Source organism: Streptomyces sp. NPDC050121, assembly GCF_044460385.1.
Taxonomy (GTDB): Bacteria; Actinomycetota; Actinomycetes; order Streptomycetales; family Streptomycetaceae; genus Streptomyces; species Streptomyces soliscabiei.
In genome coordinates this window covers 1-55,973 of record NZ_JBITJV010000026.1, presented here as the reverse complement: position 1 = coordinate 55,973, position 55,973 = coordinate 1, and the positions used below count along the sequence as shown (strand labels likewise).

The following is a 55,973-nucleotide window of genomic DNA, read 5'->3' as shown; positions in this document are numbered from 1 at the left end:
GATTGGTCTCCCAGTAGTACGGCAGTTGGATCAGTGAGATCGACAGCGCCCAGCCCCGCCCGCGCGCCCACTCGGCGTCGTCCGCTCCCACCGCCTCCCGGAAGACGCCGCGCACCGACGCGGGCAGCAGGTTCCAGGCGACGATCAGGTCGACGGCCGGGTCGCCCACCCCGACGCCGCCGAAGTCGATCACAGCCGACAGCCGTCCGCCCTCGACCAGCACGTTCCCGGGCGAGAGATCCCCGTGGGTCCACACGGGCGGTTCCGTGCGCCCCGGCGCCCGCAGCGCCTCCTCCCACAGGGCGGTGACCGCGGCGGTGTCGATCCGCCCGTCCAGTTGAGCGAGGGCGTCGCGCGTCGGGGCGTCCCGCTCGGCCAGCGGCACACCCCGGTCGTTGGGCGGACCGCCCTGCGCCTCGATCCCGCGCAGGGCGGTGACGAACGCCGCCAGGTCCGCCGCCAGCGCCTCAGGCTGTTCGACGGCTCCGGCCACCGGATTACGGCCGTCCAGCCAGCCGTAGACCGACCAGGGCCAGTCGAACCCCTCACCCGGCCCGCCCTGCTCCAGCGGCACGGGCGTGGCGACGGACAGCCTCGGCCCCAGCCGGGCCAGCCAGCGCTGCTCGTGCGCCACGCTCTCGACGGCGTCGGGATGCCGGGGCAGCCGCACCACCTTGTCGGCGCCGAGCCGGAACATCGCGTTCTCCGTCCCCGAGGAGGCCAGCCGCCGCACGGGCAGCCCGGCCCACTGCGGGAACTGGGCGGCGACGAGCCGGCTCACCAGCGGGGCGTCGAGGTCGACCTCGTCCGGACGCATCTTCGCAAGCCACATGCGCCCATTGCAGGGCGTCGACCGCCTTGCTGTCCAACGGAATTCAGATCCGGTCGGCCGCGATCATCAGATACTGGAAGCTGCCGTTGCGGTAGGCGGTGAGGAATGTCTCCTCGATGCCGGTGACCAGGTGGTCGGCCTGACTGCGCAGCTCCCAGTAGGGGATGGCCGCCTCGGTGAGGTCCTCCACGTGGACCGGCACCAGCCGGTTGCGGGCCAGCGCCCGGAAGTAGGCCGAGCGCGGGTGGATGTCGCAGATGTAGTGGGCGTTGATGAGCGACACCTCGCGCGAGGCCTGCCCGTAGGCGTCGTTGTAGCAGCCGGTGATGACGACGTAGCGGCCGCCTCGGCGCAACAGCCGGGCGTGCTCGGCGAACAGCAGGTCCAGCTCGACGTACATGGTCGACTCGTTGTTCCAGGACGCCGCGTAGGCGCCGGACTCCAGGCCGGTGTCCAGCATGTTGCGGTGGTGGTATCGCACCTTGTCGTCGATGCCCCGCTTGCGGGCCTGCTCGTTGGCGAACTCGGCCTGTTTCGCGGAGATGGTGACGCCGTCCGCGTGGCAGCCGTGCCGCAGGTTCGCCACGACGCTGCCGCCGCCGCGGCCGCACCCGGCGTCGAAGACCCGGTCGGCGGGGGTCAGCCGGCCGAGCCGGGCGGCCAGCAGTTCGGCCTGGGCGTGCTCCAGCCGGTGCAGTTCGGCGGTGAGCCGCTCGCGGCGCAGTTCGGGGTCGGGCTCGTCGAGCACGGTCCAGTCGGCCGCGCCGATGCCGTAGTGATGGTGGTAGAGGTCGTCGATCCTGCCGAGTTCGAGATTGACCGGGTTCTCCTCGGCGTTCCAGTAGTCCGCGACCCGGTCCTGGTAGATCGACTGGGTCGGGAGCTGGACGGTCTCGGTCATGGCGTCAGGGATCATGGTCAACGGTGGCTCCTCAGGATGTGGAATGTGGCGATCTGTCAAGAAAGCGTTGGTCACCAGTAGTCGGGCAGGTGATAGCGATGGGTGTTGGTGGCGTGCCACTCGTGGTTGCCGGCCACCCAGTCCGACAGCCCCTGGAGATAGCGCCCCACGAGCGGCGACATGGCCGCCAGGACGGCCGACTCCTCCTCGAACGCCTCCATCACCTCGTTGTGGATCTCGACCGCGCGCAGATAGCCGGCCTTCAGACCACAGCGGCCACGGGCGGCCACGACCTGCGGCAGGTTGAGGTGGGTGGGATCGGAGGCCAGTTCCTTGGTGAAGGAGTACAGGTCGTTGACGATGGTGGTGGCGTTGCAGGCCAGTGCCGTGACCCGCTGGATCTCCGGGCGGGCGTACAACTGCTCGGGCAGTTCGTAGCCGTCGACCGCGTCCACCAGGGACAGACAGGGCCGGAAGTTGTTGAACTGCCGCATGACCAGGTACTCCCAGACCTGCGGCCGGTACCGGGTCTCGCTCCAGGCGGCCTCGGCGAGGTAGCCCAGATGCAGCCGCGCCATGTCGTGCACGAACCGGTCGGTCTGGCTGGGGGTGGCGAAGGCCGCGTAGTCCTTGAGCGCCCAGTAGTAGGAGCGCAGCGGACCGTCGGCCTGCATGCCCCGCTCCCATTCCTGCTGGAAGCCGGGCGGGCCGTGGAAGGGGTCCAGCGCCGACTGCGCGAGAACCAGCCGCCCGCCGAGGCCGTTGCGGGACGCCCCCCGGCCCTCGTCCTCCTCGCAGTAGCAGCTGTCGACCATGTTCTCCGCCAGCAGCAGCTTCCCGGCCGCCGTCAACCGGTCCAGGTCGAACGCGCCCGGGTGTTGGAGCACGACGGCGCGCCCGACCTGGAACCCCGCGAAGTCGCCGTCCCAGGCCGGCGGGAACAGATCGAGACCGCGCGCCCACTCCTCCAGCCGACGGTCGACCTCCGCCGTCTTCACCGGGTCGGCGAGGGCGACCTGCCGGTGTCGCAGCCCGGGAATGGTGCCTTGGCGACGGGCCCGGATGCCTGCGGCGAGGCTCGGCGGCCCGGGCAGCGCGTACCCCGTGCTCACTCGGCCGTCCGGCCGATCTGTACGTTCTCCAGGACCCCGGCCGCGTCGGGGACGAGCAGCGCCATCGAGTAGTAGGCGGTGACCAGGTAGCGGATGATCGAGTTGCCGTCGATCCCCATGAAGCGTGCGTTCAGGCCGGGCTGGAACTCCTCCGGGATGCCCGTTTGGTACAGGCCCACGACACCCTGGTCGGCCTCGCCGGTGCGCAGCGCGATGATGCTGCTGGTGTGCTGCTCGGAGATCGGGATCTTGTTGCAGGGGAAGATGGGCACCCCGCGCCAGGCTGGGATCTCGTGTCCCTCGACGGTGGCCGTGCCGGGCACCAGACCCCGCCGGTTGCACTGCCGGAAGAACGCCGCGATCGCCTTCGGGTGGGCGAGGAAGAGCTTGGTCTTGCGCCGCATCGACAGCAGCTCGTCCATGTCGTCCGGGGTGGGCGGCCCGGTGAAGGCGCTCACTCGCTGCCCGTAGTCGATGTTGTGCAGCAGCCCGAACTGCCGGTTGTTCACCAGCTCCCACTCCTGGCGCTCCCGGATCTCCTCGACGGTGAGCCGGAGCTGCTGCTGGGTCTGGTCCATCGGGTGGTTGTAGAGGTCGGCGACCCTGGTGTGCACCTTCAACACGGTCTGGGTCAGCGACAACTCGTACTCGCGTGGCGAGAGTTCGTAGTCGACGAAGCCCGCCCCCAGCGTCGGCTCGCCCACATGGCCGGCCTGGATCGGCAGCTCGGCCTCGCCCTTACGGTTCATGGGCCGCCGCTGCAACTCGGCGTACGCCGACAGCTGCGCCGCGAGCGACGGCACCCGGTCCACGAACTCCCGCAGCACGTCCCAGGGCAGCGCGAGGAGCACACCCGAGGTGTCCGAGCGCACCGAGGTCAGCCACAGCGGGTCGTCCTGGCCGACGGCCTCGTCACCGAGCTGGTCGCCGCCGGACACCACCCCGATGATCTCCTCACCGCCGTACTTGCCGGAGGTGAAGCGGGTGAACCGGCCGTGCACGACGAGATACGCCTCGGTCACGGGCTGACCGGCCTCGAAGATCACCTGGCCGGCCCGGACCTCCCGGGGCTGGAAGCGCGACGCCAGTTCCCTCAGCGTCCCGTTGTCGGAGTAGCCGCGCAGCACGGGCAGCTCGGTCAGGGTCTCCGGAATCACCCGGACGTCGTCCGCGCCGTTCTGCTCGAACTGCACCCGCCCCCGGCCGACCTTGAGCTGCAGGCGCCGGTTGACACGGTACGTTCCGCCCTTGACGTCCACCCACGGCAGCCTGCGCAGCAGCCAGCGCGAGCTGATCGCCTGCATCTGGGGCTCTGACTTGTGGGTGGTGGCGAGCTGGCGGGCCGCCTGGGTACTGAGACTGGTGAGCTGTCCGTCGGCGGAGGGCTCGGGGTCGGGCTCGTCGAGGGTGGAACCGGTGGCACTGTCCGGTGTGGACACATTCCCTCCAGGAAGATCGGTTCGGTGACGCGGGCACCAGCCAAGCACTCTCCGTGACGGGCGGGAACGGCGTGTAAGGGGCGGATGCATGCGTCAGAAGGTGCAAACCGTGTGGATGATGTAGAAGGCGCATCCCGTGCCGTCGTGTGTCCGGGCGAGTGCCCCCGCACGCCGGTGATCAGGGGGATTGGGAGACGCCGTTCACCGGGACGGAGCAACCGGTTCGGCGCGCGCCCCGACGGCCTGGTGACTAGCGTGAGGAACCGGACAATCCATCTCATCGGGAGGGCCGCGGTCATGGCCGTACGACCAGAGGGAGCCCCTTGCTGGGCCGACGCGATGTTCAGTGATCTGGAGGGCGCCAAGCGCTTCTACGGCGAGGTACTCGGCTGGACCTTCGGCGAGGCGTCGTCGGAGTACGGGAACTACACACAGGCCTACGCCGACGGCAAGGCCGTCGCCGCAGTCGTCCCGCCGATGCCCGGCCAGGAGGGCCCCTCGCAGTGGTGCCTGTACCTCGCCTCCCCGGATGCCGCCGCGACCGCCCGCAAGATCCGTGACAACGGCGGCGAGGTGCTGATGGAGCCGATGAAGGTCGGCGACTTCGGCACGATGTGCCTGGGCCGCGAGCCCGGCGGCGCCGTCTTCGGCGTGTGGCAGGCGGGCGTCCACGAGGGCTTCGAGGCGCCGCCCGAGCAGCCGGGCGCGTTCTGCTGGGCCGAGTTCTTCACCCGTGAACCGCACAAGACGGACACGTTCCTGCCGGCGGTGTTCTCGTACACGGCCAAGCAGCTCCAGGACGACTCGGTCGACTTCCGCCTGTTCGAGATCGGCGGCGACATGGTCCTCGGCCGGATGAAGATGACGGAGGAGTTCCCGCCCGAGGTGCCCTCGTACGTCAACGTCTACTTCACCGTCGACAACTGCGACGACGCCGTGGCCCGGGCCATCAAGCTGGGCGGCGTACTGCGCTTCGGCCCGATGGACACCCCGTTCGGACGGTTCGCCGCGATCAGCGACCCGCAGGGCGCGAACTTCTCGGTGATCGACGTCACCACCACCGCGGGCGAGATGCCGCAGACCGAGGACGTGTCCTAGGCCAGTCCTGGGCCGCGTCCCGGGCGGGGGCCGGGCGCCCCGTTCGGCCATGGCATGATCGTGCGCATGCGTGAACGAGTGGTGGCCGCGTGCGACGGGGCTTCGAAGGGAAACCCGGGACCGGCTGGCTGGGCGTGGGTGGTGGCGGACGACACGGAGACCCCGGCCCGCTGGGAGGCGGGCCCGCTCGGCAGGGCCACCAACAACGTCGCCGAACTCACCGCGCTGGAACGCCTGTTGGCGTCCACCGACCCGGCCGTGCCGCTCGAGGTCCGGATGGACTCGCAGTACGCCATGAAGGCCGTCACCACCTGGCTGCCCGGCTGGAAGCGCAACGGCTGGAAGACGTCCGCCGGGAAGCCCGTCGCCAACCAGGAGCTCGTCGTCCGCATCGACGAACTGCTCGACGGCCGCTCGGTCGACTTCCGCTACGTGCCCGCCCACCAGGTCGACGGCGACCCCCTCAACGACTTCGCCGACCGTGCCGCAAGCCAGGCGGCGAGCGTCCAGCAGCCCGCCGGCAGCGACCAGGGCTCCCCGGCGCCGCCCGCCTCGCCGGACACCCCCAAGCCGAAGTCCGCCCGCGCCCCAGGAAGCAAGTCCCCCCGGCGCGGAGGGAGTTCGTCGTCCCGCACGCTCAAGGCCAAGTTCCCCGGCCGCTGCGTCTGCGGCCGGGGCTACGCGGCAGGCGAGCAGATCGCCAAGAACGCGCAGGGCTGGGGCCACCCGGAGTGCCGCGGCGCCGAGGCCTGATCGGGCGTCGAAGGTGTAGTGGGCCGGGTGGTCGATCAGGGCGGCCGGGGTCGCGTCGTTCCACGGCCTCATCGTCTCGTCCAGGTCGACGACGTCCGGCGTCCCGCCGCCCGGGACGTACGTCGACCCCGGATGACGGCGCCGCCACTCGGTGACGTTGATCGGCCAGTTGCCCGCCTTCGCGGCGAACGGCCCGTCCATCACCCGGCCGTCCCGGCTGCGCCCGCTGCTGCCGAGGAAGTCCGGCGCCCACTGCGAGGCGCGCGTCGACCGGTCTGCCGACCGGTCCCGCCGTGGTGGTGACCGCTCCCGGCGACAGGCCGGCCCTGTATTCGGCGGTAGACGGGACACCGGCGGCCCAACGAAGATGATCTTGCCGTCGGTATGGCTCACGCAGGGCGGAACGGGCAATTCCTTTCCGTGGCACCGCCACTTCCGGTGGTCTTTCACGCGTCGGCACCCCGCTCGTGGTGTGGCTCACATGGGAAAACCGGCGCGATCGGGCAGGCGGGGCATCCGTCGGCGGATATCGCACCCTGCTACCCTGCGTCGTCAATCCACCACGTCCGGTTAACACCTAGGGGTGCGCGTGAAGGTCGCCTGTGTCGGCGGCGGGCCCGCCGGCCTGTATCTCTCGATCCTGCTCAAGCGGCAGGACCCGTCCCACGACATCACCGTCCACGAGCGCGACCCGGAGGGCTCGACCTACGGGTGGGGCGTCACCTACTGGCAGGGACTCCTCGACAGACTCCGCGCCTGTGACCCCGAGTCGGCGGACGCGATCGACGAGAACTCCGTCCGCTGGAACGAAGGGGTCGCACACGTAAGGGATCTGGCGACCCGTCAGCCCGGCGACGAGGGGCGCGGCATCGGCCGGCACAAGCTGCTGGAGATCCTCGCCGCCCGCGCCCGCGCCCTCGGCGTACGGATCGAGTACGAGAGCGAGATCACCGCCGAGAACCTGCCGGCCGCCGCCCTCGTCGTGGCCTGCGACGGCGTCCACAGCGCCCTGCGCACCCGCCACGCGGACGATTTCGGCGCCGCACTCGCGCCGGGCCGCAACTCCTACGTCTGGCTCGGTACCACCAAGGTCTTCGACTCCTTCACCTTCGCCTTCGTGGAGACCGAGCACGGCTGGATCTGGTGCTACGGCTACCCCTTCACCTCCGAGCAGAGCACCTGCGTGATCGAGTGCGCCCCCGAGACCCTCGTCGGGCTCGGCCTCGACCGGGCGAGCGAGGGCGACGGCATCGCCGACCTGGAGAAGCTCTTCGCGCACATCCTCGACGGCCACCCCCTCATCGGCCGCGCGTCCGCCGCAGGCAGCGCCCAGTGGCTGACCTTCCGCACCCTCACCAACCGCACCTGGCACCGCGACAACCTCGTCCTCCTCGGCGACGCCGCGCACACCACCCACTACTCCATCGGCGCCGGCACCACCCTCGCCCTGGAGGACGCCATCGCCCTCGCCGACGCCCTGCGCGGGAGCACCGACCTCCCGCAGGCCCTCGCCCGCTACGAACAGGAACGCAAGTCCGCCCTGCTCTCCCCGCAGAGCGCCGCCCGCTACAGCGCCCAGTGGTACGAGAACCTCACCCGCTACATCGACCTGCCCCCGGAGCAGATGTTCGCCCTGCTCGGGCAGCGCCACTCGCCGCTGCTGCCCTATGTGCCGCCTCAGCTGTACTACCGGCTCGACCGGGCCGCCGGGCGGCTGGAGGCCCTGCGCCGCTTCAAACGCTGGCTGGGCCCGAAGCTGGCGCGCGGCGCGCACACCCGGGCGCTGGCCTCCCGTGACTAGTGGGGACCCCGCGGCCCAGGGGGAAGAGTCGACCGTGCAGCGGGGCGCGGAACACCCGGTGCGGGTCCAGTTGTTCGAGCGTCTCCGCCGCCTCGTCCCACGCGGAACCGAAGGACTCCGGCACTGCCGTCCCCAGCACCTCCCCGTCGCTCCAGCTCGCGGTAGAAGGCGTCCGCGTACGGCGTCCCCGGCAGCGTCAGGACGTCCAGCCAGACGGCCGTGTCCCACTCGGGGTGGTCGGGGTCGGGCCGCAGCGCGGAGAGCGACGGCGCCCGGACGCCGGTGAGTTCGGCTTCGGCCGGGTCGTCGAGACCGGTCACCCGGCACCCGTCGACCCATGCGGCCACCCTGTCGAACGCCGTCACTCTTGTGGGTGAAAGACTCACAGATGACGGCCCGGAGCGGCCCGTTCCGCACCCGGTCATCCCGGATGACAGACTGACCTCATGGACGAGCGCGAATTCGGTAGATCTGGTCAGCACGCATCCGTTGTCGGTCTCGGCACCTGGCAACTGGGCGCCGACTGGGGAGACGTCGACGACAAGGAGGCCCTGACGGTTCTGGAGGCGGCCGCCGAGTCGGGCGTCACCTTCTTCGACACCGCCGACGTCTACGGCGACGGACGCAGCGAGCAGACCATCGCCGCCTTCCTGAGCGGCCGGCCCGACCTGCACGTGCTGGTCGCCACCAAGATGGGCCGCCGGGTCGAACAGATCCCCGAGAACTACGTCCTGGACAACTTCCGCGCCTGGAACGACCGTTCCCGCCGCAACCTCGGCGTCGACCGCATCGACCTGGTCCAGCTGCACTGCCCGCCCACCCCCGTCTACTCCAGCGACGAGGTCTTCGATGCCCTCGACACCCTCGTCGAGGAGGAGCGCATCGCGCACTACGGCGTCAGCGTGGAGACCTGCGCCGAGGCCCTCACGGCGATCGCCCGGCCGGGCGTGGCCAGCGTGCAGATCATCCTCAACCCGTTCCGCCTGAAGCCCCTGTACGAGGTGCTCCCGGCGGCCCGCGAGGCAGGCGTCGGCATCATCGCCCGCGTCCCGCTCGCCTCCGGACTGCTCTCGGGCAAGTACACCGAGGACACCGTCTTCCCGGAGAACGACCACCGCACCTACAACCGGCACGGCGAGGCCTTCGACCAGGGCGAGACCTTCTCCGGCGTCGACTACGCCACCGGCGTCCGGGCCGCCGTCGAGTTCGCGGCCCTCGCCCCCGAGGGGTACACCCCGGCCCAGCTGGCGCTGCGCTGGATCATCCAGCAGTCCGGTGTGACCACCGTGATTCCGGGCGCCCGCTCGGCCGAGCAGGCCCGCGCCAACGCGGCCGCCGCCAAGCTCCCGGAGCTCTCCGGCGAGACCCTCGCCGCCGTCCGCGACCTGTACGACCGGCGTATCAAGGAGCAGGTCGAGGGACGCTGGTAGGCCACCCGGGCGGTGATCGAGGGACGATCGCCGCCCACGGGGTACTCGCCGGGAGAGAACACCGAGGAGGTACTCGGACCGGGCGGAGGAGGCCACGTGACGGACACGGCGGGAGCCGAACGGCGCAGGGGGCGCGACGAGACCGAGGAGGAGCGAGCCGACCGCATGTGGGGGGAGCTCATCCAGGAGGTCCGCGTCGCCCAGACCGGCGTGCAGATCCTCTTCGGCTTCCTGCTGACCGTGGTGTTCACCCCGCGCTACGCGGACCTGCCCCAGACCGACCAGGTCATCTACATCGTGACCGTCTGTCTGGGCGCCTGCTCGACCGGCGCGCTCATCGGCCCCGTCTCCCTGCACCGCCTGGTCGCCGGACGGCGGGTGAAGCCGCAGGCGGTGCGGTGGGCGTCCCGGCTGACCCTCGTCGGCCTGATCCTGCTGCTCGCCACCATGACCGCCTCACTGCTGCTGATCCTGCGCGTGGCCACCCACGACGACTACGTGCCCTGGCTGGTCTCCGGCGTGGTCACCTGGTACGCCCTGTGCTGGTTCGTACTGCCGCTGTGGACCCGGCACCGTTATACGACACAGTGACGCCGGGTGCCGCCGGTGACGCCGGGGGCGGGGACGCATGCCGGCGCCGGACGCACGGCTGCTCGTCCTACGGCTGCTCGGCCGCGGGCGCGTCGCCGCGACGCGCACCGCGCAGTGCGGTGATGCAGCTGCCGATCGCCTGCTGGAGCTCCTCCAACTGCTGCACCATGTCGTCCTCGTAGAAGTCCTGTGCGTCGACGTCGTCGAAGGTGAGCTCCTCGAAAACCTTCGTCGCCCGCTGCAGACTGCTGTAGAACTTCGTGCGCCGTTCCTGGACGCGCAGCTCGGGATCGGCCTCCACGGTCTCCACGACGAGGTGCTTCATCGTGTCGTAGGCCTCGGCGGCCCACTCGCCGGCGTCCTCGTGGTCGTCCAGCTCGTCGAGCAGCGAGAGGTGCCGCTCGGCCTCCTGACGCAGCTCGACGGGAGCGTCGATGGTCTGCCCTGCGGGCGTCTTCACCTGGCCGGACTCGGCGATCTGACGGACGTAGCCGATCCGGTCGGCCGAGCGGCTCTCGGTCGCCACGGCCTTCTTGAGGTCGTCGGTGCGCACGACGTCACGGGCCAGCTCGGCCTGGAGGTCCGGGTCCTCCTTGATGCGGTCCAGGAGCGCGGCGCGGGCCGCGCGGGCGGTCGAGGGATCCGCGAGGATCGCGGCCCGCAGGGCGGTGGGGTTCTCCGCCACCTCCAGCGCCTTCGTCGGGCGGATGCCCTCGGCCTCGGCGGCCTCCGCGATCGCGGTGCCGCGCTCGGAGGCGGCACTGGAACGCGAGACGTAGTAGGTGAGCCACACCTCGGCGTCCGGCAGTTCGACCTCCTGGCCCGGCGCCAGCTCCTCGAAGTGCGGGACGAGACCGTCGTCGGCGGCCCGGTCCCAGGCCTTGTAGTAGCGCATGACGCGCTCGGGAGAGCACCCGGCCAGTTCGGCGAACTCCTTCGCCGAAACCTTCGGCGTCTCGTCCGCGCTCTGCCCGCCCGGCCGGACGCTGCGCGCCACCATCAGGCCGAAGGCCCACCCGCCGGTCCGCGCGTAGACGCCGAACTCGCGGGCGTCGCGCGCCACGAGGTCGGACAGGGGCGCGGGGGACGTCGCGGCGGACGCCTCGGAGGACGTTGCGGCGGGCGTCTCGGGCAGGTCGATCGCCAGGGTCACGGATGACTCTCCTCTGCGGGCTGCTGAACATAGGATCGGCACTGCGGGAGTGCAGACCGGCAGCCTATATGGGCCCATTGGCGATGCTTTGACAGACCCGCGTGCGGGGTGCGAGGTGTGCCAGCCCCTCAGCCGAGGGCGTCGCGCAGTGCGGGCAGCAGGGTCTTCTCCGCCCAGTCCAGGTAGGCGGGCTGCGAGTCGCCGCCGATCTGCACCAGGGCGATCTCGGTGAACCCGGCTTCGGCGTACGGGCGTACGGCCTCGACGAAGTCGTCCGGATCGTCACCGCAGGGGATCGCCGAGGCGACGTCGTCCGGTGTCACGAACTGGGTGGCCGACTCGAAGGAGTCCGGGTGCGGCAGTTCGGAGTTCACCTTCCAGCCGTTGCCGAACCAGCGGAACTGGGCGTGCGCCCGCTTCACGGCCGTGTCCCGGTCGGGGTCGTGGCAGACCGGGAGCTGTCCCACGCGCGGCTTGCCCTGGCCGCCGTGCCGGTCGAACGCCTCCAGCAGACCGGCCTCGGGCTCGGTGGCGATCACCAGATCGCCCAGCCTGCCCGCCAGTTCGCAGGACTGCTCGCCGGAGACGGCGATGCCGATCGGCGGCGGCTCGTCGGGCAGATCCCACAGCCGGGCCGAGTCCACGTCGTAGTGGGTGCCGTGCCGCGTCACATGTCCGCCGCCGAACAGCGCGCGGATGATCTCCACCGCCTCCTCCAGCATCTCGTGCCGCACATCCACCGGAGGCCAACCGCCGCCCACCACATGCTCGTTGAGGTTCTCCCCGGCGCCGAGCCCCAGCCGGAAGCGCCCCTCGGCCAACAATTGCATCGTCGCCGCCTTCTGTGCCACCACCGCCGGGTGGTAGCGGAAGGACGGACAGGTCACATACGTCATCAGCGGAATGCGCGACGTGGCATGGGCGGCGGCTCCGAGCACGCTCCACGCGTACGGTGAGTGTCCCTGCGCGCGCAGCCAGGGGAAGTAGTGGTCCGACGTCACCGAGAAGTCGAAACCCACCTCCTCGGCGCGCACCACGTGGTCGACCAGGTCACGAGGGCCGGCCTGCTCGGTCATCATCGTGTATCCGATTCGCACCATAGGACCCGAGTCCCCGGCCGCCGGGGGAGGAAACGGGCCACCGCTGACCTGAAAAGAGAGTCGATGATCGTCGGCCGTCCGGGCAGGATGCAGGTATGAGCGAGCGCCCACTGCCTTCGAGCCCCCCGTCCGCCGAGGGCGTCGACGCCTCCGGCGTCCTCGCCTTCCTCGACGCCGTGGAGGCGGCCGAGATCATCGAGCCGCACAGCCTGATGATCCTGCGTCACGGCCGGCTCGTCGCCTCCGGCTGGTGGGAGCCGTACACCCCCGACCGGCTCCACCTGCTGTACTCGCTGAGCAAGAGCTTCACGTCGACGGCCGCCGGGTTCGCCGTCGCCGAGGGGCTCATCGACCTCGACGACCCGGTTCTCTCGTACTTCCCGGAGCTCGACGCGGACATCACCGACCCGCGCAGCCGCGCGATGCTGGTGCGGCACGTGGCGGCGATGGCGAGCGGGCACGAGGCGGAGACCTACGAGCGGGCGCGCGCTCTCGACCACGACGACCCGGTCCGCGGCTTCCTGCTGCTGCCGCCGGACCGCGACCCGGGAACCGTGTTCGCGTACAACCAGCCCGCCACCTTCACGCTCGCCGCGATCCTTCAGCGCGTCACGGGCCAGTCGCTCACCGCCTATCTGCGTCCGCGCCTGCTGGACCCGCTCGGCATCGGCGAGGTCGCCTGGCTCACCGGCCGGTCCGGGCGCGAGCTCGGCTTCAGCGGTCTGCACGGCACCACCGACGCGATCGCCCGGCTGGGGCAGCTGTACCTGGACGAGGGAGTGTGGGACGGCGAGCGGCTGCTGTCGCGGGAGTGGGTCGCCGAGGCGACGCGCGAGCAGGTGGCCACGGCGCCCGGCGCGGCGGCCGACGCGGACCGCCTGGACTGGGACCGGGGCTACGGCTTCCAGTTCTGGCGCTCCCGGCACGGCTACCGCGGCGACGGCGCCTACGGACAGTTCTGCCTCATCCTGCCCGAGCACGACGCCGTGATCGCCACGACCGCGGCGACGAACGACATGCAGGCCCTGCTCACCCTCGTCTGGGAGCACCTGCTGCCCGCGTTCCGGCCACAGCCGCTGACCGGCCGCGAGGACGCCGACGCGGCCCTCGCACATCGCCTGGCCCGGCTCGCGCTCCCCCCGGCCCCCGGGAAACCGGCACCGCCGGAGCGGGACGGGGAGTGGTCGGCCGCCGCGTTCACACCGCACGGCGGTGTCTGCGCGGCCCTGCCGAAGCTGACCGGCGCCGCGGTGACCGGGGGCCCGGACGGCTGGTCCCTGAGTCTTGTCGAGGAACCGGGCGGCACGCGACTGGAGGCGCCCCTGGGCTCCGGCGGCTGGCAGGTGACCGACGAGCCGCTGCCCATCGCCGTGAGCGGCGGGTGGACCGACGGCGACACCCTCACCGCGCACCTCGCGTTCCTCGAGACCCCGCACCGCCTGCGGGTGACATGCTCCCTCGCCGAGCGGACCTTCACCGCCCACTGGGACACGGAGCCCCTGCACGGCGGCGCGCTGCGCTCGCTGCGCGCCCCACGGCCGTCGGGACGCTCAGGCGGCTGAACCCGGCCGGAAGGTCCGCAGGAACGTGTCCAGGGCCTGCCGGTTCGCGCTCTTGTCCCAGTCCGCGGCGGGCGTCGTCCAGCGCAGCGAGAAACTGCGGTGCCCGCCGAGGAGGAAGCCCCGGCCGAACGTGCGCACCTGTGTGCCGTCGACGTCCTGGAGCCACTCCATGTCGGCGGCCTTGTACCCCTGGTACGTCCTTGCCTCGATGTCGCCGAGCCGCCGGAAACCGTCGGCCTTCCTCAGGTTGGGCTCGACCTCGTCGCGCCAGATGGCCACCGGGTCCGGTCCGGCGCTCTCGCTGTAGGTCACCGCGAGGGTGCGCGGGTCGCCGGCCGCCCCGAAGGTGATCCGGTACGCCTGATCGGCGCCGCGCGCCGTTTGCAGCCGTTTCCAGTCCGCGGGCAGGGCGACCGAGAACCCCTCGGGCGCACGGTAGACGCGGAAACCGTCCGGGAGGGCGTCGGGGGAGGCCGACGGCGTTGCCGAGGCGGGTGCGGAGGGGGAGACGTCCGGGGACGTGCTGGGGGACGGACGGCCCGAAGGGGTCGGGGGCGCCGTCGGAGTCGGCGTCGCGGGGCCTCTGTCACCGGCGTCCTCGCTCGGCGGCCCGGCGGACGCGGACGGCCGGGTCTGCGCGCCGCCCGACGCCGTGTCGTCGCTGTCCGGCAACTGGTGGGTCACGGCGAGCGCGGCGACCGCCACGGTGACCACGGCCAGCGCCGTCCCGGCCGCCATGGCCCGACCGCTCCACTGCGGACCGATGTGCCGGGCCGCCGCGCAGGCCCGCTTCAGCTTGGGGGTCGGCATCACCCCGTGCGGGTCCTCGTCCAGCACCCGGGTGAGGGACTGTCGTACGACCGTCCGGGTCAGCCGCTCCCGGGAGTCCTTGCGCAGCAGCCCCTGCACGGTCCCGGTGAGCGGGCCCGCGCGCAGCGGGGTGCGCAGCGGCAGCCGGTCCACGCCCTTCAGCGTGCTCTCCGGCCGGTCCCGGTCCCGGTACGGCGGCCGCCCTTCGACCATCGTGTAGAGGATCGCGCCCAGCGCCCACAGGTCGGCCGCCGGACCGATCCGCTCGTCCCGGGCCTGCTCGGGCGAGGCGTACGACGGCGCCGCCACCCGTGGGGCGAGGGTCGCGCCCGCCAGTCCGAAGCCGGTGAGGACGAGCGGGCCGCGGGCCCGCAGGAAGACCTGGCCGGGGCTCAGCTCGCCGTGGGTGATGCCCTCACCGTGCGCGGTCTCGAGCACGTCGAGCAGCTCCAGCCCGATCGCCGCGGCCCGCGCCGGACTGAACGACCCCTTCTGCGCGAGGAGTTGCCCCAACGGCAGGCCGTCGATCCACTCGGTGACGGTCCACAGTGAGCCCTCCTCCTGCACGGCGTCGACGACCGTGGCGATCCGGCCGGGACACAGCCGCGCCACCGTCTCGGACATCCGCAGGACCCGGTCGGCGGCCTGACGTGCTTTCTCCTCCCCCTGATCGGAGGGCAGCCCGATCCTGGTGACCAGGCACGGCCGCGCGGCTCCGGTGTCCTCGACGTACTCGCCGTACCAGCTGACGCGGTTCGTCTCCTGGTGGACGACGTCTAGCAGCCGGTACCTCCCGGCGACCAACTCGTGCGTGGAGACGTGCGTCTTGACCATGGCCATCCCTCGCTGAACCGCCGGTACTCACCCTTGCCCATGGGTACGACCGGCGAGAGGGGGTCCGTTCAATTGGAAGGCAACTCCGACGGGATTCCTGTCTTTCATTCAAAAGGTCGACCGTATGAGCCGAAGACATGTGCGAGAAAAGGGAATTGCCGGGGTGCGTCCGGGGACCGTCCCACGATGTAACCAGCGGTAAACAGGGCCGCGGGCGGCTCCCCGGGGATCCCGGAAAGGACATTCTCGGCCACGGTTCCATTCCTGCCCGGACGCCGCCCGGCCGGATTTCCCTTATCCCGGCCGAGAGGTGTCAGTGCAGCCCGAACCGATCCATCCAGGCCCTCATGTCCGCGGCCGCGGCATTGCCCCCGCAGACCACCAGCCCCAGCCGGGCGCCGTCCCCCACCCGTTCCACGATCTGCCGGGCCGCGGGCAGGAGGCAGCCGGCCGCCGGTTCGGTCCACACCTTGGCGTGCTCGGCGAGCTCCAGGCAGCCCCGCACGGCCTCCCGGTCGGGCACCACCAGCACCTCGCCGACCAGGGCGCTGACATGGTCGTACGTCAGCTGCGAGACACTGGGCGCGCTGAGGGTGGAGACGATCGACGACAACTCCACCTGTACCGGGCCGCCCGCCGCCAGCGCCTCCGACATCGCCTGCGCGCCCTCGGTCTCCACACCCCAGATCCGCAACGCCGGGCGGCGGGCGCGAAGGGCCGCGGCGACACCGGAGATCAGGCCGCCACCCCCGACGCTCACCAGGACGTCCGTCAGCTCACCGGCATCGGCGGCGAACTCCAGGCCGACCGTGCCCTGCCCCGCGACGACCACCGGATCGTCGAACGGATGCACCAGCGTGAAGCCCTCCTCCCGCAGGCGCTCCGCCAGCGTGAACGCGCCGCCCATCGTGTCGGTCAGCCGCACCGAGGCACCGGTCGCCGCCACGATCTCGACGGAACGGGCGGGCGCCGAACGCGGCATCACGACCGTGGCCTTCACATCCAGCGCGGCCGCCATGACCGCGAGCGCGATCCCGTGGTTCCCGCCGCTCACGGCCACGACCCCCGCCGCCCGCTCGGCCTCGGTCAACGACAGCAGCTTCGCCGTCGCCCCGCGCGCCTTGAACGAGCCGGTGCGCTGGAGAAGTTCCAGCTTCATCGTGACGGGAACGCCGAGCAGCGCCGACAGGCCCGGGCTCGGCACGGTCGGGGTACGGACGAGATGTCCGGCGATCCGCTCGGCCACGCCTTCGATGTCCGAGATACCGATCAAGGCAATCACCCTTCCGACGCGGGAGAGGAGGAAGTACCGCGCCTGGTCCTGTCGCACCCTGACGGGGCATCGCCCGGCAGGTCAACTCGGCCATGGTCCTGGGGGCGTCGGCGCGATGGCCGGCGCCGTTCACCCATCGGTCGGGCGAAGGCGACCGCCATCTTCTCTCGCGCTCTCGCGCCCGCTCTCGGCACCGAATACCGGACGGCGGTCCGAGCCTGGGCAGCCGTCAAGGTGACGGCCCCGAACACGCCGGCCGCCGCGCCCGCCCCGGTCGCGAGGGGGGGAGCGGATCAGCCGGACGCGCCGAGCTCGGGTTCGAGGAGCCGCTCGCGATAGGCGATCGCCACGGCCTCCGTACGGCTCGCCGCGCCGAGCTTGGCGAGGATGTTGGAGACGTGGACGCTCGCCGTCTTGCCGCTGATGAACAGCTCCTCGCCGATCTGCCGGTTGCTGCGGCCGAGGCCGAGCAGCCGCAGGACGTCCTGCTCGCGGGCCGTCAGGGTGAGCGAACGGTCCCGGCCGCCGGACGGGCCGTGGGGGAGCCGCCCGCGCCGGATCAGGGCGTCCACCCGCTCAAGCAGGGGCGTGGCGCCCAGCCGTACGGCCGTGTCCCGGGCGGCGCGGGCCTCCAGGCCCGCTTCCTCGCGCCGGTCGGCCGCCAACAGGGCCTCGGCGTACCGCAGTCGGCAGCGGGCGAGTTCGTAGGCGTCGCCGTAGTCGAACGCCGCGACCGTCCTCTCCCAGGCCGCCGGGTCCGGTCCCGTCGTGGCCCACGCGCACTCGGCCTCGGCGCGGGCCAGCCAGGCGTGGCCCTCCGGGCCCTGGGGCAGGCCGGTCTCGCCGCGCAGGGTCACCTCCCGCGCCGGTTCCAGGAGCTCGTCGGCCACGGCCGACCAGCGGCGGGCCGCCGTCTCGTCGCCGGTGAGCCTGGCCCCCGCGGCCGCGTCGGCGACCGCCGTGAGGGCGAGCGCGGTGAGCCGGACCAGGACGTCCGGGCGCGTCCCCGACTCGTCCGCGAGGGAGTCGACGGTGGACCGCAGCTGCGCCACCGCCGCCTCGGCGTCCCCGCTCTGTGCCGCCGCGTCGGTCAGCACATTGCCCGCCACCAGCGCGGCCATCCAGTCGAAAGGCCCCTCCAGCAGGGCCCGGGCGCGCTCGACGACGCTCTTCTCGCCGCGCGCGAGGGCCACATACAGGGCCGGCCCCACCGCGAACCCGCCCGAGGCCGGCAGCACCGCGAGGTCGGTGGCCGCCGTCCGCACACACTCGTCCCAGCGGCCCAGCGTGTAGAGCACCAGCAGATGCAGATGCCGCATCCCCAGCGGATACGGCGAGGACAGCAGCCCGGCCCGGCGGGCGCGGTCCAGGCCCTCGGCCAGCCAGGGCAGGCACTCCTGCGGCTCCCCGGCCTCGTAGGCGCCGATCGCCAGGGTGAACAGGGTCCGCATCTCCACCGGGGCGTTGCCGCCGCGCCGGGCCAGTTCACGCGCCTCCTTCAGGCGCGCGCGGCCCTCGGGGGAGCGGCGGCCGTCCCCCTCCAGGTTGGCCAGGGAGACCAGGAGGTCGGCCCGCGCGTCCGTCAGATCCAGCCGCTCGGCGACGGGCAGCGCCTGGCGGGCGATGCGCAGGGCGCTCTCCGTGTCGCCGACCTGACGCGCCGCCAGCACGTGGGTGGCCGCGGCCCACACCCACGTCGGCGACGGCGGTTCGGCGGGGATCATCGCGAGGGCCTCGCTGCTGTAGGCGAACGCCGCCGACTGACGGTCGACGCCCATGAGAGTGCCCGCGAGCGTGTACCGCACCCGGGCGGCGAGTTCGGAGTCGGCGTCCTGGCCGACGCCCGCGAGTGCGGCGCGGGTCAGGGAGACCGCGCGGTGCGCCTCCCCGGCGTGCGCGGCGGCCGCCGAGGCGCGCAGCATCAGTGTGACCCGGTGGGTCCCCCCGCCCTCGCCCGACGGCAGGGCCGAGGCGGGCACCGACTGCCACAGGTCGAGGACGGCTTCCAGATGGTGGAGTTCCTCGGCGGGCGCCCCGACGTGCTGGGCGTGGTCGGCGGCCTCCAGGGAGGCGGCAAGCGCCTCGCCCAGGTCGTGGCTCTCGCGGTGGTGGTGGGCGCGCTCGGCGGCCGTCTCGGCACGGTGGGGTCGACCCGCCAGCAGGCGGGCGAACGCACCGTGGAGCCGGGAGCGTTCACCCGGGAGCAGGTCGGCGTAGACCGCCTCACGCGCGAGGGCGTGCCGGAACGCGTAGGTGCCGTCGTCGGCCGCGACCAGGAGCTGGTGGCCCACGGCCTCGCGCAGCGCCGACTCCAGCTCGTCCTGCGGCAGCCCCACCGCGTCCCGCAGCAGGTCGTGCTCCACGCGCCGACCGGCGACAGCGGCGGTCCGCAGCACCTGCTGGGCGGTCTCGGGGAGCTGCTCGACCCGGATGAGCAGAAGGTCCGCCAGCCCACTGGGCATGCCGCCGGCCTCGGTGTCCGAGGCCGCGAGCAGCTCCTCCGCATAGAAGGCGTTGCCCTCGGCGCGCGCCACGATCCGGCGCACCGTGGCCTCCGGCAGTGGCCGGTCCTCCAGGGCGCGCACCAGGCGGGCCACCTCGGCGTCCGCCAGCGGCCGCAGCTCCAGCCGGTCCACAGCCGGCAGCCGCACCAGCTCGGCCAGCAGCGGGCGCAACGGATGCCTGCGGTGCAGGTCGTCCGCGCGGTACGAGGCCAGCACCGCCAGCCGGTGACCCGGCCCGTTGCCCGTCGGGCGCTGCAGAAAGCCCCGGCTGAGCAGGAAACGCAGCAGGTCCCGGGAGGACTGGTCGGCCCAGTGCAGGTCCTCCAGGACGAGAAGCAGCGGCGCGACCTCCGACAGGTCGGCGAGCAGTCCCGCCATCCCTTCGAGCAGCCTCAGCCGGCCGCCCTCACCGCCCGCCCGCGCGGCGGGGGCCGCATCCTCGCGCACCGTGTCCGGCCCCGCGCCCAGCAGCCGGTCCACGACCGGGTGCGCGGCGAGGACGGCGGCGAACCGCTCGTCGGCGGCGAGCCCACCCAGGATCTCCGTGAACGGCAGATAGGGCAGGCCCACGTCACCGAGGTCGACGCAGTGCCCGGTCAGCACCGTCGTCCCCGTGCGCGCGGCCCGCGCGGCGACCTCGTCCAGCACCCGTGTCTTGCCGACGCCGGCGTCCCCGGCGATCAGCACCGCGCGCGCCTCACCGCCCCGGGCACGGTCGAGCACGCCGGAGAGCCGGGCGAGCTCTTCCTCCCGGCCGATGAACGGAGTGGCGAACACTGTCTGTTGCACGGCTCCATCCTGGCACGCGGCACCGACACCACGTCCCCGCGACCAGGAACGGAACCCCGCCCGGAAGGCGTCAACGGTGCAGCAACCGTGCCCAGTTGGCCGGTACACGCCCCGCCGGGCCCGGCGCGGGCTGGTCCGCCGGGTGGCTGGCCGGCGGGGCCAGCTCGGGTCCCGACTCGTACAGCTCGTCCGTGGAGTAGTCCCAGAACCACTCCTCGCCCGGCTCGAAGCTGCGGACGATCGGATGCCCGCTCGTCTTGTAGTGGGCGGTGGCGTGCTGGGCGGGCGAGGAGTCGCAGCAGCCGACGTGGCCGCAGGTCGCGCAGCGCCGCAGATGGAACCACCAGCCGCCCGCCGCGTCGCAGTCGACGCACCCGCCGCCGCTGGGCGGGACGCTCGGGTCGATGGCGTCTACGTCGGTCATACGGGCTCCTCCGCGGTCTCGGGGTCCTCGGCGTTCTCGGGGTCGGGGGCGGTCAGCGGCAGCAGCACCTGGAAACGGGTGTCGCCCGGCGCGGACTCGACATGGAGGCTGCCGTGATGCTTGTTGACGACGATCCGCCAGGAGATGTCCAGTCCGAGACCGGTGCCCTCGCCCACCGGCTTGGTGGTGAAGAACGGGTCGAAGATACGGCTGCGGATGTCCGGCGGAACACCGGGGCCGGTGTCGCGGAACTCCACCAGCACCCGGTCGCCCTCCCGTGCGGTGCGCACGGTCAGCGTGCCGTCCCCGCCGACGCTGTTGACGGCGAACACCGCGTTGTCGACGAGGTTCGTCCACACCTGGTTGAGCTCCGCCGGGTAGGCGGGAATCTCCGGGAGCGTCCGGTCGTACTCCTTGACGACCTCGATGCCCCCGATCTTGCTCGACAGCATCAGCAGGGTGCTGTCGAGGAGTTCGTGGACGTCGACGGTCCGGTAGGGCGCGCGGTCCAGCTGCGAGTACTGCTTGGCCGCGTCGACGAGGTGCGAGATACGGGTGGTGGAGTCCTCGATCTCGCCCATCAACAGCTCGGTCTCGACGGTGTAGTTGAGCCAGCCCACCGCGTTGGGCAGGATCTCCGCGTCCACGGCCGCCGCGACCTGCTCCAGCCAGTCGACGTCGAGCCCGGCCTGCACGAAGGTCGGCGCGTACTGCCAGCCGTAGTCCATGCCGTGGTCCTCGAGCCACTCGGTGAGCGCGTCCTCACGGTCCGAGGCCTCCAGCGGAGTCAGCGCCGGCGCCTTGGCGACCCGCTCGGCGGTGCGTTCCTGGACCTCGATCAGGCTTGCCAGCGCGTCCCGGGAGAAGGGCCCCTCGGCGATCAGGCCGAGCTTGTGGCGCATCTTCGCCACCCGCTCCCGCAGCGTCGCCGTGGCCCGTACGGCCGCCGCGGCCGGGTTGTTGAGCTCGTGCGTGAGCCCCGCCGACAACGAGCCCAGGGCCAGCAGCCGTTCCCGCTGGCCGATGGCCCGCTGCGTGTTCTTCGAGCCGAAGAACAACCCCTCCAGCAGGTGGGCCGCCATCGGGAACCACTCCTGCATGACGTCCGAGAACGACTGCGCCGGCAGCACGAAGAACCGCGTCGGCTCGGTCACCCGCATCGAGTTGTTGTAGACCTGCGGCACTCGGTCCCCCAGGTACGCCTGCATGGCCCCGGAGTACACCCCGCGCTGGGAGGTGCGGCTGACCTCGATGTCGTCCCCGCCGACCCGCCGGTACAGCACGACCGTGCCCTCGATCATCACGTAGAAGCAGGTCGCCGGATCGCCCTCGGTGTACACGGGCCCGGGCTCGAACTTCTCCACCCGGCCCTCGCTGCACAGCCGTCCGAGCTGCTCGGGGGAGAGCTTCTCGAACAGGAACAGCGAGCTGATCTCGGCCGGGCTGCACGGCATCAGCCGCCCGCTCACGACTGCTCCAGATACCGGTGGACGAGCATCACGGCCATGGCTCCCTCTCCTACGGCGGACGCGACGCGCTTGGCGGACTCGGCCCGTGCGTCGCCCGCCACGAACACGCCGGGAATGTTGGTCTCCAGGTGGTACGGCGGCCGGTCCAGCTCCCAGTCGGCCGGCGGCCGCCCGTCCGGTGTGAGGTCGGGGCCGGCCAGGATGAACCCGCGCTCGTCGCGCAGCACCGTGCCGTCCAGCCAGTCGGTCAGCGGGGCCGCGCCGATGAACACGAACATCCACTGCGCGTCGACGAGTTCGCTCTGGCCGGTCGTCATGTCCCGCAGCGTCAGCTGCTCCAGGTGACCTTCCCCGTGCGCGCTCTCGACGACCGTGCGGGGGCGCACACCGATGTTGGGCGCCTCCTCGATCTGCTGGATCAGGTAGTGCGACATGGACGCCGCGAGGGACTCCCCGCGCACCAGCAGCGTGACGGACTTCGCGCCCCGCGCCAGGTACATCGCCGCCTGCCCGGCCGAGTTGGCGCCGCCCACGATGTACACGTCGTGCCCCTGGCAGGAGGCCGCCTCCGTGAGCGCCGAGCCGTAGAACACTCCACAGCCGGTCAGGTCGTCGCAGCCCGGCGCCGCCAACTGCCGGTAGGAGACGCCCGTGGCGAGGATGACGCTGTGCGCGGCCACCGCCGAGCCGTCCGAGAAGCGGACCACCCGCGCGGACCCGTTGACCTCCAGCCCCGTCACCTCGCACGCGGTGAGGATCTCGGCGCCGAACTTCGTCGCCTGCCGCCGCGCCCGGTCGGTGAGCTGCCCTCCCGACACGCCGTCGGGGAAGCCCAGGTAGTTCTCGATCCGCGAGCTCTGACCGGCCTGGCCGCCCGTCGCCGACCGCTCCACCAGCACCGTCCGAAGGCCCTCGGAGGCCCCGTAGACGGCCGCGCCGAGCCCGGCCGGGCCGCCGCCGATCACCACGAGGTCGTAGAAGTCGGCCGTCGGCGTCGTCGCCAGCCCCACCTGGGCGGCCAGCTCGGGGGCGTCCGGCTCGACGAGGGGCGTGCCCTGCGCGGTGACCACCAGCGGCAGCCGCTGCCCGTCGACCCCGGCCGCGGCCAGCAGCCGCTGCCCCTCGGGCTCGTCGGCGGAGTACCAGCGGTACGGCACCTGGTTGCGGGCGAGGAACTCCCGCACGTCCGAGGAGCGCGCCGACCAGCGGTGTCCGACCACCTTGGTGGCCGGCACGGGCCGGTGGTCGCTGGACCGCCAGGCGTCCAGCAGGTCGTCCAGGACGGGGTAGAGCTTCTCCTCCGGCGGGTCCCAGGGCTTGAGCAGATAGTGGTCGAGGTCGACGACGTTGATCGCGTCGATCGCCGCACTCGTGTCCGCGTACGCGGTCAGCAGCACGCGCCGGGCGCCCGGGTACACGTCCAGGGCCTGTTCGAGGAACTCGATGCCGTTCATCTGCGGCATCCGGTAGTCGGCCAGGATGACGGCCACCAGATCACCGCGCAGCTTCAGCTCGCGCAACGCCTCCAGTGCGGACTCCCCGGACTCCGCGCGCACGATCCGGTACGAGGCGCCGTAGCGGCGCCGCAGGTCACGGGCGACGGCACGGGAGACCCCCGGGTCGTCGTCCACGGTCAGGATGACGGTCCGCGCTGCATCGGCGGCCTGTGCCATACGTCTCCCACCCCGAGAGCGGTCGGTCCTTGCGACGGCACGGCGAAGCCCGAGCCGGCTCCGCCCATCGTATGTTCGATCGCCCCGGTTCGCTCCGGGGTATCGGCACCGGTGCGCTCCGGCACAGCGCGGGGCGCTCGCGATCAAGGCGGCTGCCGCTCTGCCGGCAGGCCGGCTCACGAACGCGTCTCCCGTTCCGCGCCGCTGACGATCGACGTGGTGAAGACTGGCGGCGAACGATCTGATCAAACAGGAAGGCAGCGCGATGACGGGCCCGATCACGGCAGGGGTCGACGGGACGGACGAGAGCCTCGCGGCGCTCGCCTGGGCGGCCAGGGAGGCCGTCCGGCGCGATCTGGCGCTGCGGGTGGTGCACGCCTGGCGGTTCCAGCCGAACGCGGCCGCCGAGGTGGCGGACCGCGACGCACAGGAGCGCTGGGTGCGGGACGCGGCCGAGCAGGCGGTCGCGACCGTCCTCGAGCGCCACCCGGGACTGACCGTCACCACCGACGTCCTGGAGGGCGGCCCGGTCGGGACGCTGGTCGCCGCCGCGGCGCAGGCGCAGTCGCTGGTGCTGGGCTCGCGCGGGCACGGACCGCTCGTCGGGTTCCTGCTGGGCTCGGTCGGTCAGCAGGTGATCGCCGAGGCCGCGTGCCCGGTGGTGCTGGTGCGGGCCGGTGACCGGCCGTCGTCCGAGGTGGCCGGTCATGAGATCGTCGTCGGCCAGCACGGTGAGCCCGAGGACAGCGCCCCCGCCCTGCGCTTCGCGTTCGAGACGGCGGCGGCGCGGGGGGCGAGCGTGCGCGCCGTGCGGGCCTGGACGCTGCCGCCGGTGTTCGCCTACAGCCCCGGCTCGCTCAGACTGCTCGACGACGCGGGCGGCCTGGAGCAGTACGAGCAGAAGGCGCTGGCCGAGGCCCTGAAGCCATGGCGCAAGCGGTTCCCCGACGTGCATGTGGTGGAGCATGTGGAGATGGGCAGCGCGGGGCAGGTGCTGCTGTCGGTGGCGGGGCGGGCGCAGCTTACGGTGGTCGGCCGCCGCGCCCACCGCACGGCCGTGGGCGCCCGGATCGGCTCCGTCGCGCACGGGGTCCTGCACCACGCCGACTGCCCGGTCGCCGTCGTGCCCCACGCCTGAGGCACACCGGCCCCATCGCGGCTCACTCCGGAAGGGTCGGCTCCAGGGTCTCCCGTGCCGTTGGCAGGATGTTCGTGATGTAGTCCTCGACGACGGTGTCGAGCCCGATGTCGTGCTGTGCGCGCTCCGACAGGTACCAGCGGTGTTCGAGGAGCTCGTGGTAGATCTCCGCCGCGTCCATGGAGCCGCGCAGTTCGAGGGGCACCGCGCGCACGGTGGGCCGGAACACGTCCCGCACCCACCGGTGGGCCAGCACCTCGGGGCGGGCCGCGAGGGGGTCGCCCGGGGCGTAGTCGTCCTGGGTGGCCATCCAGCTCTCCAGGTCGCTCAGCAGCCGCCGGGCCTGGTTCTCCTCGGTGTCCAGGCCGGTCAGCCGCAGCAGTTGGCGCTGGTGGTGGCCGGCGTCGACGACCTTCGGCACGAAGGTGACCGTGTCGCCGTTGGAGGAGTGCTCGATCTGCATCTCGGCGACGTCGAAGCCGAGCTCGTTGAGCCGGCGGATCCGGCGCTCGATGTAGTGGTACTTGCCCGCCGGGTACACCGAGGTGCGGGTCAGCTCCTCCCACAGCGCTCCGTAGCGGGCGCAGATCTCCATGCCGAAGTCGATCGGGTCCACCGACGGGTGCAGCGCCCCGGACGCCTCCAGGTCGAGCAGCTCGCCGCTGATGTTGACGCGCGCGAGATCGAGGTCGTAGTCCCGCTGCCCGGTGCTGAGCCGCGGGTGCAGGTCGCCGGTCTCGGCGTCCACGAGGTAGGCGGCGTAGGCGCCCGCGTCCCGCCGGAACAGCGTGTTGGACAGCGAGCAGTCGCCCCACGCGAACCCGGCCAGGTGCAGCCGCACCAGGAGCACGGCGAGGGCGTCCATCAGCCGATGCATGGTCGCCGGGCGCATCGTCGTCTCGAACATCGAGCGGTACGGCATCGAACCGCCCAGATGCCGGGTGACCAGGACCGACTCCAGCGGCCCGCCGTCGTCCGCGGTGCGCCCGGTGACCACCGCGAGCGGGTCGACGGCGGGGATGCCGATCCGGTCCAGGTCGCGCAGCAGCTCGTACTCGCGCAGCGCGGGGCGCTCGGCGAGCTCCTTGACGGCGATCACCTCGTCGCCGGCCCGGGCGTAGCGCACCACGTGGCGGGAGATGCCGCGCGGCAGCGGGACGAGGACCTCCTCGGGCCACTCCTCCAGGGGCAGGTGCCAGGGCAGCTCCAGCAGGAGTGCCGGATGCTCCGGGTTGGTGGCGCTGATCTGCAAAGCCATGGCCTGACCTTAGACGGCGCGCTGGCGGGCCTGCTGCGCCGCCGCCTTCACGGACCCCTGGTGCAGCGGTCCGTGTCCGGGCAGCAGCAGATCGCCCGCCAGCCCCTCGATGACCTCCAGCGACGCGACGGCCCGGGCGCGCTCGTGGTGGAACATGTCCGGCAGCAGCTGCGGCCCCCGTACCCGCGATGTCGGATGGGCGCTGACCAGCGCGTCGCCGGAGACGACGACGCCGGCGTCCGGGAGGTGGAAGACGGCGTGGCCGTCCGTGTGGCCGGGGGTGTGCACCGGCACGGGACGGCCGGGCAGGTCGAGCGGCCCGGCCGTGGCCGGGAACGCCTCGGGCGCGGTGACCGGGTGCTGTTCGGTGCCGCCGGAGCGCAGCGCGTGCACCATCCACGGCAGGACGCCGGGACGCCAGGCGTTCCTCAGTACCTCGCCGACGGTCACCTGCTGGAGGAAGTCCCGGCGGGCGTGCGGCACTTCGGCCTCGTGCAGATACACCGGGGTGCCGTAGGCAGCGCCCAGGTGCTCGGCGGAGCCCAGGTGGTCGTTGTGGGCGTGGGTGATCAGCACGGCCGTGACCGCCTCCGGCGAAGCGCCCACCGAGGCGAGGGAGTCCAGGACCAGCTCGCGGTCGCCGGGGTAGCCGGTGTCGATCAGGGTGACGGCGTCCCCTTCGGTGAGGATCACCCAGTTGGTGTTGCTGCCGTGCACCAGGTAGGTGCCGTCCGCCACTTGCCGTACGTCTGCCCGCATGGCCGTCCCGTGTCCTGGAGAGGGGTGCTCGACGGGGACAGCAAAGCAGATCACGGGGTGGATGCGGACGGTGGGGTTCCAGGCATGCCGGACAGGAACCGTGTCACCCGCCTCCGGCGCACCCCGGTGTGCTCATCGGGATGTCAGCCGTTCACTGTCACGGCCATGACGAGCGTGGCGAGAAGGGTGTCGCAGGACGAGGCAGAACTCCGCGAACGGGCGGACCACCACCTGGTCGATCCGGTGGTGACGGGCGTCCCGGAGCGCGTGGCCGAGCAGCCCGCCGGCCACCGGGTACGCGGCCGCGTCGAGCGAGCGGGGCGTAGGGAGGAGGCGAGGAGCGGGGCGGCGAGCGTGAGCAGCACCCAGGTCGGGTCGACGTCGCCGCCGCCCAGCGCCTCCGTCGCGAAGACGACGACGCAGGCCGCGAAGAACAACGGCCACGCCGTCGACGCCCTGCGCAGCGCCGCGGCGCCGAAGCAGACGAGCGCGGAGGCCGTCGGCGCGGGTGCCAGGTCGACGCCCTCCGCCATGTCGAAGGCGATCAGCGCGCTCGCTCCGCCGGCCGCGAGAGCGGGCCAGTGGCGCAGGATTCCCGGCCGGCTCGCGGACGACGGCACGGGCTCCGGTGAGTTCGTCATGGCACCGACGTGCATACCCCTGAGGGGTAGGGAAACGGGTACCGTCGGCTCCGTTTCACCGCACTCCGTGCGGCCGGAACTGGATGCTGATGCGCGGTCCGGCGGCCCGGGCGGACTTGGGGACGCAGTGCTCCCAGGTCCGCTGGCAGGAGCCGCCCATCACGATCAGGTCGCCGTGCCCCAACGGGCGTCGTACCGTCTCGCCCCCGCGCAGCGGGCGCAGCAGCAGATCGCGCGGCGAGCCCACGGAGAGGATCGCGACCATCGTGTCCTGGTGGGCGCCCCGGCCGATGCGGTCGCCGTGCCAGGCGACGCTGTCCCGGCCGTCGCGGTAGTGGCACAGCCCGGCGGTGACGAACGGCTCGCCCAACTCGTCGGCGTAGTGCGCGGACAGCGCTCGCCGGGCCTCCTCCAGCACCGGGTGCGGCAGTGTCTGCTCCGCCGCGTAGAACGCCAGCAGGCGCGGTACGGCGACGTCGTTGTCGTACATCTTCCGGCGCTCCGCGCGCCACGGGACCTCGGCCGCCAGGTGTTCGAACAGCGCGTCCGAGCCGGTGAGCCAGCCCGGCAGGACGTCGATCCAGGCGCCCGCACCGAGTACGGTCCGGCGGCTCCCGTCGAGGGGGCCGAGGCGCAGTTCGTCGGTCTGGTCGAAGAGAGAGCCCTGGAGGTGGTGCGCGGTCATGCCTCCAGCGTACGCCCGAATCGAAAATGTGTTCGTTCCGCGACCCCTTCCGGCATCCCGCGGTTCCCCGCGTGCCCACCCCTTTCGATACATGGATGTATCCGATACATTCGCGTATCGAACGGAGGTCCGATCATGGCCGTGCGGCAGACGCACCAGTCGACGGGGCGGGTCACCCGACGCCGGGTCCGCACGCGGGCCAACCTGCTCGAAGCCGCGTTCGCCGTGTTCGCGGGCAAGGGTTTCGGGCGGGTCTCCATCGAGGAGGTCTGCGAGGCCGCCGGCTACAGCAGAGGCGCCTTCTACTCCAACTTCGACAGCCTGGACGAGCTGTTCTTCGCGCTCTACCGGGAGCGCGCCGACCTGATCGCCGAACAGGTCGCCGACGCCCTCGCCGGGGACGGCCCCGACCTCGATGTGCAGGCCTCCGTGGACCGTGTCACCGAGGTCCTCCTCCTCGACCGGGACTGGCTGCTGGTGAAGACGGACTTCCTGGTGCACGCCGCCCGTGACCCGGCCGTCGCGCAGTCACTCCTCGAACACCGGGCCAGGCTGCGCCGCGCGATCACCGACCGGCTGGAGCGGGCACGCGGTCACACCGCCCTGCCCGCCGTCCTCGGCGACGCCGCCTCCGCCGCCCACGCGGTGATCGCCGCCTACGACGGGGTCACTGTCCAACTCCTGCTGGACAAGGACGCCGACGGCGCCCGCGCCTGGCTCAAGCAACTGCTCACCGCGCTGCTGACCGATGGCAGCGGACACCACGCATAGCACCTCAGGCAGAAAGGCAACGGTCGCCATGGACGCGGACGTCATCGTCGTCGGAGCGGGTCTCGCGGGCCTGGTCGCGGCACATGAACTCACCAGCAGGGGCCGACGGGTCGCCCTCGTCGACCAGGAGAACGCCGCCAACCTCGGCGGCCAGGCGTTCTGGTCCTTCGGCGGACTGTTCCTCGTGGACTCCCCGGAGCAGCGCCGGCTCGGCATCAAGGACTCCTTCGACCTCGCCTGGAACGACTGGCAGGGCAGCGCGCAGTTCGACCGGACCGAGGACGAGGACTCCTGGGCGGTGCGCTGGGCCCGCGCCTACGTCGAGTTCGCGGCGGGGGAGAAGCGCACCTGGCTCGCCGGGCACGGGATCTCCTTCGTGCCGACCGTCGGCTGGGCCGAACGCGGTGACCTGCGCGCCGACGGACACGGCAACTCCGTACCCCGCTTCCACGTCGCCTGGGGGACGGGCACCGGCGTCGTCGAGCCGTTCGCGCGCCACGCCAAGCAGGCCGCCAGGGACGGGCTGCTGACCTTCTACCACCGCCACCAGGTGGACGAGCTGGTCATCGAGGGCGGTGCCGCCCGAGGGGTGCGCGGCACGGTCCTCGCCGCCGACGACGGCGCACGCGGCGTCGCCTCCAACCGCGACCGCATCGGCGACTTCGAACTGACCGCGCAGGCCGTGGTCGTCACCAGCGGCGGCATCGGCGCCAACCACGACATCGTGCGGCGGTACTGGCCCGAGCGGCTCGGAACCCCGCCCGCCGAGATGGTCACCGGCGTCCCCGCCTACGTCGACGGGCGCATGCTCGACATCAGCGCGCAGGCCGGCGTCCGGCTGGTCAACCGCGACCGCATGTGGCACTACACCGAGGGCATCCAGAACTGGGACCCCATCTGGCCCGGCCACGGCATCCGCATCCTGCCCGGACCGTCCTCCCTCTGGTTCGACGCCCTCGGCCGCCGGCTCCCCGACCCGTGCCTGCCGGGCTACGACACCCTCAACACGCTCAAGCACCTGCGCACCACGCCGGACATCGCCGACCACGACCACTCCTGGTTCGTCCTCACGCGCAAAATCGTCGAGAAGGAGTTCGCGCTGTCGGGCTCCGAGCAGAACCCGGACATCACCGCCAAGGACCGGGGGGCCGTCCTGCGCGACCGACTCCTCGGCAAGGGCGCCCCCGCCCCGGTGCAGGCGTTCCTGGACAAGGGCGCGGACTTCGTCATCGCCGACACCCTCGACCAGCTCGTCGAGAAGATGAACGGGCTGACCGGCAAGGCGCTGCTCGACGCGGACGGCCTGCGCCGCCAGATCGAGGCCCGCGACCTCCAGATCGCCAACCCGTACAGCAAGGACGCCCAGGTCCAGGGCATCCGCAACGCCCGCCGCTACATCGGCGACCGGCTCGGCCGCGTGGCTACCCCGCACCGCGTCCTCGACCCGGAGGCCGGCCCGCTGATCGCCGTCAAACTGCACGTCCTGACCCGCAAGACCCTCGGCGGAATCCAGACCGACCTCGACTCGCGCGCCCTGGGCGCCGACGGGCAGCCGGTCGAGGGACTGTACGCGGCGGGCGAGGTCGCCGGCTTCGGCGGCGGCGGCGTCCACGGCTACAACGCCCTCGAAGGCACCTTCCTCGGCGGCTGCCTCTTCTCCGGGCGGGCGGCGGGACGGGCCGCGGCGCAGCAGACCGGCTGACCCGTCAGCGCGGGTCCGCCTCCAGCAGACGGAGCAGCACCGCCGTGTGGCTGTGCGCCGACGCCTTCCCGGCCGTCACCAGCGTCACCGGCCCCTTGGCGGCCAACTCCCGGACATGGTCCAGGAGTTCGGCCGCCTCCGGGGCGGCGAGCTCCGCCTCGTAGCGTTGCGCGAACTCCTCGAACGACCCCTCGTCCGCGTGGTACCAGCGGCGCAGCTCGGTGGACGGGGTGAGGCCCTTGGGCCACTCGTCGACATGGGCAGCGTCCTTGGACACCCCGCGCGGCCACAGCCGGTCGACCAGGACCCGCACGCCGTCGTCGGACTCGGGCGGATCGTAGACGCGACGTACACGGACACTCATGGGCGGGCCGTCCTCGGGTTCGGCGGATGGACGTCGAGCGTAGGCTCGAGACGGCCGCCGGCGCCGCTCGGCTTGACCTGAATGGGGAGGAAAGCCGGGTGCCCAGTCCCTAGTCTGGGAACGTTTGATCACACGCCACCCCCCCCAGGAGCGCACGTGACACATTCCCGCAGACGGACGACCACCCCCCTCCTGCGCCGTGAAGCGGTCGCCGCGACCGTGCCCGTCGCCGTGGCGGCGCTGCTCTTCGCGGCCGGACCCGCCACCGCGGCCGGCCCGACGGGCACGTCCGGAGTCGGCGACCCCTACTTCCCGCTCGCCGGCAACGGCGGCTACCACGTGGCCCACTACGACCTGACCCTGCGTTACGACCCGGGCAGCCGCCACCTCGACGGCAAGGCGGTCCTCACCGCCCGCGCCACCCAACGGCTGACCCGCTTCGACCTCGACTTCCAGGGGCTGAAGGTCACCGCCCTGACCGTCGACCACGTCAAGGCCGACTACCGGCGTGACGGCCAGGAACTCGTCGTCACCCCCAAGCGCGCCCTGCGCAAGGGCGAGCAGTTCCGCGTCACCGTCGCCTACAGCGGCACACCCGGACCGGTCACCGACCCCGACGGCTCCCTCGACGGCTGGATCCCCACCGACGACGGGGCCTTCGTCGCCGGCGAACCACAGGGCGCCATGACCTGGTTCCCGGCCAACAACCACCCCCTCGACAAGTCCTCCTACGACTTCACGATCACCGTCCCCAAGGACCGCGCCGCCGTCGCCAACGGCGTCCTTCTCGGACAGCGCACCACCCACGGCAGGACCACGTTCCGCTGGCGCCAGACGGAACCCATGGCCGCCTACCTGGCCACCGCCACCGTAGGCAAGTTCCAGGTCAAGCAGTACACGACCCGCACAGGCCTCAAGGTCTACGACGCCGTCGACCCGCGTGAGGCCACTACCGCCACGCCCGTCCTGAACAAGCTGCCCTCCGTACTGGAGTGGGAGAGCTCGCTGTTCGGGCCCTATCCGTTCCGCGCCGCCGGCTCGATCGTCGACCACGCCCCGAACGTCGGCTACGCCCTGGAGACCCAGTCACGGCCCGTGTACGACCGCGCGCCCTCCTTGAGCACCCTCGTCCACGAGAGCGCCCACCAGTGGTTCGGCGACTCCGTCTCCCTCACCTCCTGGAAGGACATCTGGCTCAACGAGGGCTTCGCGACCTACGCCGAGTGGCTCTACGCCGAACAGCACGGCGGCGACAGCGCACAGAAGTCCTTCGACGCCCTGTACGCCAGCCCCGCGACCGACGGTCTGTGGGAGTTCCCGCCCGGCGACCCCGGCAGTGGCGCGAACATCTTCGGCACCCCCGTCTACGCCCGCGGCGCCATGACCCTGCACGTCCTGCGCACCGCCGTCGGCGACCGCGCCTTCTTCCGCATCCTGCGCGGCTGGGCGGCCGCACACCGCTACGGCCACGGCACGACCGCCCAGTTCGAACAGGTCGCGGAACGGGAGTCCGGGAAGGACCTCGGCCCGCTGTTCCAGACCTGGCTGTACGGTCGAGGCAAGCCCAGCAAGCCGTAGCGCCCCAACGGGGCCCCGAACCTGACAAGTTCCACACACCTGTGGGCCACGATCGACCTATGTTCACGCACCGATCCCCTGCCGCACTGCTCGCCGCGTCCCTCCTGCTCACCGGATGCGGCGGCGCGGCGACCGCACCCGAGCACGGGCGCACCGCCACTGTCACGGCGGCGGCGCCGGGACCACCCGCGAACTCCGTCAGGACGGCGCCGCAGCGGATACCCGGCCTCGGAACCAGGACATGGGCCGCCGTGCCGGCCGACGCGGACCAGGTGGTCGTGGTGACCGGCCGGGGCATCGACTCCCCGGCCGCCACGGTCGTCCTGTACCGGCGCACCGAGGCCGGCTGGCGCGCCGGGGACAGCTGGCCCGCGCACAACGCGCTGCGCGGCTGGAGCGACCACCACATGGGCGGCGACCTGCGTTCCCCCATCGGCGTCTACGGACTCACGGACGCCGGCGGACTGCGGGGCGACCCCGGCACGAAGCTGCCCTACGACCACGGCAGCGGCTTCCACGCGCCCGGCACGGGATTCGAGGGCGAGCCGCTGGAGGGCTCCTTCGACTACGTCGTCGCCATCAACTACAACCGCGAGCCCGGCACTTCACCCCTGGACTGGACCCGCCCCCTCGGCGCCGGGCGCGGCGGCGGCATCTGGCTGCACGTCGACCACGGCGGCCCCACCCGCGGCTGTGTGAGCATCGAGAAGCAGCATATGAAGGAGCTGCTGCGCGCCCTCGACCCTGCCTTGCACCCCGTGGTCGTCATGGGCGACCACGCCTCCCTGGCCCGCTGAGGAAGAGTCAGGGAGCGGGGCGCTGTGCGGGGTCCCGTTTCACGAACTGCGCCGGCCTGCCTTGATGCGGCGCTTGAGGGCGCGTCGTTCCGTCTCGCTCAGGCCGCCCCAGACCCCGAGGGTCTGATCGGTCTCCATGGCCCACTCCAGGCATGACTCCCGCACCGGGCAGCGTCGGCAGACCGCCTTCGCCTGTTCCGTCTGCAGCAGTGCCGGCCCCGAGGTGCCGATCGGGAAGAAGAGGTCGGGGTCCTCGCGGCGGCACGCGGCGTGCTGTCGCCAGTCGTCCATCGAAGTCACCTGCGATCACGTCGTATGTGCTTTTCCGGATGAGTTGCTCCCGGTCGGGTCACCGGAGGGGCGGATGTGAAACGGCGCGGGCCGCAACGACGTTCACCACTCCCGCGGGCCCCACGAGGAGCCGGCTCAGTTCCTGAGGGTTCGGGCCGCCGTCGCCGCCACCGCGTCCGCGACCGCCGCCAGCGCGGGCGAGTCGAGCTTCCACTGCTGCCAGTACAGGGGGACGTCGAGCGGGCGATCGGGGGCGAGCAGGACCAGGCGGCCGGAGCGCAGGAACGGCTCGGCCTGCGCCTCGGGCACCATGCCCCAGCCGAAGCCCGCGGCGACGGAGTTCACGAAACCCTCCGAGGTCGGCACGGCGTGCCGTACCGGGCTCGCGCCGCCGGAGCCGCGCCCGAGGCCGCGCACGAACGTGTCCTGGAGGTCGTCGCTGCGGTCGAAGCTCATCACCGGCGCCCGGGTCAGCGTCTCGTGCAACGGGCCGTCGGCGAGGTGACGGTCCGCGAAGTCCGGGCTCGCGGCGGCCAGGTAGCGCATCGTGCCCAGCGCCCGCACCGAGCAGCCGGTGACGGCCTCGGGCGACGAGGTCACCGCGGCCATCACCCGCCCCTCCCGCAGGAGTTCAGCCGTGCGCGTCTCGTCCTCGCGGTGCAGTTCGAAACAGAGCGGCGGCTCCTGCGCCACCCGGACCAGGGCCGTCAGGAACCAGGTGGCGAGGGAGTCCGCGTTCACCGCGACCGTCACGCGTGTCGGCTCGCCCTCGCCGCTCATGCCCAGCTCGGACCGCGCGTCGCGCTCCAGCCGGGCCAGCTGGCGGGCGAACCGCACGACGATCTCACCCGATTCGGTCGCGCGCACCGGCTTGGTGCGCAGCAGCAGGACCCGGCCCGTGCGCTGCTCCAGTGCCTTGACGCGCTGGCTGACCGCCGACGGCGTCACATGCAGGGCCGCGGCGGCTGCGTCGAAGGTGCCCTCGTCCACCACGGCGAGGAGCGTCCGCACCTGGTCGAGGGGGAGGTCCGTCATCATCCGTACATCACGAGAGCTAATGATACGTAAGAATCTTTAGCTGTACGCCCACTGATCGTTTCCCTAGCGTGGACGGCATGTCCCACGCTCTCTCCGCCGCGGCCGCCGGTTTCGGCACCGGCCTGTCGCTCATCGTCGCCATCGGCGCCCAGAACGCCTTCGTCCTGCGTCAGGGGATCCGCCGCGACGCCGTCCTCGCCGTCGTGGGGATCTGCGCCCTCTCCGACGCCCTGCTCATCGCCCTCGGCGTCGGCGGAGTGGGAGCGCTGGTGGTGGCCTGGCCCGGGGCGCTGAGCGCGGTCGGCTGGATCGGCGGCCTGTTCCTGCTCTGCTACGGGGCCCTGGCGGCCCGGCGGGTGCTGCGACCCGGGGGAGCCCTGACGGCGGAGGGGGAGCCCGCCGGCTCCCGACGCCGGGCCGTGCTCACCTGCCTGGCGATGACCTGGCTCAACCCCCACGTCTACCTCGACACCGTGTTCCTGCTCGGCTCCATCGCCGCCGACCGCGGCCCGCTGCGCTGGACCTTCGGTCTCGGCGCCGCGTTCGCCAGCGTGTGCTGGTTCGCCGCGCTGGGCTTCGGCGCCCGGCTGCTCAGCCGCTTCCTGTCCCGCCCCGCCGCCTGGCGCGTCCTGGACGCCGTCGTCGCCGCCACGATGATCGCCCTCGGCCTGACGCTCCTGGCGGGAGCCTGAGCGAGGGGAGTCCGGCGACCGGAGTCCGGAATGTGAGATCGCCTGTCCATAAGGGCGGCGGAACCACAGGAGTTGCTGGGATAGTGACCCCCGGACCCGAAAGATGTAACGAGCAACCAGGAAGCGTGTGGATACCAGCGAGGGCAGCACCGCACCCGCGACCGAAGCCGACGACGGCGGCCCGAGTCCGCGTGGCGGGCCCCGGAGCGGCTGGCGCCGCTGGGCGATGGACACCCGGCCCCTGCGCCGGCCGGCCTACCGACGGCTGTGGTCCTCGACCGTCGTCACGGCCGTGGGCAGTCAGCTCACCGCCGTCGCCGTGCCCAAGCAGATCTACGACATCACCGGCTCCTCCGCCTGGGTCGGCTACGCGAGCCTCGCCGGACTCGTGCCGATGGTGCTGTTCGCGCTGTGGGGCGGGGCGGTCGCCGACACCGTCGACCGTCGCAAGCTGCTGCTGATCACCAACAGCGGCATCGCCGTCACCTCGGTGCTGTTCTGGCTCCAGGCCGTCTCGGGACTCGACTCGGTGGCCGTGCTGATGGTGCTGCTCGCCGCCCAGCAGGCGTTCTTCGGCCTCAACTCGCCCGCCCGCAACGCCTCCATCGCCCGGCTGGTCCCCGCGCACGAACTGGCCGCCGCCAACGCCCTCGGCTCGACGGTCATGCAGACCGGTCTGGTCGCGGGTCCGCTGCTCGCCGGCGCACTGATCCCGGTCATCGGCCTGCCCGAGCTCTACCTCCTCGACGCCGTCGCGCTCTGCGTGACGCTGTGGGCCGTGGTCCGGCTGCCCGCGCTGCCTCCGCCGGCGGGCGCGAGCGCCCGGCGCGCGGGGGTGCGCGAGATCGCGGAGGGGTTCCGGTACATATCCCGGCACAAGGTCCTGCTGCTGTCCTTCCTCGCCGACGTCATCGCCATGGTGTTCGGCATGCCCCGTGCCCTGTTCCCGCAGCTCGCCGCCGAGACGTACGCCTCCTACGGCGAAGGGCTGGCCCTCGGCCTGCTGTTCGCGGCGATCCCCATCGGGGCGGTGCTGGGCGGACTGTTCTCCGGGACGTTCTCGCGGGCGCGCCGGCACGGCTGGATGGTCATCGGCGCGGTGGTCGCCTGGGGCGCGGCCGTCGCCGGGTTCGGGCTGAGCGGCGGTCTGTGGCTCGCGGTGCTGTTCCTGGCCGTCGCCGGCATCGCCGACATGGTGTCGATGGTCTTCAGGGGAGCCATCCTCCTGTCCGCCGCCACCGACGAGATGCGCGGCCGGATGCAGGGCGTCTTCACGGTGGTCGTGGCGGGCGGCCCGCGCCTCGCCGACGTCCTGCACGGCACGGCGGGCGCCGCCTTCGGGCCCCGTGCCGCCGTCGCCGGCGGCGGCCTGCTGGTGGTCGCGCTGATGCTGGGCCTGGCGACCGCAGTGCCCGCGCTGCGTCGGTATCGCATCTGACTCCACCGCCGCGTCCGGAACGGGCCGGCTCACGGCACTCCGGCACGGGCACGGTGTGCAGCACTCGGGCGCGGGCGGGCTCTACTGCCCCCCGCGCCGTTTCGTCCCGTACTGTTCCATCAGCCTGCCGCGGGTCATCTCCAGCCGGTGCGCGAGGATCTCGGCCACGATCCGCACCAGCGACAACCCGAGCGCCGGGTCCTCCTCGCACAGTTTGAGCACCGGCTGCGCCTCGAACTCGTAGGCGCGCACGGGGCTGAAGGCCTCCGCGCCGAAGTCCCACCGGTACGGCGGGAACAGCCACGACCAGCCCAGCAGGTCGCCGGCGCCGAGGCTCGCGACGGTGACCCGGCGCAGCGACGTCACCTGCTGGACGAGCGAGACCGCGCCGGAACGGATGACCCAGAAACGGTCGGCCGTGCCGTCCGCCTCGAAGATCCGGGCGTCTTCGGGGAAGGAGACCTCGCGGGCGAGCTCCATGAGGCGCCGACGCTGGGGCAGGGGGAGGGCGGTCAGCAGTTTGGTCGCTTTGGTCATGGCGCGGGGCTCCTCGCCGGCGATCGATGGGGGTGCTTTCCCCTTCCCATTTGAGCCGCTGCGGACGCCCCGGGCACCTCGGCGGACGGCACTTTCCGCAGGAGGGCATGGAAAAGCCCTGGCTGGACGGGGGAAGCCAGCCAGGGCAGCGCAGGTGTGGTGCACGGAGGAGGAGCGCCGTCGACCCCGCCCACCACGTATGAATGAACCGTAAACCATTCGGGGAGATCATGCGTACAGAAAAGCCGGTCAGGTGACCGGTTTCACTGTCGGCCGGGCGTCACGATCTCGTCCAGCACCCTGAGCACCGCCTCGTAGGCGAGAGCCCGGACCCGGGCCTCACGCGCCGCGTCCGCATCGGCCTGTGCGAGGTCGGCGCCCCGGGCCCGCCATGCCAGCAGTTCCTCCCGGGCGCAGGCCCTGGCCCGCTGGATGCGCCGCAACAGTTCATCCGAGTCCACGACATCGGTCATGTACTTCGCGTACCCCGCACCGGCGGGTCGATTGCTCCTTGTCCGAGAGGTTTGGCCGCCGCCGAGACGGCCAGCCGAAAAGGAACGACCAACGACCAGTCGGCAACTGTCAGGGGAGCGAAGGGATGCGTACGAACGACTCGACCGACCGCACGGACGTGGCGGAGAGCCCGTTCCGGTGCGAAGGACCCGAGCAGTGCCGACCGGCAGATGTCCGCAGTGCCGTGCGCCGTGCGGTGAGCGGGTGGCGCGGTGCCACCGGCTGCTCGTGCGACGAGGAGGCTCTCGCGGACGCGCTGCTCGTCGCCTCGGAACTCACGACCAACGCCATCCTCCACGGCGGCGGCGTCACCGGCTTCGACGTCGACGTGGACGGGCGGGCCGTACGAGTCTCCGTCAGCGACCGCAGCGACCGGCTGCCGGTCGGCGCCGACCCGCTCGACGGCGACGGGCGATGGCGCACCGGTGGCCGCGGCTGGCCGATCGTCTGCCGGCTGGCCCGCGAAGTCCGGGTGGCCGACCTGCCCTCCGGGGGCAAGCGCATCACCGCCGTCGTCCCCGTGTTCTGACCGCAGCCGCGCCGCGACCGGACCGGGCCGGCGGCCGGGACCCCCTGAAACGCCTTTCCCGCAGGTGGAGTTTGGTCCTCCAGGGGCCGGGCAGACGGAGGTTCGTGCTTCGGACCGGAGGCGCGCCGACGGGAGTGGTATGTCCGCTCCGGGGCGCTGCACGCGCCCCGGCCGGCAGAAGCCCGCCCGTCGCCAATCCCTGACACCACCGTTCAGGAGCGATTCCGTATGCCCATCGACATGTCGACAAACCGTTCCGCCGCGTCCGCGCCCACCGCCGCATCCACCCCCACGCCCGCCGCCGCGACCGCTCCCGCCACCGCACAGCTACGACGCACTCACGACGACGCCCCCGACACCGCGAGCCGGTTCGCGCGTCTCGTCACTCTGGAGGAGGGGCCCGAGCGGGACGCCGTGCGCGGCGAGATCGTCACCGCCTGGCTGCCCATGGCGCACCGGATCGCCGGCCGCTTTCGCGACCGCGGCGAGGCGATCGAGGACCTGCGGCAGGTGGCCGCCCTCGGACTGGTGAAGGCCGTCGACCGCTTCGACCCCGACCGCGGGGCCTTCGAGAGCTACGCCGTGCCCACCATCACCGGGGAGATCAAGCGGCACTTCCGGGACCGCATGTGGGCACTGCGGGTGCCGCGCCGGGTGCAGGAACTGCGCAACAAGGTGCGTCTCGCCCGCCGGGAACTGACCCAGAACCCGGGCGCGGCCGAGCCCTCGGTCGCCGACATCGCCGCCCACGCCGGGCTCACCGAGGACGAGGTGAGCGCCGGCCTGGAGGCCCTGGAGAGCTTCAGCACCCTGTCGCTGGACGCCGAACTCCCGGCCGGCGACGACGGCTACAGCCTCGCCGACACCCTCGGCGACCCCGACTCCTCCTTCGACGTCGTGGTCGACCGCGAGTCGGCGAAGGAAAGCCTGCGCCGACTGCCGGAACGCGAGCGCGCCATCCTCTACATGCGCTTCTTCGAGGACATGACGCAGAGCAGGATCGCCGACCGGTTGGGCATCTCCCAGATGCACGTCTCCCGGCTCATCAGCCGCAGCTGCGAGCGGGTACGCCAGGAGGCTCTGCGCTGACCCCTCGCGCCGCGCTTCCCACCTTGCGATTCCCACCTTGCGATTCCCGCCTGGCGACCCGACGGAGACCCCATGACCGCGGCTGCATCCGGAACAGCGGACGAGGACCCGGAGCGCATCGAACGAGAGCGAGCCGAACCGGAGCGAGCCGAACTGGAGCGCTTGCGTGCCGAAGTACGCGACCTGCGCGCCCGGTCTCGCGCCCACCCGCTGATCTCCCAGGCGCAGGGCATGCTCCAGGAGCGCTACGCCCTGCCCGACGCCGAGGGCGCGTTCACGCTCATGCGGCAGGTCTCGCAGCGGTTCAACGTCAAGATGCGCACCTTGGCCGGGATCCTGGTGACGACCCCTCGTCCGGACGGACGGACCGCGCTGTGGTTCCCCCGCCGCGTTCGCAGACCCGAGCCCGCCCTCGGCCTGTTGCCGGACGACCCGGCGGGCGGCCGCAGTCGCGGCGCGGTGCTCGGTGCCGTGCTGGACCGCACGCTCGCCGTGGTCGGCACCGGCATGGGCAACGTGCAGACGGTCGACCGGGTCCGGGGCGGCCTGCGCATCGAACGGCACACCGGTCTCACGCAGGACTTCGTCGACTTCTTCGAGCACGTCGGAGAGGCGGGCACATCCTGTGCCAAGGCCGCCCGCGATCTCGCGCAGGTCACCGTACGGGACGTGGCGAGCGACCCGGTGTTCACCGAGCCGGCCCGGGCGGCCATCCTCGCCGCCGGCAGCGAGGCCTGCCACAGCGTGCCCCTGACCTCGGCGACCGGCCTGTGCGTCGGCATGGTCTCGGCCCACGTGGACCACTCCCTGCCCGAGCTGCGCCCTTCCCAGCTGAAGACCCTGGACGCCCTCGGCGCCGAGGCCGGCCGCTGGCTCGCCTGGCACGAACGCACGGTCCTCCTGGACGCCCTGGAGTACCTGCACGCCCTCGGCAGGGCCCGGGGCGCCCGCAGGCCGGGGCCGTGAAGGCCACGGGCGCCGGGCCGGGCGTGTCCGGTGCGGGCCGGGGCATTCGAAATCGGCGAGGTTCGGGCACGCTTGGAGGAGGTCGGATGAACACCAGCGCTCTGGCGCACAGCGGCCGCGCCGAGGCGGAGCGGGCGGCGCGGGGGACGATGACGAAGGGCGCCGCCAAGGCCGGTCTCACCGCCCGTGGCGTGATCTATCTGCTGGTCGGAGCACTGGCCCTGCAGATCGCCTTCGGCCATGGCACACAGCAGGCCGACCGCCAGGGCGCCCTGGAGGAGATCTCGGAGAAGCCCTTCGGCGCCGTACTGCTGTGGGCGCTGGGCGTCGGGCTGGTCGGCATGGCGCTGTGGCGGCTGTCCGAAGCCGTCTTCGGCGAGGCCGGGCCCGACGGACGCAGGGCCAGGAAGCGGCTGCTGGGAGTCGTCCGGTGCGTGTTCTACTCCTTCGTCGCCTACTCCGTCCTCCTCTTCGCCGCCGGATCGGGCGCCGGACGCGGCTCGGGCGGTGGGGCCGGTTCGGGCGCCGGAGGCGGTTCGAGCGACGAGCAGTCCAGGGACGTCACCGCCCGGGCCCTCGACCTGCCCGCCGGGCAGTGGATCGTGGGGGCGGCGGGCGCCGGGATCGTCGTCGCGGGCGTGTGGATCGCGGCCCGGGCCGTCCTGCGGACCTACCGGGAGGACCTGCGGCTGGGCGAGATGTCGCCGGGCGTGCGCCGACTGGTGGACGTCACCGGCGTGGGCGGGGGCGCGGCCCGCGGTCTGGTGTTCGCCGCCGCGGGCGCGTTCGCCGTGCGGGCCGCCGTCGACTACCGCCCGAACAGGGCGAAGGGACTCGACGACACGCTCCGCTCGTTCGCCGACACCCCCGTCGGACCGGGCCTGCTGGCCTGCGTCGCGGCCGGTCTTGTGCTCTTCGGGCTGTTCTCCCTCGCGATGGCCCGCTGGCGAAACGTCTGATGTCCGCGTGGGTGGGAACACGGAGCAGATGAACGAACCAGAGTTCCCGCCCGACGGACAGCCCGTGGACATGTACCTCGACCTGTTGCGCGTCCGCATGGACAGCGAGGACTACCAGCTCCTGCTGCAGGTCGTCGCACCCGCGCTGCGCGCCCTCGACCAACAGCCACCGGGGAGTCTCGACTTCGCCCTCGACCCGGACGACACCCGGCAGCTGCCCCAGGAGGTCCGCGACGAGGCCGCGCTGGTCATCGCCACCGCGGTCACCGGCCGGCTGGACAACCAGCTGGTGGAGATCCATGTCGACGGAACCGGCCCGGTCCGGGTGGTCACCGACGCGGCCACCGCGTCCGACCCCACCCGCCTCGCCGAGATCGCCGGCTGCATCCGCCAACGCCAGAAGGACACCGACGAGCTGCGGGGCATCGCGGCCGCGAGCGGTATGTCCACGGAGTTCTGAACTCCCCGCCGGGGACGGCAGTGCCACCGCCCGTACGCTCACTTCGGCAGCGCCACCGGCGCCCCGAGCGGGCGCGCGAGGCCGACCACCGCCTCGTCCAGGCGCTGAAGGTGCCGCAGCACGCGGTCGGTCACTCGGCCGTAGCGCGGTGTCCCCGGCACCCCCGGCTTCAGCAGCGCGGCGATGCTCGGCCCGGTCAGCACCTCGGCGGTGCTTCGCTCCTGCGCGACGCGCGCGGCGATCGCCCCGATGTTGTGCAGGATGCGCTGCCCGGCCCGGCGCAGCCGCGGGTCCGCCGCGATCGACGGATGCGTCGGCAGCAGTTCGGCCGTGGCCGCCAGGGACCTGGCGTGGTAGGCACAGGTCTCCAGCAGGGCGACGACATAGCGGGCGGTGTCCCGGCGGGTCCGCAGCGGCGTCACCGGATGCGTCAGGGGCTGCGTGGCGGCCCGCAGGTCGGCCAGCGCCTGGTCCAGATCCCGGGCCCGGTCCAGCAGGTCGGCCGGGGGGCCGCCGCTCAGTTGCTCAACGGCCGCCTCGGTGACGTCCGTGAGCCGGTCCAGCACGGTCGTCAGCAGCTCGTTCGTCCGCCGGTCGGTGTGCACCGGCAGCACCAGCGCCGCCGCGACGATTCCGCAGGCCGCGCCCAGCGCCGTCTCCTCCACCCGCAGCACCAGCACCGACAGGCTGTAGGTGTGCAGCAGCGTGTACAGCACCCCGAGCGCCGCCGTCACGAAGAACGACATCAGCGTGTACGACAGCGGCGCGGTGTAGAACATCGCGAACACGCACAGCAGCACCACCGCGAACGCCGTCCACGTGTGATGGCCGACCAGCCCCGCCAGCACGATGCCCGCGACCACGCCGAGCACGGTGCCCAGCAGCCGCCGGTAGCCCTTGACCAGGATCTCCCCCGTGGAGGCGGTGTTCAGGAACACGATCCAGCAGGTCAGTACCGCCCAGTACCAGCGGTGCGAGGACAGCAGCTCGCCGCCGACGATGGCCAGCGACGACCCGACGGAGACCTGTACGGCGGCCCGGGTGGTCGGCCGCCGCAGCCCCCCGGCCTGTTGAGCCGCCTCCCTGTCCTCCTCGGCCCCGCCGATCGCGGCGTCCTCCGCGTCCAGCTCCTCACGGGAGCGGGCCGTCTCGGGACTGTCGTCGGACTCGTCCTGGGGCCCGTCGAGCGCGATGCGCAGCCCCAGCACCGCGCGGGCCGCCTCGCCGACACCCCGGAAGACGTCCTGCACGGGCGGTGACGCCTTCGGCAGGTTCTCCTCCTCCCGGTACCCGAGCAGCCGGTTGCGCACCAGCGCCGGCGCGGTCCCCGCATTGCGCGCGAGGGGGTGCCGTACGAGCAGCTGCAGGGCCGGCAGCTCGCACCGCAGGGTGTCCAGGGCCTCGTCCCGCACCGGCAGCGGGCCGGCGTGCGGCAGCGGCGCGCCCGGCAGATGCAGGGTCAGCGTGTCGGCCCGCTCGGCGCCACGGGCCGTCAGCAGCAGCAGGCCCAGCCGTTCGGCGGCGATCTCGGCGTCGGCGATCCGGCGCTGCACCAGCCGGGCCATCGCCTCGTCCCGGGTGCCCTCCTCCAGCCGGCTCTGGATCATCATGGCCGTGTCGTGCAGCCGGGCGGTGCCCTCACGCAGCCGGGCGAGAGCCTTGTCGAAGTCGTCGGGGCCGGCGTCGAGGAGTTCGAGCTGGGCGTCGAGCAGCTGCGCGAGCCGCGCCCGGAAAGCCTGCCGCAGCCGCTGCAGGATCCCGGTCGGGGTCTGGGGCACCAGCACGAAGCGCACCACCGCGCTGCACGCGAAAGCGACGGCGATCACCCCGTAGTACCCCGGCAGGGTCGACGTCCCGACGCCGACGAACAGCGACAGGAAGTACACCTGGAACCCGATGAGCCCCAGCGCCGTGCCCCGGTCGCCGAACCGGCGGCCGTAGACGGCGCAGAAGATCAGGGCGACGAAGAAGACGTCACCGGCCACCACCCGGGAGCTGAGCAGCGCCGCCAGCGACACCGAGGCCAGCGCCACCGGCAGGCCCAGCGCCAGCGTCACCGCCTGCCGGCCGCGCTGCTGCTCCCGGATGGCGAACGTGGCGACCATCGCGGCGATGGCCCCCGCCACCAGATGCGAGACATCCGCACCCAGCAGCGAGAGCACCGCCAGCATCAGGGCGATCGCGCCGACCGTCCGCAGCCCGGCCGCCAGCCGCAGCAGCCCGGGATCGGATGCCGCCACCCGATCCCGCCACCGTGCACCGAACGACCGGGCCGCCGCCCGTACGCCGCCGTGCTCTGCCGCCGGCCTCAGCGCCCGTGTCACGTCCCCGGCCGGGCGCGCGACGCCTGGCAGGCCCGCTCGCACGCTCCCTCACGCTCGGCTTCGCCCGAGCGGGGGGACCCCCATGACGCCGCACGCTGGTCCGGCCGGGGACATGGCACGGGCTCTCACTCCTCGTCGGGGCCGGAGCCCTCGAGGTGCGCCCGCACCTGGTCGGGCGTCAGATAGCTGTCCGTGTACTCGAAGTCCTTCAGCTTCGCCGCCCGGCGCGCCTGGAAGCCGGTGCGCACGAAATCGTCGCCCGCGACCGCGTTGAGCGTCCAGTTCGTCAGCACCCGGGCCTTGGCCACGCCCGTGCGCAGCGCGCCCCAGTGGTAGCCGCGGGCCACGGCCTGCGCGGGCAGCCCCTTCAGCGGGATGCCGAGCGGCTTGGAGACGGCGTCGGTGCCGCCGAGGTCCACGACCAGCCCGAGGTCCTTGTGCACATACGGCCGCATCGACTGACCCCGCAGCGTCGCGATGACGTTGTCGGCGACGACCTTGCCCTGCCGCATCGCGTGCTGTGCGGTCGGCGGACAGACCGCGCTCTCGTCCTCCTTGGCCCTGTCGGGTACGGCGGCGGCGTCCCCGAGGGCGAACACCCCGTCGTTTCCGGGCAGGTTCATCTCCGCCTCGACGGCGAGCCGCCCGCGGACCGTCTCCGCGCCCAGCGTCGCGATGAGCGGGCTGGCCACGACGCCCGCCGTCCAGATGAGGGTCCGGGTCGGGACGACCCGCCCGTCGGTGAAGGTGACCTCCTGCGGGCCCGCCTTGGCGATGGACACCCCCAGCGAGATGTCGATGCCCCGCTTGCGCAGTACTTCCTGGGCGCTGTGGCCGAGCTTGTCGCCGAGCTCGGGCATCAGCTTCGGGGCGATGTCGATCAGATGCCACTTGATCAGGCTCTGGTCCAGCCTGGGGTACCGCTTGACCGCGTTGTGCGTGAGCATCTGCAGACAGGCGGCGGTCTCGGTGCCCGCGTAACCGCCGCCCACGACCACGAACTGCAGCCGGGAAGCCCGCTCGGCAGGGTCGTGGCTGGCGTCGGCGAGGTCGAGCTGCGAGATGACGTGATCGCGGACGTACGCGGCCTCGGCGAGCGACTTCATGCCGAAGGCGTGGTCGGTCAGCCCCGGGATGTCGAAGGTGCGGGTGACGCTGCCGGGAGCCAGCACGATGTAGTCGTACGGCTCGTTGACGATCTCGTCGGTGATGGTCCTGATGACGCAGACCTTCGACTTGAGGTCCACGCCGATCGCGCCGCCCGGAATGATCCGGGTGCGGTACTTCTTGCTGCGGCGCAACGACACGGCGATCGACTGGGGCGTCAGCACCCCGGAGGCGACCTGTGGCAGCAGCGGCAGATAGAGCTGGTAGGCGAACGGTGTCACCAAAGTGACGTCGGCCTCCGCGGCGGCGAGTTTGCGTTCCAGACGCCGAACGCACCCCACTCCCGCGAAGCCCGCGCCCACCACCAGGATCCTGGGTCGTGTCACGATGTCCATCCCTTTCTGCGGCTCCAGGCGGTCTGCCCCGACCTCATGCGCGTGCCCCGCCCGCGGGCCCCTCGCACCTCATCGATCCCACCGCGACCGGACCGGTTCCGCCAGCCGGGCGAGGCATGCAGACGAACGTTTCTCCTGAGGCCACCGTCGTACCCGCCGAACGGCCCCTGTACGCCCCCACCTTTCGGGCAGGGCGACGTCCCTGGCAAGGGCCGGTCCGGAGAACGGACAGGGCACGGGCCGACTCGGGCCCGTGCCCCGTCCCCTCGGACGCGTCTTTCGCGCGCTGCGGCGAGCGCCCCCGTCAGTTCTGGCCGTCCTGGGGCGGCGCCGGCCGGTCGACGAGGGCCAGGGCCTCCTCGACCTCGGCCGAGACCGGAACCGTGAGACTGACGCCGGTGAGATCCAGGACCCGGCGGACGGCGGGCCTGGGGTTGATCACGTGCACGCTCCCCGGCAGGCCGCGGGCCTCCTGGTACACGCGCAGAATGATGTTCATGCCGGACGAGTCCATGAACGGCACCGCCGAGAGGTCGATGAGGAAGTGCCGTCGGCCGTGATGGAGCTGGTTGGCCAGATGGGCCTGGAACTCGGTCGCGGTGTCGAGGTCGAGATGGCCTTCGACCGTGACCAGGGCGACGTCCTCACGGGGCAGGGTGACCTCGACGGACAGGGGGTTCTGGGCGATGGACACGGATACCTCCGAAAGCAGACGGTCGTGGGCTCCGAGCTCGGTCCGAGCCCGGCGGCGATGCGGGCCTCAGACGAGGTCGGCCCCCAGCAGGCCGGCCCGTAGGCGCCGCACCATGCGGCTGAGCAGCCGCGACACGTGCATCTGGGAGATGCCGAGCTCCTGGCCGATCTCCGCCTGCGTGCGCTCCTCGACGAACCGCAGATGGATGATCTGCCGTTCCCGCTCGTCGAGTTCGGCGATGAGCGGTGCCAACGAGTGGAAGTCCTCCACCAGTTCCAGCGCCGGTTCCTCCGCGCCGATGAAGTCGGCCAGCACCGACTCGCCGTCCGCGCCGCCGTCGGAGGTGAGCGCCGCGTCGAGGGAGGCGGAGGTGTAGCAGTTGGACGCCTTGCGCGCCTCGATGACCTCCTCCTCCGACAGCGACATCAGCTGCGACAGCTCACGCGTCGTGGGCGCCCGGCCCAGCCGCGACTGCAACTCCTCGGTCGCCCTGGCCAGTTCGACCCGTGCCTCCTGAAGTCGGCGCGGCACGTGCACCGCCCAGCTGGTGTCCCGGAAGAAACGCTTGATCTCGCCGACGATGTACGGCACGGCGAACGAGGTGAACTCGACCTCGCGGGACAGCTCGAACCGGTCGATGGCCTTGATCAGCCCGATCGTGCCGACCTGGACGATGTCCTCCATCGAGTCTCCCCGGCCGCGGAAGCGCGAGGCCGCGTACCGCACGAGCGACAGGTTCATCTCGATCAGGGTGTTGCGCACGTACTGGTACTCGTGTGTGCCCTCCTCCACGACGGCCAGCCGGTCGAAGAAGCGGCGCGACAGCTCCCGCGCGTCCTTCGGGCTCACCTCGGTGGGTATGTCGATGAGCGGAACCCCTCCGCGCGGGTCCTCGGTGCCCGCCTGCTGTGCCGTGGCCGTCGTTGCCTGTGCCGTCACGGCATCCATGCCGCTCACTCCGTTCGTCGAGCCGGTCGATGACGCAGTCCGTCTGCCCCTGCATCCGCTTCTCATGCCGAACACATTCCGAATGCGGCTGCCGCGGCAGGGTAATTGGTGCTGTGGGGCGCGAGAAGGGAGCAGTGTGACCATCGACGGAATCTGGTCGTACGCGCCGGGCAGCGGCTCTGTCGAGGGGCAGGACCTGACCGGCTACGCCGTCGTGACCACCGACGGCACCCTCGGACATGTGGAACGTGAGGCCGGCCCGCACGGCATGCGGCACCTGGTCGTCGACACGGGCGTCTGGCTGTTCGGCAGGAGCGCCGTCGTCCCGGTGGGCGTCGTGACGCGCGTCGATCACGCGGGCCGCAAGGTCTCCCTGGCCTGTACCGGGGACGAGGTCAAGGAAGCACCCCGCTTCCGCACCGACAGCGAGACGACGGATCCGGCGTACCTCGCCGCCGTCGGCGACCACTACCGCCGGCTGACCCCGCGCGGGACGACGCCGGCGTGAGAGAGGAGGAACTCGCGTCCGCCGGGCCGGCCACCGGTCCGGCGGCGCCGGTGACGACCGCCGCGTCCGCCCGCGCCCACGCCCGCTCGGTGGTGGCCGCCGGCTGGGACCCGTCGGTGCGGCCGGCCCGGGAGGCGGACGTCATCGATCTGCTGCTGGTCGTCTCGGAACTGGTGGCCAACGCACTGCGGCACGGCGGCGGACTCGCCGGGTTCGAGATGACGCCGGTGGCCGACGGGATCCGGCTGGCCGTGCACGACCACAGCGAGGACCTGCCCGCCGCGGCGTGCGGAGCGGACGTGGCACCGGCCGGACACCGCACGGGCGGCTACGGCTGGCCCCTGGTCGTCCGACTGGCCCGGGACGTCACCATCGAGAATCGGCCGACGGGAGGCAAGACGATCACCGTGTTCGTGCCGATCCGGCCCACGGGACCGACGGGCTGACGGGAGCGATCGGCTGACGGGAGCGACCGGCCGCCCGTCACCGCCGTCACCAGGGCAGAAACACGTGGACGTCCTTCCCCTCACCTCGGCCCACCTCGTTCGGCACCACGCTGACCTGGCTGCAGAGGGTCTGCACCAGATACCACCCGATGCCACCGCCCCCGCTGTCGGGATGGAACGGCCGGGGCGCGGGCGGCGCGCTGTTGGTGTCGTGGACCGTGACATGCACACCGTCGAACGTGCGGCGAAGGTGCAGTTCGAAGGGGCCAGGAGCGTACTGGACCGCGTTGGCGGCCAGCTCCGCCACGATCAGCACGATGTCGTGCCAGTACTCCGGCGCCGTGGGCGGCGAGGCCCGCGCCAGCTCATCGAGGAACTCCTCCGCGGCCAGCCGCGCACCCGTCACATCCTGCGGTTCACCCGCGAAACGGGCCGTACGGCTCGGAATCGCCCAGGAGGACAATGCGTCGTTACCACGCGGCTCGGTTGCCATGTCGTCTGTGCGGCCCCGCTGCTGCCGGGACCGTCGTCCTTTCTCGTACGGCTCTCAGGCTTCGCCCCCTTCAGGGTTCCCGAGCCCGCACAGGCTACGCGTCCGCCACCCGCCGGCCCATGACCGCGGCGGCCCGCCCGGGGCCGCCCGCCGTCCACGCGCTGTGACTCAGCGGAACACGTCGTCCGCGTCGTCCCAGCTCAGCACCTCCTCCGGCGCGCTCTGCCGGGGCGGGCGCGCCCGCGCCTGGTACATCGCCTCGATCTCTGCCGCGTAGTGCGCCACGATCGAGTCACGGCGCAGCTTCATCGAGGGCGTCAGCAGACCATTGGTCTGGTCGAACGGCTGCGGCAGGATACGGAACGCCCGGATCGACTCCGAACGGGACACCGCGCTGTTCGCCGCGGCCACCGCCCGCCCGATCTCCTCCCGCAGGGCGTTCTCCTCACGGGCCTCCCGGCTCTGCGTGTCGCCGTACAGCGTGAGGCGGCCGCGCCAGTGCGCCAGGAAATCGGGGTCCAGGGTGATCAGCGCGCCCACGCAGGGCCGGTTGTCGCCCACGACCACCGCCTGGTGCACGAGCGGATGCATCCGCAGCCGCTGCTCCAGCGCGGTCGGCGCCACGCTCTTGCCGCTGCTGGTGATGATGACGTCCTTCTTGCGGCCCGTGATCGTGAGATAGCCGTCCGAGTCCAGGAACCCGAGGTCGCCCGTGGCCAGCCAGCCGCCCCACAGAGCGGCCCGCGTCGCGGTGTCGTCGCCCACATAGCCCTGGAACACCGACGGGCCGCGCACCAGGATCTCCCCGTCCTCCGCCACCCGGATCTCCGTGCCCGGCAGGGCCTGACCCACGGTGCCCGACTTCTCCCGGCCCAGCGGCTGCATGGTGATCCCACCGCCGGTCTCGGTCAGGCCGTACCCGTCGTGCACATAGATGCCGATGCCCTCGTAGAACAGGGACAGATCGCGGTGGAGCGGGGAGCCGCCCGACGTGGCGCGGTGGACGCGACCGCCCAGCGCGGCCCGGAGTCTGCGGTACACCGTCCGTTCGAAGAGGGCGTGCTGGAACCGCAGGTCGAAACCGGGCCCCGAGCCGCGGCCCAGCCGCTGCCGCTCCACGGCGGCGGCGAAATCCCGGGCCGTCTGCGCCGCCCGCTCGAACAGCGCCCCGCGGCCCGATTCCTGGGCCGCCCGCAGGAAGTTCTTGTAGATCTTCTCGAACACCGACGGGACCGCGTACAGATACGTCGGACGGAAGGTGCGCAGCGACTCCGACAGCGCGTCCGCGCCGAGATCGGGCTCGTGACCCATCAGGATGCCGCCGCGCAGGCAGAGGCCCTGGATCATCAGCCCGTACACGTGGGAGAACGGCAGAAAGGCGAGGACGCTCGGCTGCTCTCCCGCGGGCGCGGCGGTGTGCCCCCAGCCGGCCAGCAGCGTGTCGCAGGGGCTCGCCAGACTGCGGTGGCTCAGCGCGCAGCCCAGCGGCCGGCCCGAGGTGCCGGAGGTGTAGGCGATCACCGCGGTGGAGTCGGGCAGCACGATCCGGCGCAGCGAGTCCACCGTGGTCCCCGGCACCAACTCGCCGCGCCGCCCGAGTTCTTCGAGCGCACCCGCGTCCAGCTGCCAGACGTGCCGCAGCGCGGGCAGGGCCGCGCACACCGATCCCACGGTCATGACGCTCTGTTCGTCCTCGACGACCACGCCCACACAACGGGCGTCCCGCAGGATCCACTCGACCTGCTCGCGCGAGGACGTCGGATAGACGGGGACGACCTCGGCTCCCACCGCCCACAGCGCATGGCAGAGCACCGTCCACTCGTACCGGGTGCGCGCCATGATCGCCACGCGGTGACCAGGCTTGATCCCGGACGCCACGAACCCCTTGGCGAGGTCGACCACCTCGTCCCGCAGTTCGACGGCCGTGACCTCCTGCCAGCCGGCGGAGGCGGCGTCCGGGCGACGGGAGAGCACCGCGAGGGTGGGGGTACGGGCGGCTGTCTCGAAAACGCTGTCGGCGAGCCCTCCGGTCAGGGGCGGGACGGTGCGGGGAGCGAGGGCGAAGTCGCGCATGCGCTGCTCCTGTGACGTGTACGGGCTGTGACACCGCCGACGGGAACCGTTATCGACGGTGGTCGAATGTAGCCCAGGCGGGTCCGGTTGTGGCCTGGAACGAATAAGTAATCCGCCTTGATGATCCCGACGGGGCGGATCGCCTCAGGCCTGGGTGTGCCGTACGCACGTCGTGACGACCTCACGCAGACTTCCCGTGCGCTCCCACACCTCCCGCTGGATCCGCGAACCGTTGCCGTCCTTCAGCAGTTCGGCACAGGACGCCCGGGCCCGCTCCAGGTCCCCGCTGTCCGTCAGCGCATCCTCGACATGCGTCAGCAGAGCCCGTACGACCGTCTCGGCGCGGGTGCGCCGCATGGTCGCCGGGTGCAGCAGATCCGCGGTCAGCCCCGAGCGGGCGGCGCGCCAGCCGGCCAGCCGCAGCAGGCTCACACTGTGGTCCAGCGGATCGAGGCCGGCCTCCCACTCCCGGGCCGCCGTCTCGACCAGGCCCCGCACCAGCGTGGCGATCAGTACGGCGGTGTCCGCGTGCAGACAGACGTCCGCCACCCGCACCTCCACCGTCGGATAGCGCGCCGACAGCCGGGCGTCGAAGTAGACCATGGCCTCGTCGAGGATCGTGCCCGTGGCCACCATGTCCGCCACCCGCCCGTGGTAGCGCTCCGCCGAACCGAACAGCTCGGTCGGACCCGCCGACGGCCAGCGCTGCCACACCCGGCTGCGATAACTGCTGTAGTCCGTCTCCTTGCCCTGCCAGAACGGCGAGTTGGCACTCAGTGCCGCCAGCACCGACAGCCAGGGCCGGATCCGGTCGATGACCGCGACGCCCTCCTCGTCGGAGCCGACGGAGACATGGACGTGACACCCGCACACGATCTGTTCACGGGTCGCGATGCCGTACTGATCCGCCATCCACTGGTAGCGCCGGCCCCTGCTGACGGAGGGGCGCACCGCGAGCGGCGACGTGGCGAGCGCGGCGACCGCGCACCCCGTCTCCCGCGCGTGCCGTGCCGCCTCCCCGCGGATCCGCACGATCTCCGCGCCGAGCTCGCCCATGCCCGACTGCGGGTGGGTGGCGAACTCGAGCATCTGGTTGTGCAGTTCCTTCTGAAAGACCGGCGGCTCCTCCGCCTCCTCGCACCGCGAGGCGCGGGCGAGGACGGCGGCGGACAGGGCCTGCGGCTCCCCGGTCTCCGGGTCGACCAGGAGGAGTTCCTCCTCCACTCCGACGGTGCGCACGGGATGCGGCCTTTCTCTGCGGCCTTCGTAGGCGGGCGGTACGCACCCGACTGCCCCGTCCGGTCCTGTTCACACGGACGAAGGCGTCAGCCACACCGTGGCCAGGGGCGGCAGCGTCAGCCGGAGCTCCCCCCGCTCGGGTGCGACCGGGGCGGGGCCGACGACACCGCTGCCGCCGTAGCGCTCGGCATCGGTGTTCAGCAGCTCCCGCCAGGCCGGGGCGTCGCCGGGGACGGCGAGCGGGTAGTCGTGGCGCACGACGGGGGAGAAGTTGCTGACGGCGAGGAGCGGCGCGCCCTGGGCGTCGTGGCGCAGGAACGCGAACACGTTGTCGTCCGCGGCGTCGCCGACCACCCACCGGAACCCGGCCGGGTCGGTGTCGCGCTCCCACAGGGCGGGCGTGGCCCGGTAGACCGCGTTGAGATCACGCACCAGGTCCCGCACCCCCCGGTGGTCGCCCGCGGACGCGTACCCCGGATCCAGCAGCCACCACTCGGGGCCGTGTTCCTGCGACCACTCCGCTCCCTGGGCGAACTCCTGCCCCATGAAGAGCAGTTGCTTGCCCGGATGGGCCCACATGAAGCCCAGGTAGGCGCGGTGGTTGGCCCGCCGCTGCCACCAGTCGCCGGGCATCTTCGACACCAGCGCCTGCTTGCCGTGGACGACCTCGTCGTGCGAGATCGGCAGGACGTAGTTCTCGCTGTAGGCGTACACCATCGAGAAGGTCATCTCGTTGTGGTGGTACTTGCGGTGCACCGGCTCCTTGGCGATGTACTGCAGCGAGTCGTGCATCCAGCCCATGTTCCACTTCAGCCCGAACCCCAGACCGCCGCTGTCGGTCGGCCGGGTCACCCCGTCCCAGGCGGTGGACTCCTCGGCGATCGTCACGACCCCCGGATTGCGCCGGTACACCGTCGCGTTCATCTCCTGCAGGAACGCCATCGCGGCCAGGTCCTCCCGGCCGCCGAACACGTTCGGCGACCACTGCCCGGAGTCCCGCGAGTAGTCGAGATAGAGCATCGAGGCGACGGCGTCCACCCGCAGCCCGTCGACATGGAATTCCTCGCACCAGTAAGTGGCGTTCGCCACCAGGAAGTTGCGCACCTCGATGCGCCCGAAGTCGAACTCGAACGTCCCCCAGTCCGGATGCTCGGCCCGCCGCGAGTCCCCGGGCTCGTAGAGCGGATCCCCGTCGAACCGCGCCAGCGCCCAGTCGTCCTTGGGGAAGTGTGCCGGCACCCAGTCAACGATCACGCCGATTCCGGCCCGGTGCAGGGCGTCCACCAGGAACTTGAAGTCGTCCGGCGTGCCGAGCCGCGAGGCCGGCGCGTAGAAACCGGTGACCTGGTATCCCCAGGAACCCGCGAATGGATGCTGGGCGACCGGCATGAACTCCACATGGGTGAAGCCGAGGTCGCTGACATACGGCGGCAGCTCCTCCGCCAGCTGACGAAACGTCAGCCCAGGTCGCCAGGAGGGGAGATGAACCTCGTACACGGAGAACGGAGCCGCATGCACGGGCACGTCACCCCGGTGCGCCATCCACTGCTGGTCCGCCCATTCGTAGTGCGAGGCGTGCACGATCGACGCGGTGTCCGGCGGCACCTCCGCGCACCGGGCCATCGGATCGGCCTTGAGGAAGCGGTGGCCGTGGCGGGAGGTGATCTCGAACTTGTACCGGGCGCCCTCGCCGATCCCGGGCAGGAAGAGCTCCCACACGCCGGACGAACCCAGGGACCGCATCGGGAACGCGGTCCCGTCCCAGCAGCAGAAGTCGCCGGCGACCCGCACGCCCTGGGCGTTCGGCGCCCACACTGTGAACCGGGTGCCGATCACCCCCTGGTGGGCCATCGGCTCCGCGCCGAGCGCCTTCCACAACTCCTCGTGCCGCCCCTCACGGATGAGATGCAGATCGAGATCGCCGAGAGCCGGCAGGAAACGGTACGGGTCGTCCACCTTCTGCTCGACGCCCTCGTACGACACCAGCAGCGTGTACGCGGGGATCGCGTCGAGCGGCAGGACGACGGCGAACAGACCGTCGCCCTCGGAGACCAGCGGGGTGGGATCGCCGTCGATCACGACGCTCACGGCGTCCGCGAAGGGCCGCAGCACCCGGAAGAGGATCCCACCCGGCACCGGGTGCGCGCCCAGCAAGCCGTGCGGATCGTGGTGGGTGCCCGAGAGCAGCCGCCCACGGTCGCCGGCGTCGAGGGCGGGCGCCGTGCGCGGGCGGGGGCCGGCCGACTCGGGCGGAGAGATGTCACGCAGGGCCACAGGGGTCAGCCTCCTCGGACGGCGAGTCGCTCGATCGCCGCCATGGGTACGGGCAGCCAGTCGGGACGGTTACGGGCCTCGTACAGCACTTCGTACACGGCGCGGTCCGTCTCGTAGGCACGCAACAGGGCATGTTTCTTGCGGGGGTCCCAGCCCGCGCGGGCCGCATAGCCCGCGCAGTAGGCCTCCCGGCAACGGCGCGCCCACTCCGGCCGCCACGGGCGGCGCTGGCGGGCGGCGTAGTCGAACGAGCGCAGCATCCCGGCGATGTCCCGGACCGGGGAGTGGGCGCTGCGCCGCTCGGCCAGCGGACGCGACGGCTCGCCCTCGAAGTCGATGACGAACCAGTCCCGTCCGGCGCGCAGGACCTGACCGAGGTGCAGGTCGCCGTGGATGCGCTGGGCGGGCGGGCCGGCATCGCACACGGACAGCGCGCCGAAGGCGGTGGTCAGGCCCGGGACGAACGGGCGCAGCGCCGGCACATGGTGCGCGGCCGCCTCCAGCCGCTCGGTCATCGCCGCCGCCGTCCGCCCGTCCTCGGCGTCCGGACCGGCCGGGAGCGCCGCGGCCAGCGCGAGGTGGACGTCCGCCGTGGCCCGCCCCAGTTCCTCGGCCTCCGCGGTGAAGTCCTCCCCGCGGGCGAGGGCCCGCAGCGCCAGCGTCCAGCCGTCGGAGGCGTCGGGCAGGAACGGCTGGAGCACGCCGAGTGTCGCCTCCTGCGGATGCGTCGTCCGGAACCAGGCCACGGGCGCGGGCACCCGCCCGCACCCCTGCCCGGCCAGCGCGACGGGCACCTCCAGATCGGGGTTCACCCCCGGCTGGATCCGCCGGAAGATCTTCAGGATGAACGCGTCCCCGTACACCAGCGAGGTGTTGGACTGCTCGGCCTCCAGCAGCCGCGGCGCCAGCCCCGGAGGCAGCGACACACACGGGGCCGACTCGAAGCACAGCGGGCCCAGCGTGCCGGGATGCCGCATCCGCTCCAGGAGCAGATGCGCCGACCGGGGATCCTGCAACGCGTCATGGACCGTCAGCCCCGCCATCGGCCCCTCCTCCACCCTGCCGATCAGCGCACGGCCCAGGCGAGGCGACAGATGCTCCTGGACGCCGAGGAGCAGCTGATAGCAGTCACCGGCCGGGGGAGTGCCGCCGGGCGTCGGGACGCCCGACTGATCGGCGTGCACGAGCAGATGCAGACAACCCGGATACAGCTCGGTCATCGACAGCATGCGCAGGTCGGTGAGGGGCCGGTCCTTGCCGGCGAACCAGCGCTGGCGCGGCAGCCACTCGCACAGCAGCGCGGCGAGCGGCCCGCCGGAGCGGACGCCGCTCGCGCTGCTGGGGCGCAGGGGTGCGGTCTTCGTCACGGTGACCCATCCTTTCCTCGGCGCACCCTCACGGGCGGCGGCCGATCCGGGACGCGGCTCTGGTGAGCCGGAACCAGTAGAAGCCGTGGCCCGCGAGGGTGAGCAGGTAGGGCAGTTCACCGATGGCGGGGAAACGGACTCCGCCGAACAGCTCGACGGGGTGGCGACCGTCGAACCGGCGCAGGTCGAGCTCGGTGGGCTGTGCGAAGCGCGAGAAGTTGTGCACGCACAGCACCAGATCGTCCTCGTATTCGCGGAGGAAGGCGAGGACGGCCGGGTTGGAGGACTGCAGTTCGGTGTAGGTCCCGAGGCCGAAGGCGGGGTTCTGCTTCCGGATCTCGATCATCCGCCG

The 55,973-nt window shown here is 72.1% G+C and carries 51 protein-coding genes and 2 pseudogenes (1 of these 53 running past the window's edge); 20 read left to right on the top strand and 33 right to left on the bottom strand.

Going from position 1 to position 55,973, the window contains the following annotated elements; translation table 11 throughout:
* The 4 genes in view from ACIBTS_RS32440 to ACIBTS_RS32425 are tightly spaced (at most 56 nt apart) and all read right to left on the bottom strand, a layout consistent with a single transcriptional unit that may run on beyond the window.
* Positions 1 to 832 carry the 5' portion of an aminoglycoside phosphotransferase family protein gene (locus tag ACIBTS_RS32440; protein WP_319675343.1) on the bottom strand. Its footprint begins 86 nt before the window's first position, so only the first 832 of its 918 coding nucleotides appear in the window; its start codon is at positions 830 to 832; the stop codon falls past the left edge of the window.
* Between the two features lie 43 nt (positions 833 to 875).
* Positions 876 to 1,748, bottom strand: a complete 873-nt coding sequence (locus ACIBTS_RS32435; RefSeq protein WP_319675342.1) for a geranyl diphosphate 2-C-methyltransferase — start codon at positions 1,746 to 1,748, stop codon at positions 876 to 878.
* Between the two features lie 56 nt (positions 1,749 to 1,804).
* Positions 1,805 to 2,845 (bottom strand): family 2 encapsulin nanocompartment cargo protein terpene cyclase, encoded by a 1,041-nt coding sequence (locus ACIBTS_RS32430; protein WP_399324135.1) that lies wholly within the window; start codon positions 2,843 to 2,845, stop codon positions 1,805 to 1,807.
* Positions 2,842 to 4,284 (bottom strand): family 2B encapsulin nanocompartment shell protein, encoded by a 1,443-nt coding sequence (locus ACIBTS_RS32425; RefSeq protein WP_399324133.1) that lies wholly within the window; start codon positions 4,282 to 4,284, stop codon positions 2,842 to 2,844. The genes ACIBTS_RS32430 and ACIBTS_RS32425 overlap by 4 nt, the downstream gene beginning before the upstream one ends.
* 297 nt (positions 4,285 to 4,581) lie before the next feature.
* On the opposite strand from ACIBTS_RS32425, the gene ACIBTS_RS32420 reads away from it, so the two are divergent.
* Both ACIBTS_RS32420 and ACIBTS_RS32415 read left to right on the top strand, forming a co-directional pair.
* A complete protein-coding gene (locus tag ACIBTS_RS32420) occupies positions 4,582 to 5,382 on the top strand; it encodes a VOC family protein (protein ID WP_399324131.1) in 801 nt (266 codons plus the stop codon).
* Between the two features lie 54 nt (positions 5,383 to 5,436).
* Positions 5,437 to 6,135 carry a ribonuclease H gene (locus ACIBTS_RS32415; protein WP_399324129.1) on the top strand — a complete coding sequence of 233 codons (699 nt, stop codon included), beginning with the start codon at positions 5,437 to 5,439 and terminating at the stop codon, positions 6,133 to 6,135.
* Between the two features lie 6 nt (positions 6,136 to 6,141).
* Here ACIBTS_RS32415 and ACIBTS_RS32410 read toward each other — a convergent pair.
* Positions 6,142 to 6,432, bottom strand: a pseudogene (locus ACIBTS_RS32410) (hypothetical protein); the annotation flags it as partial.
* Between the two features lie 286 nt (positions 6,433 to 6,718).
* Here ACIBTS_RS32410 and ACIBTS_RS32405 point away from each other — a divergent pair.
* Positions 6,719 to 7,936 (top strand): FAD-dependent monooxygenase, encoded by a 1,218-nt coding sequence (locus ACIBTS_RS32405; protein WP_399324127.1) that lies wholly within the window; start codon positions 6,719 to 6,721, stop codon positions 7,934 to 7,936.
* Between the two features lie 22 nt (positions 7,937 to 7,958).
* On the opposite strand, the pseudogene ACIBTS_RS32400 reads toward ACIBTS_RS32405, so the two are convergent.
* Positions 7,959 to 8,259: pseudogene (locus tag ACIBTS_RS32400) on the bottom strand (cholesterol oxidase substrate-binding domain-containing protein); the annotation flags it as partial.
* Between the two features lie 123 nt (positions 8,260 to 8,382).
* Here ACIBTS_RS32400 and ACIBTS_RS32395 point away from each other — a divergent pair.
* Positions 8,383 to 9,366 carry an aldo/keto reductase gene (locus ACIBTS_RS32395; protein WP_399324125.1) on the top strand — a complete coding sequence of 328 codons (984 nt, stop codon included), beginning with the start codon at positions 8,383 to 8,385 and terminating at the stop codon, positions 9,364 to 9,366.
* Between the two features lie 96 nt (positions 9,367 to 9,462).
* On the top strand, positions 9,463 to 9,957 hold the full coding sequence (locus ACIBTS_RS32390) for a DUF6328 family protein (protein WP_399324123.1): 495 nt from the start codon (positions 9,463 to 9,465) through the stop codon (positions 9,955 to 9,957).
* Between the two features lie 67 nt (positions 9,958 to 10,024).
* On the opposite strand, the gene ACIBTS_RS32385 is transcribed toward ACIBTS_RS32390, so the two are convergent.
* Together ACIBTS_RS32385 and ACIBTS_RS32380 are read right to left on the bottom strand one after the other, a co-directional pair.
* Complete coding sequence (locus ACIBTS_RS32385) at positions 10,025 to 11,110, bottom strand: hypothetical protein (protein ID WP_399324121.1); 1,086 nt, start codon at positions 11,108 to 11,110, stop codon at positions 10,025 to 10,027.
* A 128-nt stretch (positions 11,111 to 11,238) separates the two neighbouring features.
* Entirely contained in the window at positions 11,239 to 12,210 is a 972-nt protein-coding gene (locus tag ACIBTS_RS32380; protein WP_319675334.1) for an LLM class F420-dependent oxidoreductase, read from the bottom strand.
* 95 nt (positions 12,211 to 12,305) lie between these two features.
* On the opposite strand from ACIBTS_RS32380, the gene ACIBTS_RS32375 reads away from it, so the two are divergent.
* Positions 12,306 to 13,772 (top strand): serine hydrolase domain-containing protein, encoded by a 1,467-nt coding sequence (locus ACIBTS_RS32375; protein WP_399324119.1) that lies wholly within the window; start codon positions 12,306 to 12,308, stop codon positions 13,770 to 13,772.
* On the opposite strand, the gene ACIBTS_RS32370 is transcribed toward ACIBTS_RS32375, so the two are convergent.
* The 6 genes from ACIBTS_RS32370 to ACIBTS_RS32345 form a co-directional block, all read right to left on the bottom strand.
* Complete coding sequence (locus ACIBTS_RS32370) at positions 13,761 to 15,422, bottom strand: serine/threonine protein kinase (RefSeq protein WP_399324117.1); 1,662 nt, start codon at positions 15,420 to 15,422, stop codon at positions 13,761 to 13,763. The two genes, ACIBTS_RS32375 and ACIBTS_RS32370, sit on opposite strands and share 12 nt — an antisense overlap.
* A gap of 307 nt (positions 15,423 to 15,729) precedes the next feature.
* Complete coding sequence (locus tag ACIBTS_RS32365) at positions 15,730 to 16,689, bottom strand: threonine/serine dehydratase (RefSeq protein WP_399324115.1); 960 nt, start codon at positions 16,687 to 16,689, stop codon at positions 15,730 to 15,732.
* A 293-nt stretch (positions 16,690 to 16,982) separates the two neighbouring features.
* Positions 16,983 to 19,982, bottom strand: a complete 3,000-nt coding sequence (locus ACIBTS_RS32360; protein ID WP_399324113.1) for an AAA family ATPase — start codon at positions 19,980 to 19,982, stop codon at positions 16,983 to 16,985.
* Between the two features lie 70 nt (positions 19,983 to 20,052).
* A complete protein-coding gene (locus ACIBTS_RS32355) occupies positions 20,053 to 20,406 on the bottom strand; it encodes a UBP-type zinc finger domain-containing protein (protein ID WP_399324111.1) in 354 nt (117 codons plus the stop codon).
* The gene (locus tag ACIBTS_RS32350) at positions 20,403 to 21,875 is read right to left on the bottom strand and encodes an ATP-binding protein (protein ID WP_399324109.1); all 1,473 of its coding nucleotides are present in this window, start codon (positions 21,873 to 21,875) and stop codon (positions 20,403 to 20,405) included. The genes ACIBTS_RS32355 and ACIBTS_RS32350 overlap by 4 nt, the downstream gene beginning before the upstream one ends.
* Entirely contained in the window at positions 21,872 to 23,548 is a 1,677-nt protein-coding gene (locus ACIBTS_RS32345) for an FAD-dependent oxidoreductase (protein ID WP_399324107.1), read from the bottom strand. Before ACIBTS_RS32345 ends, ACIBTS_RS32350 begins: the two co-directional genes overlap by 4 nt.
* Before the next feature lie 265 nt (positions 23,549 to 23,813).
* Here ACIBTS_RS32345 and ACIBTS_RS32340 point away from each other — a divergent pair, with 265 nt between their 5' ends.
* Positions 23,814 to 24,686 carry a universal stress protein gene (locus ACIBTS_RS32340; RefSeq protein WP_399324105.1) on the top strand — a complete coding sequence of 291 codons (873 nt, stop codon included), beginning with the start codon at positions 23,814 to 23,816 and terminating at the stop codon, positions 24,684 to 24,686.
* A 22-nt stretch (positions 24,687 to 24,708) separates the two neighbouring features.
* On the opposite strand, the gene ACIBTS_RS32335 is transcribed toward ACIBTS_RS32340, so the two are convergent.
* From ACIBTS_RS32335 to ACIBTS_RS32320, 4 genes are all read right to left on the bottom strand, one after another.
* Positions 24,709 to 25,944 carry a DUF4032 domain-containing protein gene (locus tag ACIBTS_RS32335; protein WP_319671907.1) on the bottom strand — a complete coding sequence of 412 codons (1,236 nt, stop codon included), beginning with the start codon at positions 25,942 to 25,944 and terminating at the stop codon, positions 24,709 to 24,711.
* A 9-nt stretch (positions 25,945 to 25,953) separates the two neighbouring features.
* Positions 25,954 to 26,703 carry an MBL fold metallo-hydrolase gene (locus ACIBTS_RS32330; protein ID WP_399324103.1) on the bottom strand — a complete coding sequence of 250 codons (750 nt, stop codon included), beginning with the start codon at positions 26,701 to 26,703 and terminating at the stop codon, positions 25,954 to 25,956.
* A 143-nt stretch (positions 26,704 to 26,846) separates the two neighbouring features.
* Positions 26,847 to 27,344, bottom strand: a complete 498-nt coding sequence (locus tag ACIBTS_RS32325; RefSeq protein WP_399324101.1) for a hypothetical protein — start codon at positions 27,342 to 27,344, stop codon at positions 26,847 to 26,849.
* 55 nt (positions 27,345 to 27,399) lie between these two features.
* Positions 27,400 to 28,029, bottom strand: coding sequence for an alpha-ketoglutarate-dependent dioxygenase AlkB (locus tag ACIBTS_RS32320; protein ID WP_399324099.1), 630 nt, complete (start codon positions 28,027 to 28,029; stop codon positions 27,400 to 27,402).
* 135 nt (positions 28,030 to 28,164) lie between these two features.
* Here ACIBTS_RS32320 and ACIBTS_RS32315 point away from each other — a divergent pair, with 135 nt between their 5' ends.
* A complete protein-coding gene (locus ACIBTS_RS32315) occupies positions 28,165 to 28,800 on the top strand; it encodes a TetR/AcrR family transcriptional regulator (protein ID WP_399324097.1) in 636 nt (211 codons plus the stop codon).
* A gap of 28 nt (positions 28,801 to 28,828) precedes the next feature.
* The gene (locus tag ACIBTS_RS32310) at positions 28,829 to 30,502 is read left to right on the top strand and encodes an FAD-binding dehydrogenase (protein WP_399324095.1); all 1,674 of its coding nucleotides are present in this window, start codon (positions 28,829 to 28,831) and stop codon (positions 30,500 to 30,502) included.
* Between the two features lie 4 nt (positions 30,503 to 30,506).
* Here ACIBTS_RS32310 and ACIBTS_RS32305 read toward each other — a convergent pair whose 3' ends face one another.
* Positions 30,507 to 30,866, bottom strand: a complete 360-nt coding sequence (locus tag ACIBTS_RS32305; RefSeq protein WP_399324093.1) for a DUF488 domain-containing protein — start codon at positions 30,864 to 30,866, stop codon at positions 30,507 to 30,509.
* A gap of 156 nt (positions 30,867 to 31,022) precedes the next feature.
* Between ACIBTS_RS32305 and ACIBTS_RS32300 the strand changes: the two genes are divergently transcribed.
* Positions 31,023 to 32,444, top strand: coding sequence for a M1 family metallopeptidase (locus ACIBTS_RS32300; protein ID WP_399324091.1), 1,422 nt, complete (start codon positions 31,023 to 31,025; stop codon positions 32,442 to 32,444).
* A gap of 59 nt (positions 32,445 to 32,503) precedes the next feature.
* Complete coding sequence (locus tag ACIBTS_RS32295; protein WP_399324089.1) at positions 32,504 to 33,241, top strand: hypothetical protein; 738 nt, start codon at positions 32,504 to 32,506, stop codon at positions 33,239 to 33,241.
* A gap of 39 nt (positions 33,242 to 33,280) precedes the next feature.
* Here the strand turns inward: ACIBTS_RS32295 and ACIBTS_RS32290 are convergent, their stop codons facing one another.
* Both ACIBTS_RS32290 and ACIBTS_RS32285 read right to left on the bottom strand, forming a co-directional pair.
* The gene (locus tag ACIBTS_RS32290) at positions 33,281 to 33,532 is read right to left on the bottom strand and encodes a WhiB family transcriptional regulator (RefSeq protein ID WP_079657631.1); all 252 of its coding nucleotides are present in this window, start codon (positions 33,530 to 33,532) and stop codon (positions 33,281 to 33,283) included.
* Positions 33,533 to 33,667: 135 nt separating this feature from the next.
* Complete coding sequence (locus ACIBTS_RS32285; protein WP_399324087.1) at positions 33,668 to 34,570, bottom strand: LysR family transcriptional regulator ArgP; 903 nt, start codon at positions 34,568 to 34,570, stop codon at positions 33,668 to 33,670.
* A gap of 77 nt (positions 34,571 to 34,647) precedes the next feature.
* Here ACIBTS_RS32285 and ACIBTS_RS32280 point away from each other — a divergent pair, with 77 nt between their 5' ends.
* Positions 34,648 to 35,262 (top strand): LysE/ArgO family amino acid transporter, encoded by a 615-nt coding sequence (locus ACIBTS_RS32280; protein WP_399324085.1) that lies wholly within the window; start codon positions 34,648 to 34,650, stop codon positions 35,260 to 35,262.
* Between the two features lie 127 nt (positions 35,263 to 35,389).
* Positions 35,390 to 36,700, top strand: a complete 1,311-nt coding sequence (locus tag ACIBTS_RS32275) for an MFS transporter (protein WP_399324083.1) — start codon at positions 35,390 to 35,392, stop codon at positions 36,698 to 36,700.
* Between the two features lie 81 nt (positions 36,701 to 36,781).
* Here ACIBTS_RS32275 and ACIBTS_RS32270 read toward each other — a convergent pair whose 3' ends face one another.
* A complete protein-coding gene (locus ACIBTS_RS32270) occupies positions 36,782 to 37,237 on the bottom strand; it encodes a cyclic nucleotide-binding domain-containing protein (RefSeq protein ID WP_399324081.1) in 456 nt (151 codons plus the stop codon).
* 263 nt (positions 37,238 to 37,500) lie between these two features.
* A complete protein-coding gene (locus ACIBTS_RS32265) occupies positions 37,501 to 37,710 on the bottom strand; it encodes a hypothetical protein (protein ID WP_319671920.1) in 210 nt (69 codons plus the stop codon).
* Positions 37,711 to 37,835: 125 nt separating this feature from the next.
* Here ACIBTS_RS32265 and ACIBTS_RS32260 point away from each other — a divergent pair, with 125 nt between their 5' ends.
* The 5 genes from ACIBTS_RS32260 (at position 37,836) to ACIBTS_RS32240 (ending at position 41,753) form a co-directional block, all read left to right on the top strand.
* On the top strand, positions 37,836 to 38,279 hold the full coding sequence (locus tag ACIBTS_RS32260; protein ID WP_399324078.1) for an ATP-binding protein: 444 nt from the start codon (positions 37,836 to 37,838) through the stop codon (positions 38,277 to 38,279).
* Between the two features lie 240 nt (positions 38,280 to 38,519).
* The gene (locus ACIBTS_RS32255; protein WP_399324076.1) at positions 38,520 to 39,368 is read left to right on the top strand and encodes a SigB/SigF/SigG family RNA polymerase sigma factor; all 849 of its coding nucleotides are present in this window, start codon (positions 38,520 to 38,522) and stop codon (positions 39,366 to 39,368) included.
* A gap of 72 nt (positions 39,369 to 39,440) precedes the next feature.
* Positions 39,441 to 40,334, top strand: a complete 894-nt coding sequence (locus ACIBTS_RS32250) for an ANTAR domain-containing protein (RefSeq protein WP_399324074.1) — start codon at positions 39,441 to 39,443, stop codon at positions 40,332 to 40,334.
* An 86-nt stretch (positions 40,335 to 40,420) separates the two neighbouring features.
* Positions 40,421 to 41,293: a DUF1206 domain-containing protein gene (locus ACIBTS_RS32245; protein ID WP_399324072.1), complete on the top strand. Its 873-nt coding sequence runs from the start codon at positions 40,421 to 40,423 to the stop codon at positions 41,291 to 41,293.
* A 28-nt stretch (positions 41,294 to 41,321) separates the two neighbouring features.
* Complete coding sequence (locus ACIBTS_RS32240; protein WP_399324070.1) at positions 41,322 to 41,753, top strand: hypothetical protein; 432 nt, start codon at positions 41,322 to 41,324, stop codon at positions 41,751 to 41,753.
* Positions 41,754 to 41,791: 38 nt separating this feature from the next.
* Here ACIBTS_RS32240 and ACIBTS_RS32235 read toward each other — a convergent pair whose 3' ends face one another.
* The 4 genes from ACIBTS_RS32235 to ACIBTS_RS32220 all read right to left on the bottom strand — a co-directional run bounded on the left by ACIBTS_RS32235 (position 41,792) and on the right by ACIBTS_RS32220 (position 47,221).
* Entirely contained in the window at positions 41,792 to 43,993 is a 2,202-nt protein-coding gene (locus ACIBTS_RS32235; RefSeq protein WP_399324068.1) for an FUSC family protein, read from the bottom strand.
* 209 nt (positions 43,994 to 44,202) lie between these two features.
* Positions 44,203 to 45,579, bottom strand: coding sequence for an NAD(P)/FAD-dependent oxidoreductase (locus ACIBTS_RS32230; protein ID WP_319671927.1), 1,377 nt, complete (start codon positions 45,577 to 45,579; stop codon positions 44,203 to 44,205).
* A 304-nt stretch (positions 45,580 to 45,883) separates the two neighbouring features.
* Positions 45,884 to 46,273, bottom strand: a complete 390-nt coding sequence (locus ACIBTS_RS32225) for an STAS domain-containing protein (protein WP_399324066.1) — start codon at positions 46,271 to 46,273, stop codon at positions 45,884 to 45,886.
* 66 nt (positions 46,274 to 46,339) lie between these two features.
* The gene (locus ACIBTS_RS32220; protein WP_231976235.1) at positions 46,340 to 47,221 is read right to left on the bottom strand and encodes an RNA polymerase sigma factor SigF; all 882 of its coding nucleotides are present in this window, start codon (positions 47,219 to 47,221) and stop codon (positions 46,340 to 46,342) included.
* A 136-nt stretch (positions 47,222 to 47,357) separates the two neighbouring features.
* On the opposite strand from ACIBTS_RS32220, the gene ACIBTS_RS32215 reads away from it, so the two are divergent.
* Positions 47,358 to 47,729 (top strand): PRC-barrel domain containing protein, encoded by a 372-nt coding sequence (locus ACIBTS_RS32215; RefSeq protein WP_319671930.1) that lies wholly within the window; start codon positions 47,358 to 47,360, stop codon positions 47,727 to 47,729.
* Complete coding sequence (locus tag ACIBTS_RS32210; RefSeq protein WP_399324063.1) at positions 47,726 to 48,175, top strand: ATP-binding protein; 450 nt, start codon at positions 47,726 to 47,728, stop codon at positions 48,173 to 48,175. Before ACIBTS_RS32215 ends, ACIBTS_RS32210 begins: the two co-directional genes overlap by 4 nt.
* A gap of 46 nt (positions 48,176 to 48,221) precedes the next feature.
* On the opposite strand, the gene ACIBTS_RS32205 is transcribed toward ACIBTS_RS32210, so the two are convergent.
* From ACIBTS_RS32205 to ACIBTS_RS32180, 6 genes are all read right to left on the bottom strand, one after another.
* Positions 48,222 to 48,668, bottom strand: coding sequence for an ATP-binding protein (locus ACIBTS_RS32205; protein WP_319671932.1), 447 nt, complete (start codon positions 48,666 to 48,668; stop codon positions 48,222 to 48,224).
* Between the two features lie 168 nt (positions 48,669 to 48,836).
* On the bottom strand, positions 48,837 to 50,741 hold the full coding sequence (locus tag ACIBTS_RS32200) for an AMP-dependent synthetase/ligase (RefSeq protein WP_399324061.1): 1,905 nt from the start codon (positions 50,739 to 50,741) through the stop codon (positions 48,837 to 48,839).
* Positions 50,742 to 50,885: 144 nt separating this feature from the next.
* On the bottom strand, positions 50,886 to 51,980 hold the full coding sequence (locus ACIBTS_RS32195) for a glutamate--cysteine ligase (RefSeq protein ID WP_399324059.1): 1,095 nt from the start codon (positions 51,978 to 51,980) through the stop codon (positions 50,886 to 50,888).
* A 69-nt stretch (positions 51,981 to 52,049) separates the two neighbouring features.
* Positions 52,050 to 54,254: a 1,4-alpha-glucan branching enzyme gene (glgB, locus tag ACIBTS_RS32190; RefSeq protein WP_399324057.1), complete on the bottom strand. Its 2,205-nt coding sequence runs from the start codon at positions 54,252 to 54,254 to the stop codon at positions 52,050 to 52,052.
* Positions 54,255 to 54,259: 5 nt separating this feature from the next.
* Entirely contained in the window at positions 54,260 to 55,621 is a 1,362-nt protein-coding gene (locus ACIBTS_RS32185; protein WP_399324055.1) for a maltokinase, read from the bottom strand.
* Between the two features lie 28 nt (positions 55,622 to 55,649).
* A partial coding sequence (locus ACIBTS_RS32180; protein WP_399324053.1) for an alpha-glucosidase C-terminal domain-containing protein occupies positions 55,650 to 55,973 on the bottom strand: 324 nt, incomplete at its 5' end.

Coding starts and splice junctions, on each gene's coding strand:
- ACIBTS_RS32435 (WP_319675342.1), bottom strand. CDS start 1,748: ATGATCCCTGACGCCATGACCGAGACCGTCCAGCTCCCGACCCAGTCG.
- ACIBTS_RS32420 (WP_399324131.1), top strand. CDS start 4,582: ATGGCCGTACGACCAGAGGGAGCCCCTTGCTGGGCCGACGCGATGTTC.
- ACIBTS_RS32415 (WP_399324129.1), top strand. CDS start 5,437: ATGATCGTGCGCATGCGTGAACGAGTGGTGGCCGCGTGCGACGGGGCT.
- ACIBTS_RS32395 (WP_399324125.1), top strand. CDS start 8,383: ATGGACGAGCGCGAATTCGGTAGATCTGGTCAGCACGCATCCGTTGTC.
- ACIBTS_RS32380 (WP_319675334.1), bottom strand. CDS start 12,210: ATGGTGCGAATCGGATACACGATGATGACCGAGCAGGCCGGCCCTCGT.
- ACIBTS_RS32375 (WP_399324119.1), top strand. CDS start 12,306: ATGAGCGAGCGCCCACTGCCTTCGAGCCCCCCGTCCGCCGAGGGCGTC.
- ACIBTS_RS32370 (WP_399324117.1), bottom strand. CDS start 15,422: ATGGCCATGGTCAAGACGCACGTCTCCACGCACGAGTTGGTCGCCGGG.
- ACIBTS_RS32355 (WP_399324111.1), bottom strand. CDS start 20,406: ATGACCGACGTAGACGCCATCGACCCGAGCGTCCCGCCCAGCGGCGGC.
- ACIBTS_RS32345 (WP_399324107.1), bottom strand. CDS start 23,548: ATGGCACAGGCCGCCGATGCAGCGCGGACCGTCATCCTGACCGTGGAC.
- ACIBTS_RS32340 (WP_399324105.1), top strand. CDS start 23,814: ATGACGGGCCCGATCACGGCAGGGGTCGACGGGACGGACGAGAGCCTC.
- ACIBTS_RS32335 (WP_319671907.1), bottom strand. CDS start 25,944: ATGGCTTTGCAGATCAGCGCCACCAACCCGGAGCATCCGGCACTCCTG.
- ACIBTS_RS32330 (WP_399324103.1), bottom strand. CDS start 26,703: ATGCGGGCAGACGTACGGCAAGTGGCGGACGGCACCTACCTGGTGCAC.
- ACIBTS_RS32325 (WP_399324101.1), bottom strand. CDS start 27,344: ATGACGAACTCACCGGAGCCCGTGCCGTCGTCCGCGAGCCGGCCGGGA.
- ACIBTS_RS32320 (WP_399324099.1), bottom strand. CDS start 28,029: ATGACCGCGCACCACCTCCAGGGCTCTCTCTTCGACCAGACCGACGAA.
- ACIBTS_RS32315 (WP_399324097.1), top strand. CDS start 28,165: ATGGCCGTGCGGCAGACGCACCAGTCGACGGGGCGGGTCACCCGACGC.
- ACIBTS_RS32310 (WP_399324095.1), top strand. CDS start 28,829: ATGGACGCGGACGTCATCGTCGTCGGAGCGGGTCTCGCGGGCCTGGTC.
- ACIBTS_RS32305 (WP_399324093.1), bottom strand. CDS start 30,866: ATGAGTGTCCGTGTACGTCGCGTCTACGATCCGCCCGAGTCCGACGAC.
- ACIBTS_RS32295 (WP_399324089.1), top strand. CDS start 32,504: ATGTTCACGCACCGATCCCCTGCCGCACTGCTCGCCGCGTCCCTCCTG.
- ACIBTS_RS32290 (WP_079657631.1), bottom strand. CDS start 33,532: ATGGACGACTGGCGACAGCACGCCGCGTGCCGCCGCGAGGACCCCGAC.
- ACIBTS_RS32285 (WP_399324087.1), bottom strand. CDS start 34,570: ATGATGACGGACCTCCCCCTCGACCAGGTGCGGACGCTCCTCGCCGTG.
- ACIBTS_RS32280 (WP_399324085.1), top strand. CDS start 34,648: ATGTCCCACGCTCTCTCCGCCGCGGCCGCCGGTTTCGGCACCGGCCTG.
- ACIBTS_RS32270 (WP_399324081.1), bottom strand. CDS start 37,237: ATGACCAAAGCGACCAAACTGCTGACCGCCCTCCCCCTGCCCCAGCGT.
- ACIBTS_RS32265 (WP_319671920.1), bottom strand. CDS start 37,710: ATGACCGATGTCGTGGACTCGGATGAACTGTTGCGGCGCATCCAGCGG.
- ACIBTS_RS32260 (WP_399324078.1), top strand. CDS start 37,836: ATGCGTACGAACGACTCGACCGACCGCACGGACGTGGCGGAGAGCCCG.
- ACIBTS_RS32255 (WP_399324076.1), top strand. CDS start 38,520: ATGTCGACAAACCGTTCCGCCGCGTCCGCGCCCACCGCCGCATCCACC.
- ACIBTS_RS32250 (WP_399324074.1), top strand. CDS start 39,441: ATGACCGCGGCTGCATCCGGAACAGCGGACGAGGACCCGGAGCGCATC.
- ACIBTS_RS32245 (WP_399324072.1), top strand. CDS start 40,421: ATGAACACCAGCGCTCTGGCGCACAGCGGCCGCGCCGAGGCGGAGCGG.
- ACIBTS_RS32240 (WP_399324070.1), top strand. CDS start 41,322: ATGAACGAACCAGAGTTCCCGCCCGACGGACAGCCCGTGGACATGTAC.
- ACIBTS_RS32230 (WP_319671927.1), bottom strand. CDS start 45,579: ATGGACATCGTGACACGACCCAGGATCCTGGTGGTGGGCGCGGGCTTC.
- ACIBTS_RS32220 (WP_231976235.1), bottom strand. CDS start 47,221: ATGGATGCCGTGACGGCACAGGCAACGACGGCCACGGCACAGCAGGCG.
- ACIBTS_RS32205 (WP_319671932.1), bottom strand. CDS start 48,668: ATGGCAACCGAGCCGCGTGGTAACGACGCATTGTCCTCCTGGGCGATT.
- ACIBTS_RS32200 (WP_399324061.1), bottom strand. CDS start 50,741: ATGCGCGACTTCGCCCTCGCTCCCCGCACCGTCCCGCCCCTGACCGGA.